The organism is Nocardia sp. NPDC004568, assembly GCF_040609955.1.
GTDB lineage: Bacteria > Actinomycetota > Actinomycetes > Mycobacteriales > Mycobacteriaceae > Nocardia.
Genome location: NZ_JBEXLL010000005.1, coordinates 112,101 through 169,771, shown reverse-complemented (window position 1 = coordinate 169,771; position 57,671 = coordinate 112,101). Strand labels below are relative to the sequence as shown.

The following is a 57,671-nucleotide window of genomic DNA, read 5'->3' as shown; positions in this document are numbered from 1 at the left end:
GAGCAGCAGGTACTCGACTATGTGAAGCAGTACGCGCCGACCGCTCGGATGGTGCCCCTGGCCGGTAATTCCATCGCCACCGATCGCGGTTTCATCGCCCGGGACATGCCGGAGCTGGACGCCCACCTGCACTACCGGATGATCGACGTCAGCTCGATCAAGGAGCTGTGCCGGCGCTGGTACCCGCGGATCTATTTCGGCCAGCCCGAGAAGGGGCTGGCCCATCGCGCGCTCGCCGATATCCAGGAATCCATCCGGGAACTCGAGTACTACCGGCGCACCGCCTTCGTCCCCGCGCCGGGGCCCTCGACAGCGGAGATCGCCGCGATAGCCGCCGAGGTCGGCGCCGGTCCCGTCGGTGGAACCGGCGGGGGCGCGCCCGGCCCCGCCTGAGGCCCGGCGACCGGCACACCGGTAACCGATTGGCTTGTGGAGGGGTAGACGCGCTACTATCTAGGCCGCCGGTGCAAAACCGGCGATGGTGAGTGTAGTTCAGTTGGTAGAGCACCAGGTTGTGATCCTGGCTGTCGCGGGTTCGAGTCCCGTCACTCACCCTGAAAAGCCCGAGGGCCTATCGGCCCTCGGGCTTTTTCGTTCGGTCGGTAGCGGTCTCAGACTTCGGGTTTGCTCGTATCGACCGCGGGCGGCGGCGCCGCCTCGTCGCGGGCGCCCTGATCCAGGCGGAAGGGCGGGTATTCGTCGCGGAGCAACGAGCCGTAGGCCTGCACCCGCAGGATCCACCGGTTGACCCCCATCACGAAATCGAACAGACCCGGCGAATAGCGTGCCCCGAACAGCAGCCCGACCAAGGCGACGAAGGTCAGCACACCGATCAGCGGGATACCCGCGGCGCTGGCCGTGGTGTCGGCGTCGTCGAAATCGACCAGCCAGGCGGCACCGGTCATACCGCCGATGATCAGGTAGTGCGGAATGGCCAGCAGCCACCATTTCACCAGCACCAGCCCACGATGCAGCGACGGCGGATAGTCGATGTCCAGATCCGCCGCGTAGTCGTCATCGCGGGCCAGGGAGAACGGCGGATATTTGTCGGTACCGGCCGGCGTCCAGGCGTAGAAGCCGACCCGCCACGACCACCGCATGACCCCGACGCTGTAGTCGAACAGGGCCCGCGGGTATCTGCCGGTGAACAGGATCGCGAAGAACGCGATCACCGTGACCACGGCATAACCGATATGCAGGAAGAACAGAACTATGTAGTGCGGAATGGCGAGAAGCCATTTCACGATCCACAACCAGCGCGACAGCGCGGGGTCCAGATCGCCGCGGACTCGGACCGGATAACCGGCGGGAGCAGGCATCGTGATCAACGCTCCTTCGAGAGTGCTGGTCGAGCCGTCTCAACCGGCTCGACCGTCCCTCAATTGTGAGCTATCACACACCAATTCGCCGTAGGTCCCGCCGTACCGACACGGCATCGAGATCTCCGGATGGCCCGGCCGCCCGGAGGGGCTACCTGACCGGGGTCTTGTCGAATCCGTCCAGCGCGGCCAGGCGCGGCAGCGCGCCCGGATGCTGAGTGTTCAGCCAGCTGATCAGTTCCTCGCGGACCGCACAGCGCAGCGACCACACGGCGTCCGAGTCACGGCCGGTCATCGACGCCCGGACCTCGATACCGGTGGGGGTGCTGTCGGTCACCAGAAGATTCCAGCTGCGGCCGTCCCAGTCGGGGTGCTCGCTGAGGTATTCGTAGAGATGCTCGCGGAGGTCGGCCACGGGGGCGCTGTGGTCCAGGTAGAGGAACACGGTGCCGGTCATCTGCGGGCCGCCGCGCGACCAGTTCTCGTACGGTTTGCTGTTGAAGTACGAGACCGGCATGGTGAGCCGGCGATCGTCCCAGATCCGGACGGTGAGGAAGGAGAGGGTGATCTCCTCGACGGTGCCCATCTCGCCCTCGACGACGACCGTGTCGCCGATCTTCACCGAATCACCGAAAGCGATCTGCAGGCCCGCCATGAGGTTGCTGAGCGTGGATTGTGCCGCGACACCGGCGATGATGCCGATGATGCCGGCCGAGGCCAGCAGGGAGGTGCCCAGCACGCGCAATCCGGGGAACATGACCAGCATGGCGATCGCCGCCGTCGCGACCGCGAGCAGCGCGGTCGTGATCCGGCGGATCAGCGTGAACTGGGTGTTCAGCTGGCGCACCCGGCGCGGATCGCGGGCGCGGCGGGAGTAGCTGTTCAGCAGCCCGTCGGCCACCGCATCGGCTATCCGGACCACCAGCCAGACCGCCGACATGGTGACCATGGAGGCGAGCACGCTGAGGATCACGGCGTCCTGGCGCAGTTTCAGGTCGGCCAGTGGGTAGGTGATCCGGAGCGCGGCGAAGCCGAGGAACAACTGCAGCGGCAGTTGGATACGTCGTAGCAGGCCCGGAATGGTGGTCTTCGGGTGTCGGGCCGACCAGTATCGGAGGCCGCGGTCTATCGCCCAGCCCAGGGCGATCGTCACGGCAAGCGTGCCCCCGAATACGATCAGCAGCCGTATCACGTTCTCCACTGCGCCCACTCCTTGTTACCCATCGCTCGTTCAGATCCCCCGAACAAGGCTACAGTTCGGTAACGGTGGATCACCACCAGTCACGGGGATCCTGCGGAGTGGCTCGGTCTATTGCGGCGTACTCCCCTGCGAATACAGCCGGACCTCGCCCGCGTCCCCGAGGAAGGCGTTGACCAGCATCACCTGGTCGGCCCGTAGTTCGGCCGGGTCGGGGGCGGTGGTGGTGATGGAGATCTGCGGGATGGCCGCCCAGTTGACCACATAGCGTTCCGGCGGCCCCGCGTCGTCGGACAGCCGGGCCAGCCGGAAAACCGAGACGGTTTTGCGCTCCATCAGGTCGCGCACCACCTCGGCGATCCGCTCGGGGTCCTCCAGAGAGAACAGGAAACCGAAGGTCAGCTCCGGCGAGGACACATAGGCGGGCACGAGCCGAGGTTAGCCCATGGGTAACCGCCCGGTGCGAGTTGTCCCACCGAGCGGTTTCCGGTCGGCATCAGTGATGGGTTCCGGAAGGGCCGGGCTCGGCGGTCTCGACATCGATGATGTCGGCGGCCGGCACGGCGCCGCTCTCCCGGACCGGCGGAGCGCCCGCCCCCTCCCGGTCGGCCGGACGGATATCGCCGTCGCGCGTGCCCGCCTCGGCCGTGGCGGCGTCACGTTCGGCGGCGGCGTCACGTTCGGCCGCGGCGGCCGCTTCGTTCATCTCGATGGCGTCGGTGATCCATTCCCCGATCTCCCGGGTCACCTCCGAGACAGTGCCGGTGATGATGCTCGCGATATTGCCGACCCGGCGCGCCCCCGACGTGGTGAGTTCCTGGATGAGATCCTTGTTGACCTCGAATTTGCCGATCATCGCACGCCCGCTTCGGTAGAACTCTGCTGACGCATCACGATAACACCGGGATCGGGCTGTTTCCGCAGTACAGCGGGCAGGAACCGGGCGATCCGGGACTCCGTCAGCCGCGGCGGCAGCGCCAGCTGGAAGATCTTCGCCCACACCGAACCGATCTGCTTGCTCAGCGGACCGGTGTTGTAGGGCAGCCCGAACTTCTCGCACAGCGCGCGCACGTCCGGGGCGATCTCCGGGTACCGGTTGGCCGGAAGATCCGGGAAGAGGTGGTGCTCGATCTGATGCGACAGATTGCCGGACATGATGTGGAACAGCCGGCTTCCGGAGATATTGGCCGAGCCGAGCATCTGCCGGACATACCATTCGCCGCGGGTCTCCTCGGCGGTCTCCTCCTCGGTGAACGTCTGCACGCCGGAGGGGAAGTGTCCGCAGAAGATGATCGAGTACGCCCACAGATTGCGCACCAGGTTCGCCGTCGCGTTCCCGGCGAGGGTGGACAGGAACAGCGGACCGGTCAGCAGCGGGAACGCCACGTAGTCCTTGAGGACCTGCCGGCCCGACTTACGGAGCTGCCCCTTGATCAAGGGTTTCAGGTCCGACCAGCTGCGCTTGCCCTTGACGATGTTGTCGGCTTCGAGGTCGTGCAGCATCACGCCCCACTCGAAGAAGACCATCAGCAGGAACGCGTAGAGCGGGTTGCCCAGGTAGTACGGGTGCCAGTCCTGTCCCTCGTCCATCCGCAGCACGCCGTAGCCGATATCGCGGTCACGGCCGTGGATATTGGTGTAGGTGTGGTGGATGTAGTTGTGCGAATGCTTCCACTGGTCCGCCGGGCAGACGGTATCCCATTCGAAGACCCGCGAATTCAGGCCCGGCTCCCGCATCCAGTCGTACTGGCCGTGCATGACATTGTGGCCGATCTCCATATTGTCGAGGATCTTCGACACGCTGAGTGCGGCCACGCCGGCCAGCCAGAACGGGGGCAGGAAGCCCAGGTACATCAGGCCGCGCCCGGCGATCTCGAATCCGCGTTGCGCCTTGATGATGTCGTAGATGTACTCGCGGTCGCGCTCGCCCAGATCGGCGACGATGCGGTCGCGCAGTTCGTCCAGAGTGCGACCGATCTCTTCGACCTGGTCGGGTGAGAGGACCAGCGGTCCGTCCTTGGTCTCGGTGAGGATGGTCATCTGTTTCTCCCCTTCTCGATGTCAGATTTCGATGTCCACGTCGCCGACGGCGGCCTGGACGCAGAGTTGGATCGGCTGGTCGGGGTCGGACTCCAGCTCCCCGGTGCGCAAGTTGCGGGTGCAGCCGCTGCGCCGGACCGAGGTGCAGGAGAAGCAGATCCCCATCCGGCAGCCGAACTCGGGACTGAGGCCGGCGGCCTCGGCCTGCTCCAGCAGGGACGAACCGGTATTCTCCGCGGTCACGCCGCTGGCCGAGAAGGTCGTGGCCCCTTCCACGTCCGCGTCGTCCACCGGCGCGGTGGTGACGACAAACTCTTCGGTGTGCAGACGTTCACTCAGGTTCGCGTCCGCGTAGACCGTCCGGACCGAGTCCATGAGCGGTGGCGGCCCGCACAGATAGGTCTGCGCGCCGGCGAACCACGGCGCCACTCGCGCGAGTTCGTCGTGATCGAAACCCCGGCCGTCCCGTTTCGGATACCGCAGCTCGACCGCGATATTCCGATGGGCGGCAGCGATTCCGGCGAGTTCCGCGCGGTGGGGCACCAGTTCCGGCGAGCGTGCGTAGTGTAGGAAAACCACCTCGCCGGAGTATTTCTCGTCGACGAGGGTGCGCAGCATGGACAGCACCGGCGTGATCCCGCTGCCGCCACTGATCAGCAGCACCCGCTCGGGCCGCCGGTCCGGCAGATGGAAGATTCCGGAGGCCGGCTCGAGGTCCACGACCATGCCGGGGCGCGCGTGTTCGTGCAGATACCGCGACACCAGGCCGTGCGGATGCACCCGGAGAGTGAGGTCGAGGCGGCGGCGGCGATCGTGCTGAGAGTTCACCGGCGAATAGCAGCGCAGGTGACGGACGCCGTCGATCACCACGCCCAGCTGCAGGAACTGTCCCGCGCGCAGCCCGTCCCACTGCCGAGTCGGGCGCAGGCCCAGCGAGATCGTGCCCGGAACCGAACGGTCCACGTCGACGATGCGGGCCCGCATATCGCGGACGGTCAGCATCGGGCGTACCAGTTCCAGATACCGGTCCACCGGATGCGGAGTGGTCAGGGTCTGCACCAGATCGAGCAGGGCCACCATGGGAGTTCTCCGTCCCTATCCGTCGGTCGTGTCACGAGGTCGAACTTATTTCGGTGTACGCCTGTACACTCAACTAGTGTGCCGGATACCCCGCAGTGACTGTCAACCAGTAATCGGTGTGACGCGGGCGACAAGAGGGAGATGAGGGAATGGTGAACGGCTGTATGCTCACTGAAATGACCGATCAGGGAGCGAGCCGCGGCGAGCGCAAAGAGCGCACCCGGCAGGCCCTGCTCGCCGGCACGCTGGCACTGGCCGCCGAACGCGGTTTCGGTGCGCTGAGCCTGCGCGAGATAGCCCGCTCGGCCGGTATCGTGCCCACCGCCTTCTACCGGCATTTCGATTCCCTGGACGACCTGGGCGCCACTCTGGTGGACGAGGGCGTCCAGGCGCTGCGACTGGCGCTGCGACAGCTCCGCCGCACCCCCGACGCCCGCCTCTCGGCAACGGTGCGATTCGTCTTCGCTGAAGTCGCCCGGAAGCGGGAGCTGTACGGATTCCTGATCCGGGAGCAGCGCGGCGGCAGCCCGGCGCTGCGTTCGGCCATCGCGCTCGAGCTCCAGCTGATCGTGCGCGAGCTGGTGGCGGACCTGTCCCGGGTCCCGGCTCTCGACGACTGGTCCCCCGGCGATCTGGAGGTCGCCGCCGACCTGCTGGTCTCCACCGTGATCGACGGGATCGCCGACTATGTGGGCGCCACACCGCGCGCGGAACAACCGGTGGTCGACCGCACCATCCAGCAGATCCGCCTCATCGCCCTCGGCATGGGCGCCTGGAAGCCCTGAGCTCGCCGGCCGGGATCGCGTCAGGCGACAGGCGTCTGCGCTGGATCCTTTCGGCCCGAAGCGTCCGGTGCCGGTACGAACAGCAGGGCGACGAGTCCCGCGCCCAGCACCACCAACAGGCCGCCGATACCGGCCCGGTCCGCGCCGAAGCCCCAGACGAACAAGCCGAACAGGGTGGGAGCCAGGAATGAGGCGGCCCGCCCGGTCGTGGTGTAGAGACCGAACAGCTGCCCTTCCCGCCCGGGTGGCGTCAGCCGGGTGAGGAAGGACCGCGCCGAGGCCTGCGCCGGACCGACGAACAGCGTCAGCGCCAAGCCGAAGATCCAGAACATCACGGCGCCCGAGACCACCAGCAGTACCGCACCGCACACCACCGCGGACAGCAGCGATACCGCGATCACGCGTTTCGGCCCGACCGTATCGTCGAACCGGCCGGCCACGACCGCCCCGAGCGCCGCGACCACGTTGGCCGCGATACCGAACAGCAGCACATCGGACTCGCTGATCCCGTACACCTGCACCGCCAGCACCGCGCCGAAGGCGAAAACGCCGGCCAGACCGTCCCGGAAGACCGCGCTGGCCAGCAGGAACCAGATAACGGTGCGATCGAGCGCCCACAGTTCCTTCAGATCACGCCACAGCACCCGGTAGGAGCCGAGAAATCCCGCGCTCGCCGCCCCCGGATCGACCCGGGTACGCGGCACCTCCGGCACCGCGAACAGCACCGGCAGCGCGAACACACCGAACCAGACCGCCGCCAGTAGGACGACCAACCGGATGTTCAGCCCACCCTCGGTGCTCACCCCGAGCAGCCCCCGCTGCGGGCCGTCGCCGGCGATGAATCCGAAATAGCAGATGAGCAGGAGGAAGATGCCGCCGAAGTAACCCATGGCCCAGCCGAATCCGGATACCCGGCCCACCGTCGCGGGGGTGGACACCTGGCGCAACATCGCGTTGTAGGGCACCGTCGCGAGTTCGAGGAACACCGACCCCAGGGCGAGCAACACCAGCCCGAGCCACAGATAGGAGTACTCGTCCTCGACGAAGAACATCGCCGCCGACAGCGCCACGACGACAGCGGTCATGATCCCGAGCGAACGTTTGCGGTTCGCGGTCGCGTCGAAACGCTGACCGGTGACCGGCGCGGTCAGCGCGACGACCAGTCCGGCGAACCCGAGCGCCCACCCCAGCCACGCGCTGGCGGAGACATCACCCGGCAGATCCTCGCCGACGCTGTCGGTGAGATACACCGCGAAGACGAAGGTGGTGATCACGGCATTGAACGCGGCCGACCCCCAGTCCCACAGCCCCCATGCGACCACCTGCCCGCGCCCCACCCGCGCGTTCGCCTCGCTCATACCGCGCACACTAATGGATCCACGGAGCTCCGGAGAGGCTACCGAGGCGGTCCGGTGACCGGGCTGGAGCCACGGTCGAAGTACGGCGAGATAGCGGGTTGATCACGTCTGGGTCCGTCGAATGTACGGGCACCCAGCGCAAACCCTATAGTCGGAGAATGTCTTTCGATTCGAAGTGCGCCATCAGGGACTCGAACCCCGAACCCGCTGATTAAGAGTCAGCTGCTCTGCCAATTGAGCTAATGGCGCGTGCTCCGCTGTGCGGTGCGGGACAGACATTAACAGGCTCGGGCCGCAGAAGTGAAATCGATATCCCGTCGGGCGGTGCGAGCCGGCCGGCACCGTAACGACCGGTGCCCGGAACCCTATGTGTATGTGGGCCGGGCACCGGAAGTGATCGTGGGTTGGGATCACCTCGGCGCGGCTGGCAGAATGGTGTACGTGGTCTCGACCGATCCCGCTGCCGTGGGTCGAGGTGAGCAGGTGATCGGTCGGATCCGAAGCCGTCGGCGCGTAGCGGGTGCGCCGAGACTTGAAACGGGGTTGATATGCATATTCGTGATCGGCGCAGGCCGGTCCGCTGGCTCTTCGGGCCGCTGGTCCTCGTCGCGATCGCCGCGCTGGCGCTGACCGCTTGTTCCTCGTCGGAGGCATCGGACGGCACCGTCGCCATCGACCGCAACCCCCTCACCGAGCTCATCAAGCCCAAGCTCGTGGCCCCGGTCAAGGACGGGGACATCGGGGTCTCGCCGGCCGCGGGCATGAAGTTCGAGATCACCGACGGCCTGTTCACCGAGGTCGCCCTGCTCAACCCCGACGACCAGCCGGTGGCCGGTCAGCTGGCGGCTGACGGACGCAGCTGGTCCACCACCGAACCGCTCGGGTACAGCAAGACCTACCGCCTGCAGGCGCGGGCCAACGGCCTGGGCGGCGCGTCGACCGCCGGTATGAGTTTCACCACAACCGCGCCCGGCAATGTCACCAAGCCGTACCTGGTGCCCGGCGAGGGTGAAGTGGTCGGCATCGGTCAGCCGGTGGCGGTCCAGTTCGACGAGAACATCCCCGACCGCAAGGCCGCGCAGGACGCCATCACCATCAAAACCGATCCGCCGGTAGAGGGTGCTTTCTACTGGGTGAACAACCGTGAGGTCCGGTGGCGGCCCGAGCATTTCTGGACGGCGGGCACCAAGGTGACGATCGATGTGAACGTCTACGGCAAGGATCTGGGCAACGGACTCTACGGCCAGGATGACATCCACTCGAACTTCGTCGTCGGCGATGCGGTGGTCTTCAAGGCCGACGACAATACGAAGATGGTGACCGTCGAGAAGAACGGCCAGGTCATCCGCACCATGCCGACCTCGATGGGTAAGGACGACACGCCCACGAACAACGGGATCTACATCCTGGCGGACCGGCACGAGCACATCGTCATGGACTCCTCCACCTACGGCGTCGCCGTGAACTCGCCCGCCGGGTACCGCACCGATGTCGACTGGGCCACCCGGATGTCCTACAGCGGGATCTTCTTCCACTCGGCGCCGTGGTCGCTGGGCGCGCAGGGCAATACCAACACCAGCCACGGGTGCCTCAATCTCAGCCCCGAGGACGCGCAGTGGGTCTACAACACCGCCAAACGTGGTGATATCGCCATCGTGACGAACACGGTCGGCCCGGTCCTGCCCGGGACGGACGGGCTGGGCGACTGGAACATTCCGTGGCCGGAATGGAAAGCGGGCAACGCCGAGATGTGACGCTCGCCCGTCCGGTGCCGGGTCCCCCTCGGGGCCCGGCACCTCGCTTTTCAGCGGGCGGTTTCGTAGAGCCGCCGCACGATGTCCTCGATATCGGGTTCCTCGATCGAGAGGTCACGGACCTCGGCCCGCGCCGACACCTCGGCCAGCAGCTGCGCGGCGGTGGTGGTCTCGGCGTCGAAGGCCAGCCGCTGCCGCATACCCTCCGCCTCCGCCGAGATCAGTTCCGCCCCGGCGAGACCGTCCAGGGCCGGTCCGGGTACGGCGAGGTCGACGACCAGCACGCGCTGCGCGCCCACCGTCGCGCCCAGGCCGGGCAACGATCCGTCGTAGGCCAAGCGCCCGTGATCGACCACCAGCACCCGGTCGCAGAGTCGCTCGATATCGCCCATATCGTGGGTGGTCAACACGAGGGTGGTGCCTCGCTCGGCGCGTTCGGTCCGCAGGAATTCGCGCAGGCGTTGCTTCGAGAGCACATCCAACCCGATGGTGGGCTCGTCCAGAATGATCAACTCCGGGCAGTGCAGCAGCGCCGCGGCCACCTCGGCGCGCATCCGCTGTCCCAGCGACAACTGCCGGACCGGCGTGTCGAGCGTATCGGCCATCTCCAGCTGTTCGACCAGTTCCGCGGTGCGCGCCCGCCCGGCCGCGGGTTCGAGCCGGTGGATGGCGGCCAGGATCGTGAACGATTCCCGCAGCGGCAGATCCCACCACAACTGGGAACGCTGCCCGAACACGACACCGATCCGGCTCGCCAGGTCCCGGCGTTGCCGGATGGGTTCCAGACCGCAGGTGCGCACCGAGCCCGAGGTCGGCACCAGGATGCCGGTGAGCATTTTGATCGTGGTCGACTTCCCGGCGCCGTTCGCGCCGATATAGCCGACCGCCGCGCCCCGCTCGACCCGGAAGGTCATGGCGTCGACCGCGGTGACCACCGCGCGCCGCGACCGCAGACCCTTGCCGGTCCGGCGGGTGAAACACCTGGTCAGCTCGTCGACCTCGATAATCGAATCGTCTGTTGTCCTGTCGTACCCCATCTCAGCCACCGCCGCTCTGATAGTGCCTCGTTCCGATCCGCCACATCACCCAAGCCAGCACCCACACCCATGCCGCCGCGAGCGGCGCGCACCAGGCGAGCCAGGCCGGCCGCCCGGCGGGGCCGGGTAGATCCAGTAGTGCCAGGGTCGGGAGATAAGCGGTGAACGCCACCGGTATCGCGACGCAGAACAGCAGCTTCAGCGGTGTGGGGAAAACCGACGCGGGTTGCGTCGCCGCGAAGGATCCGCCGTAGGTGAAGCTGTTGGTCATCTCCGCCCCGTCGATCAGGAAGAACTGGCAGCCCGCGGCCACCACGAACAGTCCACCGAAAAGGACGGTGCCGCACACCACCGTCAGCGCGATCAGCGCCACGGAGACGGCCGACCACTCGATCTCGTTGCGCACCAGCCCGACGGTCAGCACCACCAGCGCGACCGTGGCCCGGGCCAGGCGGCGCAAGGAGAAATCGCTGGTGATCAATTGCAGCAGCACCGGCTGCGGGCGCAGATGGTAGATGTCGAGCTGGCCGAGGCGGATGAGATTCGGCAGTTTGTCCAGGTGCCCGAACACCAACTGGGCCAGCGCGAAGGCCAGATTGCTCAGACCGAACAGCAGCAGCGCGGCGTCCAGGTCCAGGCCGCCCAGCACCTTCGCCTGGTGGAAGATCAGCCATACCTCGGCGAATTCGGCCAGTCCGACCACAGTCGCCCCCGCCATATCGCTGGCGAAGGACAGCCGATAGGTGCGCTGCGCCCGGATCCGGGACCGCAGCACCGCCGCATAGGGAGCGAATCGATTGCCGGCGGGAATCCGCCGGTTCCGCGGCGGGCGCACAGCGGTCTCAACCACCCTGCACCTCCAGCTTGCGCCGCCCCGCGGCCAGCAGGACGCGTCCCAGTACGAGCACGACCAGCAGCCAGCAGACCTGCGTACCCACCAGCTGCGCCGCGTCCCAGCCGGTGGCCCGGCCGGACAGCACATCCACCGGCACCTGCAGCATCGACGGGAAGGGCGTGCAGTGGGCGATACCGCGCAGCCAGTCCGGGAAGATGTGCACCGGGACGAACAGTCCGGCGAGGAACGGGCCGCCGACCTGATACAGCGTCCGCAGCCCGCGGGTCTCCACCACCCAGAATCCGGCGGTGGTGAGGACGAACAGGGACAGGAAGGAGATGGCCGTGGCGAGCACGACGCTGAGGAGACCGAGCACATAGGACTCGGGCGAGCCGGGAAACGCCAGCCCGAAGGTGAGCGCACCGACCAGCAGGCTCGGTATGCCCCGGGGGATCAGCGTGCACAGCGCCCGGCCGAGATCGGCGGCGAGATTCCCCAGCTGCACATCCACCGGCCGCAGGAAATCGATCGCGATATCACCGGTACGGATCCGTTCGGCCAGTTCCAGTTCCGCGCCCATGAACTGCAGCGCGCCGAGCAGTCCCTGGGAGATCCAGACATAGGCCCCGATACTGCCCGCGTCGTATCCGCCGAACCCACCGGTGGCGTCGATGGCGGCGATCATCACCGACGCACGGACGAAGCCGAACACACAGTTGGTGAACAACCCGGCGACCATGGCCAGCTTGTACCGCCATTGCCGGCGGAATCCGGCCACCACGAGCCGCCAGTAGACACCGGCAGTGCCCCGGAGATCGACCGCAGTGGCCGACACGGTCACCCCCCTGCTTTGCGCGGACACAAAGCGGCCAGCCTACCGCGCCACTCCCGGGCGGGAAAGCGATTATCGAGCGGCCCTCACAACCGCGCGGCCAGCCGGGTGCCCTGCTCGATGGCCCGCTTCGCGTCGAGTTCGGCGGCCAGTTCGGCGCCACCGATCAGATGCGTCGGCACCCCCGCGGCGGTGAGTTCCGATTCGAGGTCACGCACCGATTCCTGGCCGGCGCAGATGATCACATTGTCGACCGGGATCACCCGGGGCCGCGCACGCTTCGGGCCGAAGCTGATGTGCAGCCCCGCATCGTCGATCCGCTCGTAGTTCACCCCGCCGATCTGCTCGACCCCTCTGGCCTTCAACGCCGCCCGATGCACCCAACCGCTCGTCTTCCCGAGTCCTTTCCCGAAGGTGGTGTCTTTGCGCTGCAACAGAACGACCTCACGCGCCGCGGGGGCCGGGCGGGGTGCGCGCAACTGGCCGCGCGATTGTTCGTCGTCGGTATCGACACCCCACTCCTCGCGCCACTCGTCCGGTTTCAGCGTCGGATGCCCGTCCACGACCAGGTATTCGCTCACATCGAAGCCGATTCCGCCGGCACCGATCACCGCGACCCGCTCGCCCACCGGTTTGCCGTCACGCACGAGTTCGGCATACGAGAGCACCATCGGATGGTCGATACCCGGGATATCCGGGATACGCGGCCGGACCCCTGTCGCCAGCACGACCTCGTCGTAGCGCCGGTCGATCAGGTCGGCCGCGGTGACACGGGTGTTCAGATGCACCTGCACACCGGTGATTTCCAGTTTGCGGGTGAAATAGCGGATGGACTCGTCGAACTCCTCTTTGCCCGGAATCCGGCGCGCGATATCGAACTGGCCGCCGATTCGATCGAGAGCCTCGAACAGGTCCACCCGGTGGCCGCGCTCGGCCAGATTCACTGCCGCCGAGAGCCCGGCCGGCCCGGCCCCCACCACCGCGATGCTCTTCGCACGCCGGGCGGGCAGCAGGACGAGCTCGGTTTCCCGGCCGGCCCGCGGGTTCAGCAGGCACGACACCGTACGGTGCTGGAAGGCGTGGTCGAGGCAGGCCTGGTTGCAGGCGATACAGGTATTGATCTCGTCGGTCCGGCCGGTGGCGGCCTTGTCGGCCCATTCAGGGTCGGCCAGCAGCGGCCTGGCCATCGAGACGAGCTGCGCGTCGCCGCGGGTCAGGATCTCCTCGGCGACCTCGGGCATATTGATGCGGTTCGAGGCGCACACCGGGATCCCCACCGCCGCAGTGATCTTCGCGGTGAAATCCACGAAGGCCGCGCGCGGTACCGAGGTCACGATCGTGGGCACTCGCGCCTCGTGCCAGCCGATATCCGTATTGAGAATATCGACGCCGGCCGTCTCCAATTCCCGGGCGAGCGCGAGGATCTCATCGAGAGTCTGCCCGTTTTCCACCAGTTCCGCCATCGACAAACGGAATACGATCAGGAACTCGGACCCGACCGCCACTCGGGTGCGCCTGACGATCTCCACCGCGAGCCGCCGGCGATTTTCGGCAGAGCCGCCCCAACGATCGGTTCGTTTGTTCGTACGCGGCGCGAGGAATTGATTGATCAGGTATCCCTCCCCGCCCATTATTTCGACCCCGTCGTATCCCGCGAACCGGGCGAGTTCGGCGCATCGGACATAATCGTCGATGGTCCGCCGAATTCCCCGGTCCGAAAGGGCACGGGGACGGAACGGATTGATCGGCGCCTTGATCGAGGAGGCGGATACGCTGCCCGGGACGTAGGCGTATCGCCCCGCGTGCAGGATCTGCAGCGCGATCCTGCCGCCCGCCTGGTGCACCGCGCGCGTGATCGCGCGATGGCGGTAGGCCTCGGTCCGGTTGGTCAGTTTCGCGCCGAACGGCAGCAACCATCCGGTGCGATTGGGCGCGTAACCACCGGTGATGATCAGGCCGACCCCGCCGCGGGCGCGTTCGGCGAAGTAGGCGGCCAGCCGGTTCGTATCCCAGGCCCGGTCCTCCAGACCGGTGTGCATGGATCCCATGACCACCCTGTTGCGCAGTGTGGTGTGCCCGACCTCGAGCGGGGTGAACAGCTGCGGATAACTCGGCGTCGAGTACATCGCGGGCCCTCTTTCCGATATCGGTCCGGCCCGGTGGCGACCCGGCCGCCGGGCCTACAGGGCCTCATCACACCATTTCGCCACGGCGCCGTTCCACCCCCGGAGCACATCACCCTGGGAAAGCGGCCCCGACCGGAGTCACCGCACCCTCGTGGCAACCCCGCCGCCACCGCGTTTTCCCATCACGGAACCATCACGAGCACCTGAATCCACCGTTACCGATCAGAAATTTTATGTCCTGCACCACAAGATGTTTAGAACCATTTCCCCAGGTCGTCGCGGTGATGGAACGCATTCATTTCCCACTTCAAGATCGCACTTAAGATTTTCTCAGGCTCCGTTAACCTGCTGTTCACCTACTGTGACCATTCTGAGATCCGGTCGTCAAAGACCTGAAGTTCGGCTAGTCCGCGATGTTGTGGACCCAAGGTTGGAAACAACCGCGAAAACTCGCCGGCGCGACAACCACAAAGAGTATCGCGATAGTCGAACTCGAGTCCACTCGACTTCACCACAGTGTGGAGTTCCTGCGGGCGCGGCGGACCGGGAAGCCACCCGGTAACCGCGATATGCGCCATCCGGACCCGGACCAGCCTGCGTTCGGTGTCACACAAAAGAACCCGATAACAGCACAGTCATGTTTTCCGGTAGCGGGCCACCGGCCCGCACCGAAGATCCGTGCTGCCCGAACCGGGCCGGATCCCGAGACCGAACAAGGAACCGAATCCGATCATGCCTTCCCACAGTTTCACCAGCCTGCGCCGTCGTACCAAGCGTGAGGTCTTCGGCTTCGCCCTCGCCACGGCCGGTATCGTCGCCGTCACCGCCTCGTCCGCGGTCTCCATGGCCGATGACAGCTCCCCCAGCCGGGTTGCCATGGTCGCCGAGCAGGCGCCCGCACCCCGGACCGACGAGGCGGCCGCCATCGCCGCGCCCGCCGCCGAGGCCGAGATCATTCCGGCTCCGGCGCCCGCCCCCGAAGCGCTGGCCGCGCCGGCCCCGGCCCCCGCTCCCGAGGCGGCACCCGCGCCGGCGCCCGCCCCGGTCTACCCCAACAACCTGGACGGCTGGATCCAGGAAGCCCTGGACATCATGGCCGCGAACGGCATCCCCGGCAGCTTCGACGGCATCAAACGCAACATCCTGCGGGAATCCTCGGGCGACCCGGGGGCCATCAACCTGTGGGACTCCAACGCCATGATGGGCATCCCCTCCAAGGGCCTGCTCCAGGTGATCGACCCCACCTTCGCCGCGTACCACGTGCCCGGCACCCCGTTCGACGTGTGGAACCCGGTCTCCAACATCGCGGCGGCCTGCAACTACGCCGCCCACCGGTACGGCTCCATGGACAACGTCAACAGCGCGTACTGAGCAATCCGCTCCGCCTCCGGCGGGGCGGGGCCGGGCCCGCAAGGCCCCCTGTTGATCGAAGCGGTCAGCGGAGATGGTCCGATCCGTGGTCCCGAGAAAATTTCATGATCGGCGGGGTGGCGCAACGGCGCGCCGGCCGCGGCGAATCCCCGGATGACGGGACCACGGTGAGGGTCTCGGGCATCCCGGCCCGGGACACCGTCGTCCCGCACGATCCCGCCGCCCCCCGCGGATCGTCCGCGCCGCGCAACGACGCACGGTCGCGGCGGCCCGCCGAATCGGCGGGAAACCACAACGAAGTGGGTGCGCGATGCCGTCCGATACGGGCGGCATCGCGCATTTTCCGTCCCGGGCCCCCGATCGGGGCGACGGAGGCCGAGATCGCCGGCCCGATCCCGATTCCGGGGACCTTCTACACTTGCTCATGGCCGATTACGCGCATTCCCCGGCCGCGGAGGCCGGGCGGGCCGCCAAGGCGCGGCAGCTGGCCGGTTACCTGTGGGACCGGGACATCTCCGGCGCCGAACTGCTCGGCCTCTCTGCCGCGGTGCGGCGCAAGCTCGCCCGGGCCGCGGGCGCCAACCCACCCGGCACCGAGGAGACCTGGCGTTCGGTGGCGCGTCTGCTGGACGAGAAAGCCGCGTGGGCGGCGCGGCACCCCGGCCATCCGGCGGCCGCGCGAAACCATACCGACGAGAAACTGCTCTGGGTGAAGCCGCCGGTCACCCCCTGGTGACCACGTCCGCACTCCCCCACCGACGCCGCGGCCCACGTGACCGTGCGGGTCACGTGGGGTGCGTGCCGGGCGGGCCGGTGGGAGTAGTGCACCGGCCCGGGCTTCACCACCAGCCGGTGGCCATCCCGATCTGACGCTCCAGCTCGGGAGCCAGGGTCCGGGCATAACTCGCGCTGAGATGGTGCTCGTCGTGGTAGACGAGCACGTTCCCCTCGACCACCCGGCAGATCTCGGGTCCGCACACCGAGTCGGTGAGGTCCAGCAGCCGCATGTTCGGAAACGCCGCGGCATGCACCAGTGCCGGGTTCACCGGCGCCAGCGCCGTCGCACGCTGCATACCGCAGGTGGCGCTGTCACCGCCGGCCGCCAGGCAGTCCACGGCGCTGTAGCGGACGCCGGTCGGGCTGCGCAACCACGGGGTATCGCGAATGGCGAGCACATTCAGGTTGCGTTCGGCCAGCGCCGCCCACACATCCAGATACTCGGCCGGGACCACGTCGCCGCCGCTGGGCCAGATGGGCGCGGTGGCAGTGGTGAACACCCAGTCCGGCGGATCGGACGCGAGCAGATCGATCACCTGCCGGGACCAGTCGCGGCAATCGGAGATGTCCAGGCCACGGTATTGGGCGTCGTCGCGGATGTTCAGCGAACAGCCCATCTTCAAGTAGACGACGACCTTGATGTCGTGCACCTGGGCCAGCGCGTCCATGGCGGGCATCCAGTGCTCGGCATGGGAGTTACCGACCATGGCAATGGTGCGCGACCCGTTGGGGTCACCATAGGTGCAGGTCACGACCTCTTTGTTGAACCAGTCGGAGATACAGCCGTCGCGGGTGGGGGCCGGCAGATCGTTGGACGCCTCCAGAATGGACGGACGCAGTTTCGCCACCGGGACCGCCGCCCCGGCGAACAGGGCCTCCGCACCCGGGTACTCGTTCACCGGTAGCGCTTCCACCGGTTCGGAGGGCGTGCGGGCCATCACCACCTGCCACGAGATACAGGAGCCGAGAACGAGCGCGCCCACCAGGCTCACCGCCACGGCGGGGATACGGCGCTGCCAGACCGGGGTCACCGTGGTCCGCCCGGACCGCAGCCGCAGCGGCTCCTCGACGAACTTGTTGGTCAGCACCGCCAGCACCAGCGACGCCGAGATGACGAGCAGGCCACCGCCGAGACCGGCATGCGGCTTCCCGGTCTGCACCAGGTAGTAGATGAGCAGCGGCCAGTGCCACAGGTACAGCGAATAGGCGATGGAACCCAGTTCGACCATCGGGCGGGAGGCCAGCAGCCGCGAGACGACCGACCGCCAGCCGCTCTCGGTGCGGATCCCGGCGACGATCAGCGCCACCGCCGCGCCCACCGGGAACAATGCGGCCGGCCCCGGGAACTGGCGGGCTCCGTCGAAGAGCACCCCGCAGACGAGGACCGCCGTGAGTCCCGCGGCGGCCACGAGCGTCAGCAGGACGCGCGCGACCCGTTCCCCGACGATCCGCACCCAGGGCAGCACGGCGGCCAGCAGCGCACCGGTCAGCAGCTCCCAGGCGCGGGCGGCGCTGTCGTAATAGGTCCATTCCTGGGAGACGGTCATCCATACGGCGGCATAGACGAAAGAGCCGGTGCCCAGGACCAGCGCGAGCACCGCGATCGTCGGGCGCACCGCCGAGGCGCGGCCCAGGCGTACGCACGCCCGACCGATCACCGCCAGGAGTACCGCGATGGCGAGATAGAACTGGCCCTGTACCGCCATCGACCACATGTGTTGCAGCGGGCTCACCGAGGGGTCCGCGGCCAGATAGCTCTCGGAGGCCTGCGCCAGATACCAGTTCTGGTAATAGAAGGCGGTGGCGATGGTCTGACCGGACATATTGCCCCAGGTCGAGTACGGCCGGTACAGCACGGTGACGATCGCCACCACGGCCAGCACCACCATCAGGGCGGGCAGCAGCCGGCGCGCGGTCCGCACGGCCGTCTGCCGCAGTCCCACGGCTCCGGTCCGTTCCACCTGGCGCAGCAGCATGCCGGTGTAGAAGAAGCCCGAGAGGACCAGGAAGATATCGACTCCGCCGGAAACCTTGCCATACCACACATGGAATGCGACGACCAGGGCGATCGCTATCCCGCGCAGGCCGTCCAGATCCAGCCGGTAATCGCCCGGGCGGGCCGCGGCAGGTGGCGCGGCGGGGCCACCCGTGACGTCACTGTCCTTGATTCGCAACAACTGCGTTCCCCGACCTATCGCTTTCTCCGGCCGACCCGGGACGAGTCGAGTAACAGCAGCGGAGTACGAGCCTCGGACATAGCAGCATCCCTATCACAATGTGTCGTCCACGGCGAAACCTCCGTGTACGTGCGGAGAACTTCGCCACTGTGGCGCGGTACGCCACGGCATCCGGGGAGTACCCAGCCCGGTGGCCGTTCTCTCCTGTCTTATCCAGGCCATACGAGTTGACAATCGACCCGCCCCTCACAACAGTGGAAGCCGCGCGTTCTCGTCGAACGCAGATCCACACTCCCCAGCAGACATAGAGGAATTCATGAACGTACGCCAGCTCTATGTCAGCGCCGCCGCCGCGGGGCTGACTCTTCTGGCCGCTCCCGCCGCGAGCGCCGCCGGCCCGATCGGACTCCCGCTGCCCTCCCTGGCGGGCACCGGTTCCTCCGCGGCCGACGCCGTGCTGGGCGCGACCGGTTCGGCCCAGCTGACGCAGACCGGTTCGGCCGGCGGTGCCTTCAAGAACTGTGACGAAGCGCGCGCCGCGGGCCGGGCGCCGATCTTCCGCGGCGAGCCCGGTTTCGGTCCGCACCTGGATCCCGACGGCGACGGGTTCGCTTGCCCCACCGTCTGATCCACGGTTACTGCGCACGAACACCCGGTGACAGCGCCGCTGTCACCGGGTGTTCTGCATTCGCGGCCGGTACCCGGGTCAGCGCAGGATCTTGAACAGCAGCGCACCCGCCACCAGCGCACCGATACCGATCAGGGTGTACTTCACCTTCGGCTCGTTCACCTTCGCCAGCGCCAACTGCTTGGTCCCCTCCGCGATCCGCTGCGGATCGGCCCGCACGGCGATCTCGTCGAGAGTGCTGGCCAACCGCTCCCGCGCGGCCTCGATCTCCTGCTCGATCCGCTCGGTATCCTTTGCCACCTTCACGCCTCCTGTAACTGGTCTGCCGCGCTCGTAGGCGGCCGATGTTCCACCCCTGGGCCGGCTTGTCGTCCACGGATCGGCCGGGGCCCGCTCGAGTGTATCCGCGCGCACCACACTCGCCGGTTGTTCATCCCCGCCCGCGATCCGCCCGGGGGCACGGCGTGCGGGTACGCGGTACGGTCCCCCCGGGACGGCCGATACCCACCGGATCGCCGCGACGCGTACGCGGCCGGGAATCCGGCGGGTCGATTACGGTAGCGAGGGTGACCGACAACCAGCGACTCTCCCCCGGCGACCCGGCACCCGATTTCACCCTTCCCGATGCCGACGGCAACGAGGTATCGCTCGCCGACTACCGCGGCCGCAAGGTCGTGGTGTACTTCTACCCCGCCGCGAGCACCCCCGGCTGCACAAAACAGGCCTGCGACTTCCGGGACAGCCTCGGCGAACTGCACTCCGCCGGCCTCGACGTGATCGGTATCTCCCCCGACAAACCGGCCAAGCTCGCCAAGTTCCGCGACGCCGAGCGACTGAACTTCCCGCTGCTGTCCGACCCCGGCCGCACGGTGCTCACCGCTTGGGGCGCCTTCGGCGAGAAGACCATGTACGGCAAGACGGTGACCGGCGTCATCCGGTCGACCTTCCTCGTCGATGCCGAGGGCAAGATCGAGGTCGCGCAGTACAACGTGCGCGCCACCGGACACGTCGCCAAACTCCGTCGCGACCTCTCGGTCTGATCCGCGGACAGTGCAGCGCCGTCCCGGCGTCGCGGCGTGATCGTCCCGACCACCCGGGTACGGTGGCGCGGCCCGGGTGGTCATTCGTAGGAGGCGATCAACCGCTCGTAACCGTCGAGGAGTAGTCCCAGCCCGGTATCGAAGAACAGTGTCGCCCACTGCTGATCGTCCTGTTCGAAGGCCTGGGCGCGTACGGCCGCGGTGAGAGCGGGGAACCGGGCGGGGTCCAGCCGGTCGATGATCCCCCAATCACCTCCGGACCCTTCTTCTTCCGCTTTGATCTCCTCGGCCAGCCGGGCCCGGCCGATTATGTAGAGCGACAGGTTCATCACCAGCTGCAGTTTCAGCGCCTCGGGTATCCGGGTCTGCCCCAGCGCGGCCAGACCGGTCTCCAGCCAGGCCATATTGTTGGGCCCCAGCGGTGGCGCACTCATCCGCACGTGCAGCCAGCCGGTGTGCCGGCTGATGACCCGGTATTCCGCCCGTGCCCACAGCTCCAGCGCCTCGCGCCACGGCGTACCCGGCGGAATCTCCGGCGGCATGCCGACCACCCGGTCCAGAGCGATCTCCAGCAGGGTCGCCTTGCTGTCCACGTAGCGGTACAGCGACATCGCCGTGAAGCCCAGCCGCTCGGCGACCTTGTTCATCGACAGGGCTTCGAATCCTTCTTCGTCGGCGAGTTCGATCGCGGTGTCGACGATCTGTTCCAGGCTCAGCCCCCGCCGGGGCCCGCGGGTACCGGCCGGTTCCAGCCCCCACATCAGCGCGACGGCCTTGGACAGCGGCGGACTGTCCGGGCCCGCGGCCCACGGCCCGGTGTCTTTCTCGTGTGATGTGCCCGATTCCGAGTGTGGCCCGTTCTGACCTGCGCCGACTCTCGCCATCGACTTCCTTTCGCTGCGGTCCGCGGCAGCGGGCGCCGTCACCCGCGTGCCGCCGCCGACCGGCCCGACCGGTGGCTCTGCCTACTACATCACCCGGAGCTCACCTCTTGCGCCCCACCCCGAACTGTGTACTGTTTAAACTAAATTTATGCCATATACAGTTTACTCGGCATACAGTTTTCGAACGGAGTCCGCCATGACCGCCCCACCCGCCATCTCCCTCGCCGGCCTCACCAAAACCTTCGGCGACCGTCACGTCCTCGCCGGTATCGACCTCGATATCGCCCCGGGGTCGGTGTTCTCGCTGCTCGGCCCCAACGGCGCCGGGAAAACCACGATGGTCCGCATCCTCGCCACGCTGACCAGGCCGGACGCCGGAACGGTCCGGGTGGCCGGTCACGATGCGGTCCGGGAACCCGACCGCGTCCGCGCGGCCATCGGAGTCACCGGCCAGTACGCGGCCCTCGACAAAGTGCTCACCGGCGCCGAGAACCTGCACATGGTCGGACACCTGCTGCACCTGGGCCGGTCCGGCACCCGGTTGCGCGCCGTGGAACTACTCGAGCGCTTCGACCTCACCGATGCCGCGAACCGTCCCGTGAACACCTACTCCGGCGGTATGGGCCGGCGCCTCGACCTGGCCATGAGCCTGATGGGACGCCCGGAAGTGGTCTTCCTGGACGAGCCCACCACCGGTCTCGACCCGCGCAGCCGCCGCGAACTGTGGACGGTGATCCGGGAACTGGTGGACGACGGCGTCACCGTTTTCCTCACCACCCAGTACCTCGAGGAGGCCGACCAGCTCGCCGACCGGATCGCGGTCCTGCACGACGGACGCATCGTCGCCGACGGCACCCCGGCCGAACTCAAACGGCTCACCCCCGGCGGCCATATCCGCTTCCGCTTCGCCGACCTCACGGATCTGACAGCGGCCGCCCGGGTCACCGGCCATCCCGACATCGATCCCGCCGAGCTGACCCTGCAGATCCCCTCGGACGGCTCGGTGGCCCATCTCAAACACCTGCTCGACCGATTCACCGAACTCGACCTCACCGTAGAGGAACTCGGCGTGCACACGCCCGACCTCGACGATGTGTTCTTCGCGCTCACCAGCCGGCCGGCCGCCCCGCTGCCGGCCGCCTCCTGACCTTCCCGTACCGCACAGAAAACCGCACTGATGACCACGCTCGCCCGCTCCGCGCAGGACGCCGCCACCATGACCGCGCGCAATATGCGCCATACGCTGCGCAGTCCCGACTCGCTGATCAGCACACTCGCGCTGCCGATCATGATCCTGCTGATGTTCGTCTACGTCTTCGGCGGCGCCATGAACGTCGGCGACAGCACCTTCGTCGACTACGTGGTGCCCGGGATCATCCTGCTGTGCGCCAGTTTCGGCGCGTCCACCACCGCGGTCGGCGTCTCGGTCGATATCACCGAGGGCATCGTGGACCGGTTCTCCACCATGGCCATCAGTCGCTCGGCATTCCTCACCGGGCGCATCACCGAGAGCCTGCTGCGCAATATGGCCGCCACCACCGTCGTGATCGGCGTCGCCGTGGCCATCGGGTTCCGCCCCACCACCGACCCGCTGCGCTGGCTCGCCGCGGCCGGGGTGCTCGCGCTGGTGGTCCTGGCACTGTCCTGGATGTCGGCCTGCTTCGGCTTGCTCGCCGGCAGCCCGGAGGCCGCCAACGGATTCACCATCTTCGCGATGTTCATCCCCTATATCAGCAGTGCGTTCGTCCCACCGGAGACCATGCCGGGCTGGCTGCGGGGGTTCGCCGAACACCAGCCCGTGACACCGGTCATCGAAACCCTGCGCGGGCTCCTGGTCGGCACCCCCATCGGTCACAGCGCGGTCCTCGCACTCGCCTGGTGGGGCGCGATCGCGGCGGTGTCCTATCTCGCGGCCCTGGTCCTGTACCGCAGGCGCACCCGGAACTGATCGATTCCGGCCGATCCGGGCGGCCCGACCGAGTGTTGCGCGGCCCGGATCGCCGGTGTCGCGGTGGTGAGACATGACAGACTCGCCGTCACAGTTCCATACTCTGCACCATGGTGTTCCCGCTACCGCTAGCCTGGGACAGGTGAACGTACGGACGGAGGCCAGGGCCAAACGGCGTCCGGACCCTGCGCTGGAGCTCCAGGACGACCCGCAAGAGCTGATGCCACGCCGGCGTCCGACCCAGGAACGCAGCAAGCGCAAATTCGACGCCCTGCTCCAGGCCTCGCGCGAATTGCTGGTGGAAGTCGGTTTCGAATCGTTCACCTGCGAAGAGGTCGCGGCCCGCGCCGAAGTCCCGATCGGCACTCTCTACCAGTTCTTCGCCAACAAATATGTGATCGTCTGCGAACTGAACCGGCAGGATCTGGTGGCGGTATCGCAGGAGCTGGCCGATTTCCACGGCGAGATCCCGTCGCTGGACTGGCTGCGGCATATGAACCAGTTCGTCGACCATCTGGCCAACCTGTGGATGACCGACCCGTCCCGGCGCGAGGTGTGGCTGGCCATGCAGTCCACGCCCTCCACCCGGGCCACCGGCGCCATCCACGAGAAGGAATTCGCCGAGGTCGTTTCGCAGATGCTGCGACCGCTCACCCCGCGCACCCCGCGGGCTCGGCGCACCATGATGGCCGAGGTGCTGGTGCATGTGGTCTATTCGATGATGAACTTCTCGGTACAGGACGAGCAGAGCCACGCCGACGCGGTCGCCGAGCTCAAACGGCTCATGGTCGCCTATCTCCTGGTAGCGGAGAAGGAATCCCGCACCGCCAGCCAGCGCTGAGCTCCGTCCCCGGCCCGTAGCCTCCGCACACCGGGCCCACCTTGTCGCGATACCGGCCGACTCCGGTTCGGCACAGCGCCACGGCATACCCGCCCGGAGCGCAAAGTCCGCACGGTCCGGTCACCAATGGCAACACGTGCGCAGCGGAAGCGACCAACAAGGATGTGGCTGCGGCGTCGGGGACGCGAGAGCAGACCGCGGCCCGCTGGCGGGGCCGGTTCGTCCGCGCCGAGCTGGCGTGCCTGGTGGACGAGCCGCGGCCGGGTGCCCCGCGCACGATCACCGACGGCGAAGTCGATAGAAGTCATCGTGAAGACTCTCGAACATGCCCTAACGGGCGGGAACACGCACTAGTCGACACGAGGCATGGCGAAAACGACCGGCGTGTCGTACTCGGTGATCTGGCAGATCTGGCACGCGTTCGGGTAGGGCTGCATGGCAAACATAGGGCACTATAATTTCAATTCGACAAACCGGCTACATTTCGATCTGTCACACCGCTCATCTCAGCTGAACTGCCACTGCCCTGCAGCGGCACCCGCTGATACTTCGCGCTTATACTACACCACAGCACAATCCGACCGAAACGACTCGATGGGTGCCGGAGAATCCCAGGAATCCGAAGCCACTCGAACTCGAATCAGTACGACCAGGCCGAGGGACATCGTGACAGTTTCCGGGCAGTTCCGCTCACTTGCCGAACGCTTGGCCGTCGATCTTCGAACGTTGGGCCGGTCTCGGACGGAGACGGTCCAGCACATCATCCATACACTACGCCGCGTATCGCATGAAGTACCCGACCGAGATCACTACAGCCCGACATTGATGGCGATCGAAGGAGGACTACCCCTCCGAACGGCTATCGGCAGCGACCATGTGCCGGACTGGACTCAATTCCGTGTCCGCAACGGCTACCTACACTTCACATCCGACCGGTCCGGCGCATGGTACGGCGAACGCATCCTCGGACCCATACGCGACCGACTACACCCCGAACAGATCGAGGCCGTCCGCAATTTTACCAAATGGTCAAGGCCTTTTAACAACATTCGGGACGGAGATCCCAATTCATTTTTTCAGGAGCTGGCCGCAGCGAAATCAGCATTCGACGATCTCGCGCCATTGACTGGCCTAAATCCGGTACCAACACTGAGGCAGCTGATCTCGATCAGCACACGACCCGACGTGACCGAGAGGCAGCGACACCTGATAGCGAAGTTGGCTGCCAACCCCGACTCGAACGGCGGATTGGACAAGATCTGGATGTACGAATTTCTAAGCCGACGCATGCAGATCCACTTCGAGGGTCCGGCCAATTTCAGTACCGCTGGGCGGTGGATTGCAACGATGGACAGTGCCGTAGAACGCGCCATTCCCGGTTCGATTCATGCGTCACGAACATTGCGCTCAATTGATCACTTGATCGACATCGACGGCATGGCTTTGGGTTCGGAGATCACAACAGAAAGATTACAATCTCTTATAGGAAGTGTGCAGACCGATAGGGGCTATATGTCATGCAGTCTCGGCAAGCACGTGACGCCCGATGGGCCGGGGAAATACTGGCTTGAACTCGACATTCCCGAGAACTCGTTAGGTTTGTATGTGGGCGAGAGGAGTGCATTTCCGAATCAAAACGAACTAATCCTCGCTCGACACACTTCATACTCTATATCCGACGTTCAAGGAACGCTCGACTCCGGAATCGCCATCCATGGAGAAGTAATCTCGCGCAGCGGAAGGTAGAAGAATATGGGACTGTGGATTCAAGGGCTCATCTGCTGGCCGGGGCTTGACCAGAGTGGCGCCGTTACCGAGATAGTGCCCATCTCGACACTTGGGGGTTCGGGTTGGCGTGTGCCGGGCGGAACTGGGCGATAAGTTCACGGGCTCGCTGCGGCGGTTTGAACAGTAGGAGAAACCTTTTCATGCCTTAGAAAGTGTTGGGGAACCTGGTCGGTTAGTTGGTGAGGTCGTCTGCTGGCCGGCGGGCGGCCTCGGTTTCGATCGGACCGGAGGGCTCCACGGTTTCACCGGCGAGGCGCGCGGCCATGAGCCGGATAATCGCGATCTGGATCATCGCTTCGGCGTGGGCGGTTCTACGTTCGTAGTCGCGTGCCAATCGTCTACACTTTGTCAGCCAGGAGAACGTGCGTTCGACCACCCACCTGCGGGGCAGCACCTGAAAGCCTTTCACATCGGCGTTCCGGGGCACCGCCACGATCTCGATACTTTCTCAGGGGCATCTGCTCGTGCACCAGCTCGCCGAGTTCGCGTTCACCCCCTATCGGGATTACGTTGAGGAGTGGGTTTCTGGTGGCAGGTTCACTACCTACGCCGTCGCGGCCTGAGTCACCAGTCCACGTCGACGCCGACCTCTCGGGTCAGGCTTCCCCGCCAGCCCGAGTAAGTGTTACCGCGTACCTGAGCACCTTTCAGTCCGCGCACCCCACGCATGTCAATCAGTCGGCAGTCCACGAATGTGGTGTTGTGCTCGATATTCGCCTGCGAGAACTGCGCGCCAGTGAGGTTGACCTGACCCCGCTGGTTCGGTCCGGAGTTTGTGAGAGTCTGAATGCCCAGGTTTTGGGCGGGAGGGCTCGACAACGATCATGGCGGTGCGTAAACGACACACCCCTGAGCAGGTGGTCCGGAAACTGACCGAGGCCGGTCGGCTGCCGGCCGAGGGCAAGAACTGAAACCCATCCACAACAGGGGATTCCACCGCGCTTATCACGATGCCCGCGCCGAGAGCTGGGCGGTGAACCACAAAAGATTCAGGCGCCTGTGGCGGGCCGAAGGCCTGCGGGTGCCGGTGCGGCGGCGCCGTAAAAGCCTCGGCGCCTCCACTGTTACCGAGGTGACCGCGGACGCGCCGAATCGGATGTGGGCGATCGATTTCCAGTTCGACGCCACCACCGACAGGCGGCCGGTGAAGATCGTGTCGATCGTCGACGAGCACACCCGTGAATGCCTGGGCGGGCTGGTGGAGCGTTCGATCACGCCGACAGGTTGATCGACGAACTCGACCGCATCGCGGCCGAACGAGGCTATCCGACGGTGCTGCGCTGTGACAACGGCCCGGAGCTGGCGTGCTCGGTGATGGCCGACTGGGCCGGTGAACGGGTCGGGCCAGCGTTCATCCCGCCTGGCCAGCCCTGGCGCAACGGCTACATCGAGTCGTTCAACGAGCGGTTGCGCGACGAATGCCTCGAGATCAACAGTTTCTGGTCGCTGACCCCAGGCCCGGGTCGTGATCACCGATTGGAAACCGACTACCACCAGCGGCGACGGCATTCGGCCCTAAGCTATCGCACCCCGGCCGGATACGCTGTCATCTGCACACATCAATGACCGGCTCTCACAGCCCGTGGACCGATCACCGGGAACCCGTCAAGGTCGCATTCCCTCGAACCGGACGCTGCGGAACCAGACCCTCTGGAAGTCCGCACCTGCCAGGTTGCAGCCGGTGCACACCGATTACTCCCCTGTCCGACGCGGAATCCGCACCGAACGTAGCATGCCGCTGCTGTTCTGCTGCAGAGGGTGGGGAGCAGCCTCCGGAAACGACACGATCGCCGCAACCCCTCATCAAGAGTGTTGCGACGATCGCGTGACGCCAGGCCCCGGCTGTTCGTCGTTCGCTCAGTTCTCCGGTGGCCGACCCTCGATCAGGTCGGCCAGTTCGCCCGGGTCCTCCAGCACCACCATCGCGGCCGCCGTGTCACCGTCGTGGGTGAGCGACAGGTGCACTCGCACCCGCGGCAGGAACTCCGCGGCCAGGCCGTGCAGTTTGATGCTCGGCCGGCCCCAGGCGTCATTGACGACCTCGATCAACGGGTACGGGTTGTCCCCGATCTGCGGACGGCGGGCGAAGCGCGACGAGGCCCAGGCCTTGAGCACTGCCTCCTTCGCCGCCCACCGCGCCGCGTAACTACGGGCCGGATCGGTGGCCTTGCTCTGGCAGTAGCGCCGCTCACCGGCGGTGAAACTCTCCCTGAGCATGGTCGTTCCGGCACGGTCCAGCTGTTCGGCGAACTCGGAGATGGTCACCAGGTCCAAGCCGATTCCGAGGATTGTCACAGTGGCGCAGCCTACGCAGTACCGGCGACGCCGGCACCGGAAGTGCCACCGACGAACCGCCCGGTCTCGCAACCGGCTCCATCGACCTGGTAGACCCCGCCGGTGCCGAGCCGCGCGTCCTCGGACAGCAGCACCTCGGCCTCGAGACCGCGGATCTTCGCCGCCGGGGTGCCGTCGCCGCCGAGGCGCCGATCGGCCGGACGCTCGTAGAGCGCCGCGCCACCGCACATCGCCTCGACGATCCGCTGCCGACCCGCCAGCAGGCGTTCCTGCGCCCGCCGCTGGTACTCCGCCCGCCGGGCCGGTTCGATCGCCTGGACGAACGCCTCCGGATGGACGACCGCCAGCAGACCGGACACATGCCCGAAGCCGAGCGAGGTCACCAGGCCCGCCTTGAGCGGGAACCGGTCACCGAAGCGCAGCGCCTCGCGCACCCAGACCAGATGCGGGTATTCCGACATCTTGTCGTCCACGCAATCCAGGCTCCGGTTCGGCGGCACCACACCGTTTTCCAGCACCTGGCACAGGCCGATCAGCTGGAACGCGGCCGCGCCACCCTTGGCGTGTCCGGTGAGGCTCTTCTGCGAGACCACGAACAACGGTGCCCCGTCGGACCGGCCGATGGCCGCCGCCAGCCGCTCGTGCAGTTCGGACTCGTTCGGATCGTTGGCCGCGGTGGAGGTGTCGTGTTTGGACACCACCGCGATATCGTCCGGGCCCACACCGAGTTTGCGCAGTTCGGCGGCGAACCGGGATTCCCGGCCACCCCGGCCCGCACCCAGCGCGCCGAGGCCGGGCGCCGGGATCGAGGTGTGCACGCCGTCGGCGTAGGACTGGGCGTAGGCGACCACACCGAGGACCGGCAGGCCCAGCTCCAGCGCCACATCACCGCGGGCCAGCAGCACGGTGCCGCCGCCCTGCGATTCCACGAATCCGCCGCGACGCCGGTCGTTGGCCCGGGAGAAGTAGCGGTCGCTGATGCCCTTGGCGCTCATGGCCGCCGAATCCGCGGTGGCCGACATATCACCGAAGCCGACGATGCCCTCGATACCCAGATCGTCGAAGCCACCGGCCACGACCACCTCGGCCTTACCGAGCTTGATCTTGTCGACACCTTCCTCCACCGACACCGCGGCGGTGGCGCAGGCCGCCACCGGATGCACCATGGCGCCGTAGCTGCCGACATAGGACTGCACGACATGCGCCAGGGCCACGTTGGGCAGCGCCTCCTGCAGGATGTCGTTGGGCCGCGGTTCGCCGAGCAGGTTGTCGACGTAGAGCGAGCGCATCGACGACATACCGCCCATACCGGTGCCCTGGGTGTTGGCCACCAGGCTCGGGTGCACCCAGCTCATCAGCTCCGACGGGCTGAACCCGGAACCGACGAACGCGTCGACGGTGCAGGCGATGTTCCACAGCGCCACCCGGTCGATCGAGGACGCCATATCCGGGGAGATACCCCAGACGGTGGGATCCCAGCCGGTCGGGATCTGGCCGCCCACGGTCCGCGACAGGTTCGCCCGGCGCGGCACCCGGATCTCGGTGCCGGCCTTGCGGGTCACGGTCCAGTCGCCGGAATCGGCGACCGGGGTGATGACCGTGTGCTCGGGGTCGGCCGCGTGGAAGGCGCGCGCCTCGGCTTCGCCGCCGACCGTGAACGAGAGATCCTGGTCCAGGAAGACCGAGGTCATCAGCGGGCTGCTGTTGTCCACCATGGCACCGTCGTCGGCGTAGCGGCGGATACCGCACCGCTGCACCACGGCGTCGTGATACCGCTCGGCCAGTTCGTGTTCCGGCACGTAGTCACCGGATTCGGTGTCGTACCAGCCCGGCTTGGGATCGTTCTCCCAGGCCACCATGCCGGTGGTCCAGGCCAGCTCCAGCACACCGCCGGCCGACAGCTCGTCGGAGACCTCCATCTCGAACCGGGTCCGCGCCGAACCGTACGGTCCGAGCTCACCGGCACCGACGATGACGACCATATCGGCGAGATCGGCGGTCACCGCACCCCATTCGGGGACGGGCAGCGCGGAGGTGAGCGCCGGCGGCGCGGGCAGCGCGGAGATCCGCGGCCCGTCCGAGGTCGGCGCCTCGTCGGCTTCCTCGGCGTCCGCGGCTTCCTGCGCCTGCTTGGCCAGCGCCGCCAGATCCAGCTCGGCACCGGCCAGCCCGCCGGTGAGATCGACCTGCTGCGGGTCGGCCGCGGCGGCCGCGCGGGCCTGCTCGGTCGCCCACTTCAGCAGTTCGTCGGCGATCTCGTCGGTCGACCAGGTCTGCACTCCGGCCTGTTCGACGGCGTCCACCATCGGATCGTTGTGGCCCATGAGCCCGGTGCCCCGGACCCAGCCGATCAGCGCGTGTACCAGGGTGACCCGGGTCGCCCACGTCTTCTCGGCCCGCCACCGGGCGACCACGGCGTCGAGCGCGGCCTTGGCCTCGCCGTAGGCGCCGTCACCGCCGAAGAGACCGCGGTTGGGCGAACCCGGCAGCACCACATGGAGTTTCGCGTCGACATCGTGATCGGCGCCCAGCGTGGACAGACCACCGATGAGCCGCTCGACCGACCACAGCAGCACCCGCATCTCCATTTCGGCGCGGGCACCCGCGTCGGAGAGGTAGCCGGAGACCCGCGGCGCCGCGAACGGCAGCAGCAGGGTGGGGGTCAGCGCGTCCTTGGTCTTGATCTTGGCGCCACCGGCATTGTCGACCTGCTCGGTACCGACCCACTCGATGAGGGCGTCGATATCGGTGTAGGAGACCATATTCGCCGGGACCACCCACAGCGCCGCACCGTGGCGGGCGTTGGCGCGGTAGAGGTCACGGTAGAAGCCGAGCCGGGTGTCGTCGAGCCGTGAGGTGGTGACCACCACGGTCGCCCCGCCTCCGAGCAGTCGCCCGGCGAGCGCGGCGGCGATGGAGCCCTTGCTCGCGCCGGTGACCACCGCGACCTCGTCGGACCACACACCGGTCTCGGTGGTGTCGCGCGCCGCCTCGGCGATCCGCTCGTAGTGACCGGCCAGCACCGAACGCGCCTCGCCCACGGCCCGCTGCCGCCACCAGTCGGCCTGCGCGGCAACCGCTTCGCCGGCACCGGTGAACCCGGCGACCGGCAGCTGCGCGGTCACGGAATCCTCGCCCAGCCACAGCCGGGCCAGATCCTCACGCGCGCTGGCCCACCGGTCGTCGATGAGCACCGCCTTGCGGGCGTCGAACGCCGGGGCGACCAGCCGCGGCCAGTCCGATCCCAGTTCCGCCGACACCAGGTCGACGAGGCCGTCATCGGTGGCCTCGGCCGCGGAGGTCCGCTCGCTCAGGCCGAGCTGCTCGAGCACCAGACGGGCCGCCGAAGCCAGCACACCGTCCTTGCCGGTGATCTGCTCGGTGAACTCGCCCAGGGCCGCCGCGTCCACGGTGCCGCCGCCGGAGCCGCCGGCCGCGGGCAGCGAGACCGCCACCCCGCGCCGTGCCGCCACCGCCTGGACGGCGGCATCGATCGCGGCGTCCACGGACGCGCTGTCGGACAGCGCCCCGGAGACCAGACCGCCCAGGTCGCCACCGCGCACGCTGGTGCCCTCGCGGGTCCCGAGCGAGACCTCGGCGGTGATGTGGCTGGCCCAGCCCTCACCCAGTTCCCAGACCTTCTTCACGCGTTCGGCGATCGCGGCCGGCCGCTTACCGGACGGCCCGAACACCTTGCGCAGATGATCGTTGATCGCATCGCTGAGCACCGAGCCGAACGGCTTGTAGGTGCGGGCGAGGCGTTCCACGGTCGCGGACAGCGCGCCCATATCGGCATCGGCGGCACCGTCGATCGCGCCCAGCGACAGTTCCGACCCGAGGTCGACCAGCAGCTGGTTGCGGCGCGAGGACACCCCGTCGCAGAGGCCCTCGATGGTGTCGACCGGGCCGATCTGGTCGATGCGGAGTTTGGTCCACAGCGCGATCAGCACGCGGGTGGCGTCGGCGGCGGTGAAGGCGATGTCGTCGGGCCGCGGACCACCGGTCGCGGCCGCAGGCGTGGGCGCGGCGGCGGCGGCCGGAGCGGCCGCGGTGGCGGGGGCCTCGGCGGCCTCCTCCGCGGGCTCGTCCACCGGAGCCGGGTCGGTATCGGTGGAGTACACCACCGCCGCCTCGCGCTCGATATTGAGCACCTCCACCGTGGTGGTGGCGAAATCGGGCAGCTTCAGGGTCTGGCTCGCCAGGTTCGCCACGGTCGGGGTGGCACCCAGGCCGACCTCCACGAAACGTTCCACGCCCAGCTCACCGAACAGCAGGTCCTGGGTCTCGATCCAGCGCACCGGGCTGGCGAACTGCCAGGCCAGTAGTTCGATGAGGACCACGCGGCACAGTTCGCTCGGACGCTGTGCCCACGAGTCGAAATCGGCGAGGACGGCGGCGAGCGGCTCCGAGGGCACCAGGTCGGCGATCTCGGCGACGAACTCCCGCTCCAGCGAGAACGGCTTGGGCACGAGGTTCGGGATGTAGCGCCCGACCAGCACCTCCGGCTGCAGTTCCTCGGGCAGCAGCTGCTCGAGCTTGCCCCGGAACTCCGGCACACCCTTGCGCAGCACCGTGGAATGGAACGGCACATCGATACCGGGCACCAGGATGAAGGCGCGCTTCCCGCCGAATTCCGCCCGGCGCCGCTCGATCTCGGCCTCCAGGGCGTCGAGACCGGCGACGGTCCCCGCGATGGCGTACTGCGAACCCCGCAGGTTCAGGTTCACCACCTCGAGGAATTCCCCGACCTGCTCGCCGACACCGGAGACGAAGCCGATGACCTCGTCGTCGGGCAGTCCGATCTGCGAGGGCCGGATGGCGGCCATCCGGTAGTCGCTGCGGCCCTGCGCATCCCGCGGCACCAGCTCGTGCATGGCCGAACCACGCTGGAACACCACCTCGAGGACCGCTTCGAGCGGCAGCACACCGGCCACGGCGGCCAGCGCGTTGTACTCACCGACCGAATGCCCGGCCAGCAGCGCACCCTCCACGAACGCACCGGCCTCCCGGAGCTCCGCGACCTGCGCGACGCCGAGGGTGGCCATGGCGACCTGGGTGAACTGGGTCAGGTGCAGGACGCCGTCCGGGTGCCGGTGCTCGACCCCGCGGGCCTTCAGGTAGGTCGGGTTGTCCCGCACCACGGCCAGGATCGAGAAGCCCAGCGCCTCCCGGGTGTGCTTATCGGCCCGATCCCAGATGGCCTTGGCGGCCTTGGAGCGCGACCGCGCGTCCAGGCCCATCCCCTTGCGCTGGATACCCTGGCCCGGGAACGCGTAGACAGTCTTCGGCGCGGCGGTACGACCGGTCGCGGTCATCACCAGATCGCCGTCGGCACGGCAGGAGACCTCGACGATCTCGTCGCCGCCGTCGACCGCGACCCGTTCCACCCGCACATCGATATCGGCGCCCGGCCGGACCATGCCCAGGAACCGGGTGGTCCACGCGGTCAGTGTGCGCGCCGGCACCGACGCCTGCGGGTCCACGGCAGACACCGCGTGCTGGGCGGCGGCGGACAGCCACATGCCGTGCACGATCGGGCTACCCAGGCCGGCGAGCTTCGCGGCGGCATCGCTGGTGTGGATGGGGTTGTGGTCACCGGAGACCGCGGCGAACGCGGCCATGCTCCGGGGCGCCACCATGGTGACGTCGCGGCGCCGGCGGCGCGGGGTCTCGGTGGCATCGGCGCTCACGGTGCCCGCGGCCCGCGGCGGATCGGTCAGTTCGCCCGCGCCGGTGCGGCCGCGGATGGCGAACCGCTCGGTCAGCCGGGCCAGCGGTACCACATCGAGGCCCTGATCCCGCATCTCACCGACGGTGACGTCCACCTCGACCACCCGGCCGAGGTCGGTGTCGACAACCGTCCCGGATTCGGCCCGCACCACGAGAATGCTGGTCTCGCCGGGCAGTTCGCGCAGCAGCTCGATCCGGTGGTCCAGATGCACCAGATCCAGCATGCCCTCGATGACGCTGGTATCGGCCGCGGTCCGCGCCGCGCCCAGCACCCCGAACACCGCCGGCCAGCAGGCACCCACCAGCACGTCGGGCACCGTACGGCCCAGCGTGCTCAGTTCCGCCGGCAGGCCGGCGCCGGTGACGCCGGCGTGATCGGCGACCAGATCCGGCGACCAGGCCACGTTCAGGTGCGCGACGCTGCTCTTCACCTCCGGCAGCGCCTGTCCGGCGGCCACCCCGAGCAGCGCGGACATCGCCGCGTCCGCATCGGCTTCGGTCACCACCGGCGCGCCGCCGTTGTAGACGGTCACCGGCACCGTGATGCGGATGCGCACCACATGTCCGGCGTACAGCGGGACGGTCAACTCCACGTAGTTGTGCTCGGCCTCGGGGCCCTCGGTCTCGACCAGGGTGGCTCCGGTCGGCGGGTGCACCGCACCCTTCTCGTCCACAGTCCACTCGTGCAGGTCACCGAGCCGGTGCACCGGGTTCACGGTGGCCCGGCCCGACCAGTTCACGTCCGGCGCGGCCAGCACCACATCGATCGGCCCGCTGGTCACGGCGGCGACCCGGCGGGCGTCGACCGCGGTCGGCGCCAAGCCGTCGCGGACCAGCTTGTAGGCGGTGTCCTGCTCGAAGCGGTCCAGCAGTTCGCCGACGGGCTCGTCCACCCGGGTGATGCCGGCGACGGCGACGGTGCCCGGGATGACGCAGACCTGATCGGCGGAGTAGCGCGGATCGTGGGCCTGCCACAGCGAATCCGAACGCCACCAGCGGCGCACGTCCTGATCGACCACCGGGACGAAGTTGACCGGCTTACCCGGGGTCTTGCACAGGGTGATGAAGAACGGCACATCCGCCGGATGGAGCAGCGTCTGCTCCGCCGCCGGGTAGCGCTCGCGCAGCGCGGCGAGCGCGGCGGCGGGATCTTCCAGATCCTCGTCGCGGAACAGCGAGTCGATCTCACCGCGGTCGGCCGGGGCGAGCCGGGCCTCGGCGCGGCGCAGCATCTCGGCGAACCGGTCGCGCCAGCTGATGTCCAGCCACACCGACCGGGTCGCCGCGGTGATCGCGTCACCGAGGTCGGTGCCGCAGTCGAAGTCCTGGCGGCGCTCCTGCCCGATCGCCAGGTCCACATAGCGTTCGAGCCAGGCCAGATAGGTCATGGTCGCGACATCGCCGAAGTAGGGCTTGGCGGTGGCGTCGAGCGCGGCGATGATCTCGGCGCGGCGTGCGGCCACCGCCTCGGCGTCCCCGGCCACCTCGTCGAGCAGGCGACCGGTGCGCGAGGCGGCATTGTCGATCTCGTGGATATCGGCGCCCAGCTGGCTGCGGCCCGAGGCCATCCCGCCGCTCGCGGTGCCCGCACCGACCCAGTCCGGGGTGCCGGGGGTGTCGACCAGGAGCTGCTTCACCTCGGGCGCGGTGGTGGCCTCCAGCGTCGCCATCGCCGCGGTACCCACCAACACGCCGTCCAGCGGCATGGCCGGGTAGCCGTACGGCGCCGACCAGGCGCCGGTCAGGTATTCGGTGGCGCGCTCCGGGGTGCCGATCCCGCCGCCGACGCAGACCACGACATTCCCGTGGGTGCGCAGTTCGGCATAGGTTTCCAGGAGGAGATCGTCCAGATCCTCCCAAGAGTGGTGCCCACCGGCCTTACCGCCCTCGATGTGCATGATCACCGGGTATTCCGGCACCGCGTCGGCGATCCGGAGTACCGCGCGGATCTGCGCGACCGTGCCCGGTTTGAAGGCGACGTGGCTGATCCCCACCTCGGTCAGTTCCTCGATCAGCGCGACGGCTTCCTCGAGCTCCGGGATCCCGGCAGTCACGATCACACCGTCGAACGGAGCGCCCGCCGCGCGGGACCGCTGAACCAGCCGCTTACCGCCCAGCTGCAGTTTCCACAGGTACGGATCCAGGAACAGCGAGTTGAACTGCACCTGCCGGCCCGGGTGCAGCAGTTCCTGCAGGTCCGCGACTCGGTCGGCGAAGATCTGCTCGGTCACCTGGCCACCGCCGGCCAGTTCGGCCCAGTGCCCGGCGTTGGCCGCGGCCGCGACGATCTTCGCGTCCACCGTGGTCGGGGTCATCCCCGCCAGCAGGATGGGCGAGCGTCCGGTGAGCCTGGTGAACGCGGTCTCCACCACGATGCGCCCGTTCGGCAGGCGTACCGGGCGCGGCGCGAACGCGGTCCACGGCTGCGCGACCTCCGGCGTGGCGCCCGGGGTCAGCAGATTGCGCTGGCCGGCGCGGGTGGCGGCGGCGATCATGCCGACGCCGCTGCCCTTGAGCGAACCACCGCTGACCCGGGAGAGCAGGTCGCCGGGGCCGAGGTCCAGAATCCATTCGGCGCCGGTGCCGACCACTTCGTCCACGGTAGCTACCCAGTCGACCGGCTCGACCAGGATGTCGCGGGCCAGCTCGCCGGCGAGTTCGGTATCGAGCCCGCACTGCCCGGCCCATCCGGCGACCAGTTCGACGGTGTCGGCCAGGGCCGGATGGTGGAACGCGACCTCCACATCGAGATCTTCGAAGACCGGCGCGAAGACCGCACCGCCGCGCTGCTTGGCCGACCGCTCACGATCCTGTTCGGTGTGTAACTGCTCACAGCGCTGCTGCACCCGGCGCAGCTGCTCAGGGCTGCCGGACAGCACCACCCGGCGCCGGCCGTTGCGGATCGACAGGACCGCGGCCGCCATGGAGTCCACACCCGCCGAAACCTCGGCGAGCACCGCCCGCAGTTCATCGGGGTCGACGTGGGAGACCGCGACCATGGAGGACCGCTCGCCCACCGGCATCAGGCCGCGCCGCCGCGCCACCAGTCCGGCGGCCGCGCCGAGCAGCTGAGCGATGGCGAGAATCTCCGCGTCCCGCTCCCCAGCGGCCCGGACCGCGGCGGCCGCCAGCAGCCCCTGCGAATGCCCGATCACCGCGACCGGCGCGAATTCGGCCGGGTCCAGCCCCTGCAACCGCAGCGCCCGCAAGGCGGCGAGCTGGGTCAGTAGGACGCCCGGCAGTGAGACCGCCGCCGAACGCAGAACCCGCTCGGGCGGCGCGTCCGAGGTGTCGGTGTCGTCGTCGGCGAGCTCGTCCTCCAGCATCCAGGCGACGGGGTCGAATCCCACCGGGCGCACCACCAGCAGCTGGTCCGCGACCGGGCCCAGCAGGGTGGACGCCTCGTTGACCAGCGCGGTGAGTTCGGGTTCGAGGGCGGCGTCGCGGCCGATCTCGGCCAGTTCGCCCAGCCAGCTGGCGCCCTGCCCGCCGAAGGCGAGCGCGTACGGCGTTCCTTCCCGCAACCGGTCCAGCAACGGCGTGCGATTCGTCTCGGTCACGGTCCTGCCTGCGGCCGCGTCCACCCGGTGTCCGGCCCCGGACGCAGTGCTCTCGTTGATCGTCAAGACGCTTCGACTTTCTCTCGTGGCGACATGTCTTCGGAGACTTCCCCGGCTCCCAGTCCACGCACGGGCGGTCCACACCCGTCGGCCTGCTCTCAGCGAGAATGGCACAAAATCATGAGGGAATCCTCACGTTTGCCTGCCCGTGCGTCGGCTACCGATGAGTATTGGTGCACCCATGTACCAGAATTGGCGGAAACATGAACCTCCCCCATGTTTGAACCTGCTGGTGAGGGCCGGTCCTTACCCCCGCGAAACGTGAGCACTCCTCATATTGCCCGTAATCGAATCGTTATAATCGCAGGTGGGGTTACCGGCGGGTACAAAACGCCACCCCGCGTCTTCGCGATCCGCCGACGGACCGGTAGAGTTTGGACGGTCGTACCACCAAGCGCGAGTGGCGAAATTGGCAGACGCGCCAGATTTAGGTTCTGGTGTCCACGGACGTGGGGGTTCAAGTCCCCCCTCGCGCACCGCTCGAACACGCAAACCAGGCAAATTTGCCGGGAACGCGTGCTTCGAACACCACTCGCACACAGATCTCCGGCAAATTTGCCCGATGTGCGTGCCTCGGTGCTCGAGCCCCACTCGAACACCGGGGGCGGTCTCGAGCACAGCTTCCGAACCGCTCGGATTTCGAGCGTTGGCCGGAGCCGACTTCCGGTTACCACCGCCCTCGAATGCCCTGGTACATAGACCATCCCGTCTCCGTGATCGCCTGCACGGGCGGCCCGAGCAGCTGAACGCGCACGCCGGGATCTCGACGACCGGCGCCTGCTCGAAGCGCGACGCCTACTGGGAGGCGCACGACGCTGTCGCCGCCCACCCCGGCTTCACCGATCCCGCCGACTTCGGCCGCTTCTTCCGTAGGTGCAGCGGCCTCACGCCGTCCACCTTCGCGGCCAGCACAGCAACGGCCGATTCGTCACCACATGTCACATCCGATTCGGAGCAGCCCGCCCGATTCGGGAATACACACCGCCAAGCCGAGCAGATCGACCGGCAGCGGTTTCTGCCTAAGTGGTCTTGCCCGTCAGGCCGGGGCCTCGTCCACGAAGTCGGCTCCGGCACCGGTGGCAAGGTCCGGGCCGAGGGCGGCGGCCGGGGTGTGAGCACCGGGCCGTCCCTTACCCGCGGCGAGCCGGAGCGCGGTCTGAGCGGCGACGGCAGAGGTGAACTCCATTGCGTCGCCGGCCCGCAGCCAGCCTTCGCGGGCGGTGCCGTCGGGCCAGGTGATGACGGCGTGACCCCAGGTGTGGGGGCGGGGGCGTGGGGCGGCCCTGGTCTTGATTCCGGCCATCCGGCCGATCGCGAAGATCCGCACCGTCGGGATCCGCAGGATCGCCGAGAGCAGCGGTAGGGCCGCCCGAACGGCGAGCGAGGCGGGAATGAGGCCGGAGGTCGCCGACACCGAGGGAGCTCCACTGATCCGGTGCGCGGCGATGAGTTCACCGGAGGGCACACCGACCGAGGGCATGCGCTCCCCGTCGGGCAGGGTCAGGTGATGGACTTCCGCCCCGAGGCGGGTCTTGACCAAGCGGCCACCGTCGTAGCGGCGGCCGCCCATCGCGAAGCTGTCCACGATGCCGGTGGCAAGGGCGGTGCCCAGCACTCCTTGCTCGACGGCGGCCGAGGCGAAGGTGTCCACCCGGACCCGGCTCGGCACAGGGCGGTTCTCACACAGGCGTGCGACGATCGCCTCGGTTCCGACGACGCCGAATCCCGCACCGACCACCAGGGTGCTTCCCACGGCGGCGGCCTCGTCGTGCAGGGCGAACAGTCGATGGAAGGCGGCTGGGTCGTTGGCCTGGTCGAGGTAGTGGCCGCCCGGCATGCAGGCGCGGGCGAGCAGGACGGCGGTCTCGGCGTAGTCGCCGATGGTGTTGGCGACCACGGCGGGCCGCTGCCGGGTGATCTCAGCCGCCATGGCCTCCGCCCCCGACGCGACGACGATCTTCGAGTCGGCGTCGAGCCCGAGGTCGGCGGCCGTGGTGCGCAGCCGACCGGCATCGCGCCCGACCAGCACGGGGACGGCCCCGGCCGCCATGATCTGCGCCGCGACGGCCCGCCCGACCCTTCCGGTGGCTCCGAGAATCCAGATCTCACCCTGCGCCATGTCTCCTCCATCCTGCGATGTCTCATTGTGTCATCGCCACGCTAGCATCGATGTCGCAGTGAGTCATCGCGATGGGTAGGATGCGGGCATGGCACGGTGGGACCCCGGAGCGCCGGAACGCCTGCGACATGCGGCGTTGGACCTGTTCGGCGAGCACGGCTACGACGCCGTGACAGTGACGCACATCGCGGAGCGGGCAGGACTGACCCGGCGGACCTTCCACCGGTACTTCCCGGACAAGCGGGAGATTCTTTTCGCCGGCTCCGAGCGGCTTCCGGCCGCCGTGTCCGAGGCGGTTCTCGCTGCGGATCCCGGGCTTGCGCCACTGCCGGCGGCGCTGTCGGCCCTTCGCGAGGTCGGTGTGGCGGTCAGCGGAATGGTCGCCGATTCCGGGCGACGCAGAGCGATCATCGAGTCCAGTCCGGAGCTGCTGGAACGCGAGCGCAGCAAGTCGGCAGCGATCACCGCCGCGCTCCGGGACGCCCTGCAACAGCGCGGGGCCGGGCCCACCGAGGCACACCTCACCGCGCGGGTGGCCTCGATCATTTTCGAGGAGGCGTTCGGTCGCTGGGCCAACGGCGAGGGCGCCTTCCCCGACTGCTTCGACGCCGCCGAGGCCGCGCTCCATGCGGTACTGGCCGGGGACACCTGAGCCGACGCCGTACAGCTCGCGGCTGCCCGCATGGCGGTCTGCCGACTTTCACGAACTCGAGCGGGCGCTCATAGCCGTATATCGGCGGCTCGGGAAGACGTCTGCGATCCAGGATCGAATGAGGACACCAAGCTCTACGCGCAGGTGGCACCCTCCGCCGGGTAGATCCCCGACCACCGCGGCCGAAACCGCAGGCATCCGAACCGTGGAGGTGGGATATGCAACGGTCCCACCCATGTCGCGATATGTCGCGGCACGCCTTCTCCGGGCCACACGGCACGTATTCAGCGCTCGGGCGCAACACCACAAAGCGTATGTCCCGAGACGGGCGGCGCCTCGCGCAGGATGCCAGGGGTTGCCGAGTCGGTCGACGGCGACAGCCACCGGAATGAGCCGCGGGACGATCGTCGACGCCGAGTCCGCGTGCACGCGCGATTACGCGTGACCCGGAATACCCGCATCACGAATACGACAGATCCCACGCACGTGAGAGCGCGTAGAGGAGGCTGCCGCCGTCACCCGCACCGAGTCCGGCGAACCGGGCCGGAGACATCGTCAGATCCTCCATCCCACTCCCGGGCGGGCGGCCTCAACCTGCCACCGCCCACCACGCCTTTCTGGGACGTGAGCGGGCTCGCGGAGCGGCGTAATCGATTCGCCGGCGCGCCTCGGAGGCACTGATCCGCAGCAGATCACTCAATAGCTCCACGGTGTCCCGGTAGCCGGTGTCGGTGGCGAGACCACGGCGGTCGGCCTCGGCAACAGCCGCGACCATGGCCGCCCTCAACCGACGTTGGCGGCGTTCGGTTTCGACGAGGGTGCGCAGCAAGTCGACATCGGCCAATTCCGACCATCTTTGCGCCGGCGCATCCGGTGCCAGTGTCGTCGAATGTGTGTTCACCCGAACCACCCTACCCGACTATCGAACATTTGTTCGATAGTCGGGTAGGCCGAGCCTGTCACGTTCGGGCAGAACCGGCACGGCGTTCGCCGACTCGGGAGCGCACCCAGTCCAGATATCGACCCAGCCACGAATCGCACGGCAATCCCTGCGGGCCTTCGGCGAAGCCATGACCGCCGCGGTCGTAGACGTGCATCTCTACCGACCGGCGGTCCCAGGTCGGCCCCGTCGTGGCGGGCGCCGACTCGGGCAGGGCCGTGATCGGGCGGGCCTGGACGATGAACAAGTGCTGGTCGCGCAGCGCCCACTCGATGTCCATCGGCCGACCGTAGAGCTTCTCGATGCGGACGGCGATCCGGGCCAGATCGGCCGCGGCTCCGGGACGCAGCGCCGGCTCCCGGCGCCGCACCGCGACCGCCACCCCACCCAAGTGCGCGTAGGACCGCTGGATCTCCCCCGCGACGGCCTCCGGAATCGCCTGATCGGCGATGAGGCCGGCGATCTCGAGAGCCGCGACGGTCCAGGTTTCGGGCCGGTCCGCCACAGCCCGGGCGGCGGCGGCCAGGATCCGATCGTGCAGGCCGCCGTCGGCCGGTGGCCCGCGGCCCGGCCCCGCACTCTCGCGCAACTCCCGAATTCACACCACCCGCGGCGCCCCGTTCTCGGAAGTACTGTCACAGAACCCTTCCGGTCACCGACCCGTCACCGAGCCCACCCGAAGAACCGGATACCCAACGGGGGTACAGTAGACCCCACGGCACGAGCCGATCGGGGATGCGACGCTACGGGAACGGAGGTGGCCGGTGACGATCACGACGCGGACCGCGACCGCGGCGTCCCGGCGCGACCGACGGACCCGCGGCGCGACGATCATGGTCGTCCTGGCCGCGCTGGCGTTGCTGTCGCCCCTGCTCCACTGCGATCCGCTCGCCGCGCCGGCTTCGCACTCCCGGCTGCACGAGGCCGTGACAACGGCCGGTCACCACGACCGCACCGGCGATCCGGCCCGTAGCCACTGCGCGGCCGCCCACCCGGTGCACTGCGCATCCCAGGCGGTGCTGCCCGCGCGGATCCCCGACCCGTTCGCCCTCGTTCTCCTGGTAACCCTGGCACTCGCCACGGCGGTCGCCCTCGCGTTCGCGCCCACCGCCGGCCGCTGCATCCGGGGACCGCCGGTCGGCACGCTCGCCACCGGGGGCCGCGAGATCCTCACCCGCTTCTGTATCGCCCGGCGCTGATCGACGGCGCGCGGCCGGCCCGATGGGCCCGGCCGGCATCCGCTGCCGACCATCCACCGCCGGATCCGGGTGGATCCGATACAGAAAGCGACAGTCATGAACAACGTGATCCTGCCCGAGCGGGCGGAGCCGACCGCCGCGGGAAACGTTTCGATCCCCGGCACCGCCCTGACGCCTCCGGCCCTGGTGGGCAACACGCCGGTGCTGTGGGTGGGTGCCCCACTCGCTCCCGCCGGGCGCGGATTCTGGGCCAAACTCGAGGGCAGTAATCCCGGCGGGATGAAGGACCGTCCCGCCCTGCATATGGTGCGGCGCGCGCGGGCGCGCGGCGATCTCGCACCGGGCGCGCGGATCGTGGAATCCACCAGTGGCACTCTGGGACTGGGTCTGGCACTGGCCGGAGTGGCCTACCACCACCCGGTCACCCTGGTCACCGATCCGGGTATGGAACCGATCGTCGAACAGTTGCTGACGGCGTACGGCGCCACTGTGGACGTGGTGCCCGCACCGCATCCGGTGGGTGGCTGGCAGCAGGCCCGCCGCGACCGGGTGGCGCGCATACTGGCGGCGGAGCCGTCGGCATGGTGCCCGGACCAGTACAACAATCCCGACAATGTGGCCGGGTACGAGTCGCTGGGTGTGGAACTGATCGAACAGCTGGGCGGCGTGGACGTGCTGGTCTGCGCGGTGGGCACCGGCGGTCATTCGGCGGGCGTCGCGCGCGTCCTGCGCCGGTTCGACCCGAACCTGAAACTCATCGGCGTGGACACCGTGTCCTCCACCATCTTCGGGCAACCGCCGGGACCGCGACTCATGCGCGGGCTCGGCTCCAGTATCTACCCCGCCAATGTCGACTACGCCGCGTTCGACGAAGTCCACTGGGTCGCCCCGGCCGAAGCGGTGTGGGCCTGCCGGACCCTGGCCACCACCCATCACGCCACCGGCGGCTGGAGCGTCGGCGCGGTGGCTCTGGTCGCGGGCTGGGCGGCCGGGCAGTTCGATGCCGATGTCCAGGTCGCCGCGATCTTCCCCGACGGCCCGCAACGGTATTTCGACACTGTGTTCAGCGACGCGTACTGCCGCGCGCACGATCTGCTCGGCGGGGCGCCACCGGTGGAGCCGACCACGGTCTCCTCCCCGTTCGAGGGGGAATTCCGCGCGTGGACCCGCTGCGCGACAGTGGTGGATCCGCGCGGGCGCACGGCGTTCGAGGGAGCCGGCCGATGAGAACCCTCGCCGCCTTCCGTGGCTTCGACACTCCGGTACGGCTGCTGATGATCAACCAGTTCGGTATCAATCTCGGCTTCTACATGCTGATGCCGTTCCTGGCCGGATATCTGGCCGGTCCGCTCGGGCTCGCCGCGTGGGCCGTGGGACTCGTGCTGGGGGTGCGCAATTTCTCCCAGCAGGGCATGTTCCTGATCGGCGGGACCCTGGCCGACCGGCTGGGTTACAAACCCCTGATCGTGGCCGGATGTCTCTTGCGCACAGGCGGTTTCGCGCTGCTGGTGTTCGCCACCGGCCTGCCCGCACTGCTGATCGCGTCGGCCGCCACGGGATTCGCCGGGGCGTTGTTCAATCCGGCGGTCCGCGCCTACCTCGCCGCCGGATCCGGGTCGCGCCGGGTGGAGGCCTTCGCGCTGTTCAACATCTTCTATCAGGCCGGAATCCTGGCGGGTCCGCTGGTGGGAGTCGCGCTGCTGACAATCGATTTCCGGGTGGTGGCCGGCGCGGCCGCCCTCGTGTTCGCCGTGCTGACCGTGGCTCAGCTGCTGGCGCTGCCCGCGGGACCCGCGCTGCCCGACGACGCTCGGGTGCCGGTACGGACGGCGTGGTCGGGTGTGCTGCGCAACCGGCAGTTCGTGGCGTTCTCGCTGGCGATGATCGGGTCCTACATTCTGTCCTTCCAGATGTATCTCGCGCTTCCGTTGCAGGCGGAGGTGATCGCCGGAGACCGCGCCCAATGGCTGGTCTCCGCGTTGTTCGTGATCTCCGGAGTGATCGCGGTGGCCGGCCAGTTGCGCATCACGGCGTGGTTCCGGGCGCGCTGGGGCACCGGGCGCGCGCTGGTCGCGGGGATGGCGATCCTGGCCGGCGCCTTCGTGCCGCTCGCTCTGATCCCGGTCCCGGGGCGATTCGGAGCCTGGGCCGCGGTGGCCGCCCTGCTGGTCTCGGCGGCGGTGCTGGCCGTCGGCACCGCCGCGGTGTTCCCGTTCGAGATGGACACGGTCGTCACGCTGGCCGGAGACCGTCTGGTGGCCACCTACTACGGCTTCTACAACAGCGTCGTCGGTATCGGCATCCTGATCGGCAATCTCGCGACGGGTGCCGTATTCGGAGCCGCTCGAGCAGCCCATGCCGAGGTGCTGGTCTGGGTCGGGCTGTCCTTGATCGGAGCACTCTCCGCCGTGGCCCTCGCTCGCCTCCGCCGGACCGGGACCGATGATCCCGATGTGGTGGCCGGGCCCGGCGGTGCGATGGCGGCCCCGGCGGAGCCCGGTTCCCGGCCCGCGGGATCGGTCGGCCGCCGCGACTGAGCGCCCGGCCGGACCCGGCGGGTCGGCGTTCGTCTGCGGGCCGGTCGGGCGGGGCCGGGACGAACGGGGTCGGCGCTCGGCAGAGTACGAACAGCTCAGCGCTCGGCCGGGCACGGCCACGTACGCCTCCGCGCCGCGGCGGCGCGGGCCGTGTGCCCGAATCGAGATCTAGGCTCGGTGGCGATCGCGAAGGCGGCCTTCCTCGGCGGTGATCGTGACCGGACCGGCTCGCACCAGCCGGGACAGGACGGCTCACCGGGGCGTACGGCGGTCTGTGGGGTACTGCCCCGGTCACGGTTCCGGCACGATCCCGGTGTCCCCACTTACCCGCGACCCCGCGCGGCCATCCGCGACCATTGCCGCTCACCTGGGATGATAGCTACGATCAATCAGCTCGAACGGGTGGGGGGACTCGACCGAACGGAAGGGAACCATGAGGCCACAAGCGCGCAGCCGGGGCCCCCGGCTTCTCGGTGCCATCGTCGGGGCCGTCGCCCTCTTCTTCGCAGTCGCCGCGCCGGCGGCCGCGCTCCCGTGGACCCCGGCGACACCGGTCGCCGACGGCCCGAATCCTCAGGTGGAACTGCACAGCTACTGCGAAGAACCCGGTGAGGTCGGGCATCTCGCCGACGGCACCACGGTCTACTGTTCCGCCATCTCGGATTCCGATGCCTTCGCATGGTCGTACTACTCCGAACCCCTGCCGATGGATCCGAACAACCGCCCCTACACCTGCGACACCGCGAGTTGCGAATACGAGGACGGATCCACCGTGCCGGACGAGCAGCGGTGCGGAATACAGTGCGCCGAACCGCCCACCACCGGTGATCTGCAGCCCCACCTCGCGTCGCGTCCCTGAACCGACTCCCTCCCGTCCGCTCGCCGGCCGGCCGGGCGCGGCGCCGGCCTGCCGCCCCAACCCGGCCGCCGGTGCGCGGACTGCTATCGTGAACAGGGAATCCTCGACCACAGAGAGATCGATCATGGTTGGTGAACTCGACATCTCCGGAGCCACCCGGCTCTGACGGCCACCAGTAGGGCGCATCGGGCGCCGCTGTAGTGGCCGATCCGTCGTTCACTTTTCCTTCTTCGGAGCTGCGTGACGCATCCGAACGACAACCGAGGTCTCTCCTACATGTCCGAATCCTTCATCGTCTGTTCGAACCTGTCGTTCTCCTGGCCGGACGACACCCCGGTGTTCGCCGATCTGTCCTTCAGCGTGCCCGGCGGCCGCACCGGTCTGGTCGCACCCAACGGCGCGGGTAAGAGCACGCTGCTCCGATTGATCGCGGGTGAGCTGGAGCCCGGCGCCGGCAGTGTGTCCGTGGACGGCGTACTCGGCTACCTCCCGCAGACCCTGCCGCTCACCGGCGCGATGACAGTCGCCGAAATCCTCGGTATCGCACCGATCCTGGCCGCGCTGAACGCCGTGGAGTCCGGTGACACCGCCGAAGAGCATTTCACCACCATCGGCGCGGACTGGGATATCGAGGAACGCACCCGTGCCCAGCTGGAACGCCTGGGGCTCGGCGACCTGACGCTGTCCCGGCGGTTGCGCACGCTCAGCGGCGGTCAGGTGGTGTCGCTGGGTCTGGCGGCCCAGTTGCTGCGCCGACCCGATGTGCTGTTGCTCGACGAGCCGACGAACAACCTCGATCTCGCGGCCCGGCACCGGCTCTACGATCTGCTGGCGGAGTGGAAGGGCTGCCTGCTCCTCGTGAGTCACGACCGGGCGCTGCTCGACCGGATGGACCGGATCGCCGAACTGCACGCCGGTGAGATCCGCTTCTACGGCGGTGATTTCACCGAGTACGAGGAGTCGGTGCGCGCCGAACGCGAGGTGGCGGAGAAGAACATCCGCAATGCCGAACAGGAGGTCAAGCGCGAGAAACGGGAACTCCAGCAGGCCCGGGAGCGCGCCGCGCGGCGGGCGAGCAACGCGGCCCGGAATCTGGGCAACGCGGGGCTGCCGAAGATCTTCGCCGGCACCATGAAACGCAATGCCCAGGAGTCGGCCGGGCGGGCGCACGAAACCCACACCACCCGGGTCGATGCCGCGAAGAGCCGGCTGGACCTGGCCGAGCGTGCCCTGCGCCCGGAGCAGCGGATCGCCCTGCAGTTACCGGACACCGATGTCCCGGCCGGGCGTACGGTTTTCGCCGGCGAGGGGATCCGGTACCGCTTCGGCGAACAGGAGGTCTTCGCCGGTGACGGTGTGGAGCTGACCATCCGCGGACCCGAGCGGATCGCGCTGACCGGACCCAACGGGGCGGGTAAATCCACCCTGCTGCGGATCGTGCACGGCGATCTGGCGCCGGACAGCGGCTCGGTCACCCGGGCCGAGGGCCGGGTGGCCTATCTGTCGCAGCGGCTGGATCTGCTCGACCTCGACCGGACCGTCGCCGAGAACCTGGCCGCCTTCGCACCGAACCTGCCCACGCCGCAGCGGTTGAATCTGCTGGCGCGGTTTCTTTTCCGTGGTTCCCGGGTCGATCTTCCGGTGGGCGCGCTGTCCGGTGGTGAACGGCTGCGCGCCACACTGGCCTGTGTGCTGTTCGCGGAGCCGGCACCGCAGTTGCTGCTCCTGGACGAACCGACCAACAACCTCGACCTGGTCAGCGTCGGACAGCTCGAAAGCGCGCTGGACGCCTACCGGGGCGCGTTCGTGGTCGTGAGCCACGACGAGCGGTTCCTCGCCGAGATCGGGGTGCGGCGCCGGCTACGGCTGGCCGACGGCCTGCTCCGCGAAGTCGCCGGCGAGTGAGCCCCGAACCGTCCGCTCGGCGTGCTGATTCCCGCGCCGAGTGGGCGGTTTCCCCCGCCGTCACACGGCGATGCGCTCGAGACTGCCGGATTCCATGGCCACCCACAGCGCGCCGTCCGGCCCGACCGTCACCCCGTGCGGTTCGGCGCCGGGCAATTCGGTTTCGGTGATCGCGCCGTCGGTGGTGATACGGCCGAGTCTGGTCGCCGCCCATTCGGTGAACCACAGCGCTCCGTCGGGACCGGTGACGATGGCGTGCGGCCGGCTGCCGCGGTCCGGGAGCGGGAACTCGGTGATCGTGCCGTCGGTGCCGATCCGGCCGACCTGCCCGCCCCCGATCTCGACGAACCACAGCGCGTCGTCGGGGCCCGCGGTGATACCGACCGGCATGGCGCCCGCGGTCGGTAGCGGATACACGGCCGTGGCTCCGCTACCGGGGTCGATGCGGCCGATGGCATTGCCCTGATTGAGGGTGTACCACAGCGCCCCGTCCGGGCCGGGGGTGATCATGGAGGGCATCCCCGACACGGCGAACCGGGTCAGCTCACCGTCGCCGGTCAGCCGCCCGATGGTGTCGGTCTGCAATTCGGTGAACCACACGGCGCCGTCGGGGCCCGCGGTGATGCCGTACGGAGATCGCGCCGGGAACCAGGTCGCATCACCTTCCCCAGCGATGCGACCGATGCGGTCACCACGGAATTCGGTGAACCACATGGCTTCGCCGGGCCCCGGCACGATCACCGTCGGCTGTCCGTCGGAGGGGTCGAGTGGGAAGGTTTCCACCTCACCGTCGGAATACCGGCCCAAGGCCCCCTCGGCCGCCATGGTGAACCACAGGGCGCCGTCCGGACCGGTACTCAGTCCGTACGGCGATCCGGAAACTCGAACCACTCGCACTCCTCCTCGTACTCCCGCCCGATCGCGGCGCGATCGACCGGTGCTCCCCGCCCGACTCGGCAGTGTGCCCGCCGGGCCGCGCGAGGGCGGTACGACGTATCAGGCGGAGGAGAGCTGAGCCTGCCACATCCAGTGCAGCTGTTCGAGTCGGGCCGCGATCGCAATGAAGAGGTCCTGGGTCACCGGGTCCGCCTTTTCGGTTAGGTCGATGCGCTCACGCAGCCGGCCGATGACCTTGCTGAGATTCTTGACGATGGCATCGATGACATCGGTGTCCTGCTGCCAGCCGTCGGGGAACTCGAGTCCACTGGCTTCCTTGGCGACGGTGGCGGCACGGCCGTCCGGGCTGACTCCGATGGAGGTCGCGCGTTCGGCGGCGTCGTCGGTGAACTCCCGGGCCGCGGTCACCAGCTCGTCCAGTGCGAGGTGAACGGAGCGGAAGTTGGGCCCGAGGACGTTCCAGTGGGCCTGTTTGGCGATCAGTGACAGATCGATGAGGTCGACCACAGTGGCGCGCAGGGCCTCACCGGTGACGTGCTGCTGTTCCGGGTCGAGGGTGCTCTTGATGGGGACGTTCATCGTCGAATGCCTTTCTTCTCGGTCGCCGGACACGGGCCGACTACCCCCTCGTCGGCGGTCGAATCAGCGACGGGTCCGGATGTGCGCGACCCCACCCGGCCGGGCGGGCGCCATGTTTCACCTCGGTGGACCCGGGTAGGCCGCGGGGCAGACCGCAATCCGCGTACACGGAAGGAGCAGGCATGGGCCAGCACAATCTGACAGGGCGACGAGTCGCTGTTCTCGCCGCCGACGGGGTGGAGCAGGTAGAGCTCGTGCAGCCCCGATCCGCGGTCGAGGACGCCGGCGCGAGCACCGCGTTGCTGTCGCTGAAACCCGGGCAGATCCAGGCCATGAACCATGACGTGGAGAAGGGCGACACGTTCGACGTGGACCGGGTCGTCGGCGAATGCAGCCCCGATGAATTCGACGCCCTCATCCTCCCGGGCGGTACCACCAACCCCGACAGACTCCGGCAGGACGAGTCGGCGGTGGCCTTCGTCCGCAATTTCTTCGCCACCGGTAAACCGGTCGGCGTCATCTGCCACGGTCCGTGGACGATGGTGGAGGCGGATGTGGTGCGGGGCCGCACGCTCACGTCCTATCCGAGCGTCCGGACCGATATCCGCAATGCCGGCGGCACCGTCGTCGACGAGGAAGTGGTGACCGACCACGGCCTGGTGTCCAGCCGCAACCCCGACGACCTGCCCGCGTTCTGCGCGAAGATCGTGGAGGAGTTCGCCGAAGGGAAGCATCCGGTGCATCCGGAGGGCGCGACGGCGTCCCGCTGACCGCCCGGCACCGCCGGACCGTCGCGGTAGCACCGCCGCCGCTCCCTTCCCGACCGGACGACGACGGTGGCCGGCCCACATCCGGCCACCGTCGGCCGGCCCGGCGAGGGAGCACTTCCCGCCGGGCCGTCGTCCGGCTAGATCACACCGTGCAGCGGCGGCGGACTGCCGTGCAGCAGGGCTCGGCCGAGGTGCTGGTATTTCCAGCGGACGGGGTCGTGCAGGGTATGCGTCCGGGCATTGCGCCAGAAATGGTGCAGGTTGAGATCATCGGCCGCGCTGCGGGTACCACTCACCTCGAACAGGGCGCTGGACACCTCGGTGGCCGCGCGGTCGGCCAGGATCTTGGCCGTGGCGACGGCGAGCGAGGCCTCGGCGACCCGTTCCGGCGCAGCCACCGCGGCGTCCACCGCCGCACCGGCGGCCGCCAGCCCGGCCTCGGCGGCGGCGACCGCGACCGCCAATTCCCCGAACCGCTGGATGAGCAGCGGATCGTCGACGGCCCGGCTCACCCCCGCCTCGAACCAGGGCCGGCTCTTCTCCCGGGCGAAGCCGGCGGCGGCGACGAGCGCCCCGCGGGCGATACCCGCATCGATGGCCGCGTGCAGCAGCTGCGCGGAGGCGCCGTAGGCGGTGGGCCGGTCCACGGCGGCGGTCCGGGCCACCAGCTGATCGCGCTCGACCACCACGTTCTCGAACGACACCGTGCCGCTGCCGGTGGTGCGCTGACCGAATCCGTTCCAGTCGTCGACGATCCGCACGCCCGGGGTGTCGGCGGGCAGAAACGCGACGTACTGGCCGCCGGGCAGCCCGGTAGCACCCTCGGGATCGTCCAGCCTGGTCAGAACAGCCAGGAAGTCGGCGAACAGGGAACCGGTGCAGTAGTACTTGACCCCGTCGATCCGGAACTGCTGCCCGCCCGCGAGGGGGCGCACGGTGGTGGCGATATCGGCGACGGTCGCGCCGCCGCGTTCGGACTGGGCGTTCGCGATCTGAGCGCCGTCCAGGACACCACCCAGATAGCGCCGCCGCTGGTCGGCGGATCCCGCGATCTTCAGCAGATTGACGTAGACGAAGTGGCTGTGCGGGATCTGCGCGATATTCGGATCGGCGACCGCGAGCAGCCGCACCACCTCCGCGATCTCGCTCGGCGGCAGGTCCGCGCCGCCCAGGTCCGCGGGCACGGTCACCGCCAGCAGCCCGGCGGCCGCGAGTTCGCGCACCTCGGCGAAGGGCAGGGCCCGTTCCCGGTCGCGGTCGGTGGCGCCCACCGCGAATTCGGCCGCCAGGCCCGCGGCGACGGCGCGCGCCTGCTCGGCCGAGGCGATCCGGGCGGCCCCGACGGCGGTCATCGCCCCGCCACCGCTGCGGGGCGTCGCGCGGCCTCCAGCTCGCGGACCAGCGGCAGCACCTTGGCCCCGAAGTACTCGATCTCCTCCTGGAAGTGCAGGAATCCGCCCAGGATCAGGTCCACACCCAGTTCCCGGTAGGCGACGATCCGCTCGGCGACCTGTTCGGGCGTCCCGATGAGCTTGGTGCGGAACCCGTCGTTGTACTGGACCAGATCCTCGAAACTCGAATCCGCCCACATCCCCTTACCGTCCCGGGTGGAGGCGCCGGCCTGCTGCACGGCGTCCCGGAAACCCTCGACCGCGGGCTTGTTCGCCTTGTCGATGATCTCGCGGAGGGTGTCGTGGGCTTCGCGCTCGGTATCGCGGGCGATGATGAACCCGTTCAGCCCGAACTTCACTTCCCGGTCGTGGGCCCGGGCGACCGACCGCAGATCGTCGAGCTGTTCGGTGACGCCGTCGAAATCCTTGCCGTTGGAGAAGTACCAGTCCGCGTGGCGGCCGCCGTTGCGGCGGGCCGCGCTGGAGTTACCGCCCTGGAACAGTTCGGGGTTCGGGCGTTCGGGGGTGTTGAGCGGTTTGGGCTTGAGCGTGAAATCGCGGATGCGGTAGAAATCGCCGCCGTAGTTCACGTCGTCCTCGGTCCAGACCTTGCGGATCACTTCCAGGAACTCCGCGCTGCGCCGGTAGCGCTCGTCGTGTTCGAGCCACGGCTCACCGAGTGCGGTGAACTCCCCCGCGAACCAGCCCGAGACCACATTGATGGCGAACCGTCCGCCCGACAGATGATCGGCGGTGGCACCGAATTTGGCTAGTACAGCGGGGTGCCACAGACCGGGATGGACCGCGGCGATCACCTTCAGCCGCTCGGTGGCGCCGAGCAGCGCCAGACTGAACGCAGTGGATTCGTGCTGGTACTCGGCGCCGTAGGAGGCGGTGTAGCGGACCTGGGAGAGCGCGTAGTCGAAACCGTTGCGTTCGGCGGTCTGGGCGAGTTTCTTGTTGTACTCGAAATCCCAGCCGGTGCGCTGTTCGATCTCACTGGTCACCAGACCGCCGCTGACATTGGGGACCCAGTAGGCGAACCGAACCTGGTCGGTGATCTTCTCAGTGGTCATAATGCCTCCTCAGGCTTGTTTCATGCGGACGCGGAGGCCACGGCGAAGGCCGGGGTATCGCCTCATGCCTCCTCGGGCTTGTTTCATGCGGTCCGCGGAGGCCACGGCGAAGGCCGGGGTATCGCCTCATCGAGCCTCCTGGAGCCGGTACACGCGGTCCGCGAAAGCCGCAGCGACAGCGGAGGTATCGCCTCGTCGCTGCTCGCCGTCGGCATCTGTGGTCCGGACGCCGGGCACGGCGACCCCGCACCGGCGCGAGTCCAGTTCACCAGCGCGGTTGTGGGCGGACGAGGTTTTGAATCGGCGGGAACCTATTCCATTGGTGTGCCCGGGCGCGGTGGCCGGGACAGCCCGTCGACCCGCACCCGAGTACCGGCGACCCGTGTCCGGTACTCGGGCTCGCGGCCGGCGGCCCGGCGACCGGGCGGCCGCCGAGTCGCCGGGGTCGGTGGCGCGGGTCAGGCGGTGGCCGCGGCTCCGTTGTAGTCCGACCTGCTGAACCGGCCGGCGGGCCGGAACCGGCCCAGCACCTCGGCCGCGTCCTCGCCGGTGACCTGGGCGATGAGCTGGTGCGCGTCCGCCACCGAGTTCACCGGGCGCGCCGCCTGCGGGCGGTGCAGTGTGCCCACGAGCGCCGACGCGAAGCGGGGGTCGGCCGCGGCCGCGCTGAAGAACTGGCCGCCGATCTCGGCGAACTCCGGGTCACTGAGGAACAACCGGGTGACCTTGGCGGCGTCCTCGGCGCGGGCATCGAGGAACGCCTCGTACTGCGCGGTGATCCAGGCCTCGTCGAAGGCGCCGTCGTGCGTGGCCGCCGCGGCGACCAGGCGTTGTGCCTGGATGAGCCCGCTCTGCGCCCCCTGCCCGGCGATCGGGTCGTAGGCCACCGCGGTATCCCCCAGCGCCGCCACCGGATGCCCGCCCGCGGTGTGCCCGACCCCGCGCCGGAACAGCGGCCGCACCGCCCCCTTGAGCCAGGAGTGCGGATCCTCGGAAAGTACCTTCGTGGCGAGTACCTCCGGCAGGTCCCAGTCGAGGTAGTCGCGGTAGAGGTCGGTGACGATCCGGTGCGCCGATTCCGCCGAATCGGCGGCGGCGAACCGCTTCTCCCAGTCGCCGCCCGGCCGGGCCCAACCCAGGAACGCCCAGGTCGGCCCGGCGTCCTTGTGCAGGTACGGCCCCCACCAGGCCTCCCCTTCCTCGGCGACGATGGAGAACCCGCTGCGGCCACCGCCGGCCGGGCTGCGGTGGGCGAAGACAGATTCGTCGTGCGGGAGACCGGTCACCGTGACGGTCAGCAGGCTGCGCTGGGGCGCGTCGTACACCGTGCGGGTCTCGTCCACCGCGAACAACTGGGACAACCCGCCCCGGCCGGTCGCCACCAGGGTGAGATCGTTGTCGGCGGCGATCGGGTCGAGCCGTTCGGGGGTCACCGGGTCGACGACGAACCGGCCGCCGCGTTCCAGGAAGGTGGTGAGCCGTTCGTCGGCCTTGAGGCGGGTGTCGACCGCGAGGCCGTGGAACCCGTCGAACGCGCCGTCGAAGGCGATCAGTTCTTCGCCGCCGCCGGCGACACGGACCGTGAGGCCGCTGTGCAGCGGTGCGCGGTCGAGGTAGGTGGGCAGCCCGAGCGCCGCTTCGGCGGCCTGGGCCTCGCCGAAGATCAGCGCGGTACCGGTGGCCGGCACCTTGTCGCGCAGGTCGCGCTGGTCCTTGTCGCTGTAGACGGTGACCGTGAAGCCGGCGTCGAGCAGGCCGAGCGCCGCGGTCACGCCGGTCTGCCCGGCCCCGATCACGACGGCCTTACGGTGGGAAGTGTGCTGTGTTGTCATAGCGCCATGGTCACGATCACGGCGGCCGAGCTGCACTATTACACTCACCGCGAGTTGATGCCGAACCGCACCGCACGGCAGCGCTTTTCATGACACGATCAACGGTTTCGGCGAAACCGGGGCGGCCGTTGCCGCTCTAGCATGCGGTGCATGACCTTCGATCTCGTCCCGCTGACCGGCGACCGCGCCGAGGGATACCGGAAGCTCACCGCGCAGGCCGCCGCCATGCTGTCCGGTGAAACCGACCGGATCGCCAACGCCGCCAATCTGAGTGCGCTGATCTACCACAGTCTGCCCGAGGTGAACTGGGCCGGTTTCTACTTCTACGACGGCCGCGAGCTGGTCGTCGGCCCCTTCCAGGGCAAACCGGCCTGTGTCCGGATCGCGCCGGGCGCGGGGGTGTGCGGTACCGCCGCACACACCCGTCGCACCCAACTGGTCCCCGACGTCCACGCCTATCCCGGCCATATCGCCTGCGACGCCGACAGCCGGTCGGAGATCGTGGTACCGCTGATCGGCGACGGTGAGCTGATCGGCGTACTCGATCTGGACAGTCCACGCGTCGCGCGCTTCGACGAGACCGACCGGCGCGGACTCGAAGAGATCGCCGAAGTTTTCGTGCGGTCGCTGTCCGGGCTCTGATCGACGCGGGAAAGGGGCCTACTGCCGGACCCGCGCCTGCGCCCGGCGGTGCAGACGCCGTCGGCGTGGTGTTCTGCCCGCTGATTCCTGCCGGACCTGCGCGACGAGGTGATCGGGGACGAACGAGGCGATGTCGTACCGCGAACCGATCACCAGTTTACGTAGGACGGAGGCCAATTGCGCCTCGGTGGTGCGCACCGAGGTGCCCCGGCGGGCCGCGATGGCCCGGTCGGTCCAGCCCGCGGCGGCCAGTAGGGCGACCGTTCGCTCGGCCCCGGACAGCTCGCTCCACGGCTCCCGGTCGGCGGCACGATCGAGTGCGGGTCCGGCGCCCACGTGACAATCGCAAGTGCCGAGTGCTGTCGGGCGGCCGCGGGGGTCGTACAACGCCGGGATCACAGCGGAGCCGTGAGCTCGAGATGGATCCCGTCGGGGTCGTCGAACGACAGGATCGCGATGCCGAACTGGTCCATCTCGACGACCTCGCCGTGCTCGATACCCGCGGCCGCCAGCCGTTCGGCCGCAGTGACGAGGTCCTGCCGGGAGTCCACTCCGAAGCTCAGATGGTCCAGACCTACCCGCTCGGAGTCGAACATCTCCCCGGCGGGCGCGACCGGGCGCAGCCCCAGCAGCAGGGCGCCGGCCTGGAAGACGCAGCCCCCGTACAGCCGGTGCGGATCGTTGCGCACCTCTGGATCGCCCGGGCGTCCAGGAGATTCGGCGACGATGTCGAACCCGAGCACATCACGGTAGAAGTCGCGGGACCGATCGATATCGGTGACTGTGAGGCGAATGTGATGGGGGCCACGGGTGGTGAGGGTGGGCATGTGCACTCCGGGATGGGTGTCGCGCTGGACGTCGAGGTGGTGAGTGGATCGACCGGCCGGACCCGGGTGCGTTCTCTTCATCGCGAAAGCGTAGAACCGATTCCACCCGAACAGGAGTGTCGGAAACGACATTTTTCGTACTATTCACGACATGGACGTCACCGTATTCGTCGTGGACGGTATAGCCGACTTCGGGTTCACCGCCCTCCTCGAAACCTTCGCCACGGCGAACGCGACGCGCACGGCCCTCGACTCGCCGCCGGAACCGTGGCGGGTACGGATCGCGTCGCTGGGTACCGAGATCCGCTCGGGCCACGGCCACACCGTGCCCACCGTCCCGCTCGGCGAACTCGCCGACGATCCCGATCTACTCCTGATACCCGCGGTCAGCACGCTCGAGGCCGAGGCCCTGATCCACCTGGTCTCCGCACCCGAGAACGCCGCCGTGCTGGATCGGATCCGAGGTATACACGCCGGCGGCGCCCGGCTCGGCGCCGCGTGTACGGGGACCTTCCTGCTGGCCGAGGCCGGAGTGCTGAACGGATGCCGCGCCACCACCAGCTGGTGGCTGGGCCCGAGCTTCCGGCGGCGCTACCCCGAAGTCGACCTGGATGAGAACGCCACACTGTGCCGCGGCGAAAGGGTCACCACGGCAGGCGCGTCGCTGTCACATCTGGACCTGGCGCTGTCCTTCGTGCACGCACGCAGTCCCGCGCTCGCCGACCTCACCGGCCGGTACCTGGCCGACGGAAACCGCCGGACCCAGGCGAACTTCGCCGTTCCCGAGGTGGTTGCCGCAGGCCATTCGCTCACCTCCGGTTTCGAGCGGTGGGTCCGCGAACACATCGGTGAAGGATTTCGGATTTCCCGGGCCGCCACGGAACTCGGTGTTACCGAACGCAGTCTGCAACGCGCCATCCAGGCCGAACTCGGCAGGTCCCCCCGTGAGTTCGTGGACGATATCCGCCTCGAGCGTGCCGCGCGCCTGTTGCGGACGACGCCGCTGACGGTGGACACCGTGGCCGCGAGAGTCGGCTATCTGAACGGCGGAACGCTGCGCAACCTCGTCCGGCGCCGCCGTGGTATGTCCATGGCGGAATTCCGGTCGGCGGGCCCGGTGTGGTGAGCCCACTCGAGCCACGACGTCTTCCGGTGATCCGAAGACCACTGCCGACGTCGATGAGGCCGCACCGGGCATCGAGTCGTTCGGTGACAACGACGCGCCACTCGTTCTTCTCGTCCTCGAGGAGGCCGCCACCGCGAGAGCCCCGATGCGGCGGTCGGCGAGATCGTCGAGGCGACGATCACGCTCGGACAGACCGGGGCGGGCGGCACGCGGGTCCGGCCCCCACGTACTAGGTGATCAATTCGCCGGCGACATTGCGCGACACCTCGTCCGGCAGCACGGTGGAGCCGGGACCACCCAGCCGATAGCGGGCGCCCCGATGCTCGGGCGGCAGCCGGTCCCCGCGTTCGAACAACGCGTTACGCAGCGTTCCCGGCACGTACTCGGTGGGGTAGACACCGCGTTCGGTCAATACCGGGATCACATACCGGACGATGTCCTCGAAAGTCCCGGGCGTGACGGCGTAGGCGAGATTGAACCCGTCCACATCGGTGTCGGCGACCCATTCCTGCAAGCGGTCGGCCACCGTCGCACCGGAGCCGACGAACACCGGCCCGATCCCGCCGATCCCGGCCCAGCGCCCGATATCGCGGACCGTCCACTCGCGGCCGTCGTCGTCGAACTCCTGGAACGCCGCCACGGCCGAACGGATCGCGTTGCTCTCCACCTCGCCGATGGGATCGTCGAGGTCGTAGCGGGACAGGTCGATTCCCATCCAGCCCGACATGAACACCAGTCCGCCCTCCACGCCGGCGTAGGACAGGTATTCCTCGTGTTTGCGGTGCGCGGCCTCGTCGGTGGCATCGGTGACGATGGTGGCCAGCGCGTAGATCCGGGCGGCGTAGCGGTCGCGGCCC

General features: G+C 68.5%; 49 protein-coding genes, 3 tRNA genes and 2 pseudogenes (2 of these 54 cut by a window edge). 24 read left to right on the top strand and 30 right to left on the bottom strand.

Annotated elements, in window-relative coordinates:
• Positions 1-393: the 3' portion of an oligoribonuclease gene (gene orn, locus ABZV91_RS04670; protein ID WP_355235375.1), read on the top strand. Its footprint begins 249 nt before the window's first position; only the last 393 of its 642 coding nucleotides appear in the window; its start codon lies off the left edge, out of view; it ends in the stop codon at positions 391-393.
• Between the two features lie 88 nt (positions 394-481).
• Positions 482-554, top strand: a tRNA-His gene (locus ABZV91_RS04665).
• Between the two features lie 57 nt (positions 555-611).
• Here ABZV91_RS04665 and ABZV91_RS04660 read toward each other — a convergent pair.
• The 6 genes from ABZV91_RS04660 to ABZV91_RS04635 form a co-directional block, all read right to left on the bottom strand.
• On the bottom strand, positions 612-1,319 hold the full coding sequence (locus ABZV91_RS04660; RefSeq protein ID WP_355235372.1) for a DUF4389 domain-containing protein: 708 nt from the start codon (positions 1,317-1,319) through the stop codon (positions 612-614).
• Between the two features lie 151 nt (positions 1,320-1,470).
• Entirely contained in the window at positions 1,471-2,520 is a 1,050-nt protein-coding gene (locus ABZV91_RS04655) for a mechanosensitive ion channel domain-containing protein (RefSeq protein ID WP_355235369.1), read from the bottom strand.
• A gap of 108 nt (positions 2,521-2,628) precedes the next feature.
• On the bottom strand, positions 2,629-2,946 hold the full coding sequence (locus ABZV91_RS04650) for a hypothetical protein (RefSeq protein WP_355235366.1): 318 nt from the start codon (positions 2,944-2,946) through the stop codon (positions 2,629-2,631).
• Positions 2,947-3,013: 67 nt separating this feature from the next.
• Positions 3,014-3,373, bottom strand: coding sequence for a hypothetical protein (locus tag ABZV91_RS04645; RefSeq protein ID WP_355235363.1), 360 nt, complete (start codon positions 3,371-3,373; stop codon positions 3,014-3,016).
• Entirely contained in the window at positions 3,370-4,557 is a 1,188-nt protein-coding gene (locus tag ABZV91_RS04640; protein ID WP_355235360.1) for an acyl-CoA desaturase, read from the bottom strand. The genes ABZV91_RS04645 and ABZV91_RS04640 overlap by 4 nt, the downstream gene beginning before the upstream one ends.
• Before the next feature lie 21 nt (positions 4,558-4,578).
• Positions 4,579-5,637 (bottom strand): FAD-binding oxidoreductase, encoded by a 1,059-nt coding sequence (locus ABZV91_RS04635; RefSeq protein ID WP_355235357.1) that lies wholly within the window; start codon positions 5,635-5,637, stop codon positions 4,579-4,581.
• Between the two features lie 176 nt (positions 5,638-5,813).
• Between ABZV91_RS04635 and ABZV91_RS04630 the strand changes: the two genes are divergently transcribed.
• Positions 5,814-6,422 carry a TetR family transcriptional regulator gene (locus ABZV91_RS04630; RefSeq protein ID WP_355235355.1) on the top strand — a complete coding sequence of 203 codons (609 nt, stop codon included), beginning with the start codon at positions 5,814-5,816 and terminating at the stop codon, positions 6,420-6,422.
• A 20-nt stretch (positions 6,423-6,442) separates the two neighbouring features.
• Here ABZV91_RS04630 and ABZV91_RS04625 read toward each other — a convergent pair whose 3' ends face one another.
• Together ABZV91_RS04625 and ABZV91_RS04620 are read right to left on the bottom strand one after the other, a co-directional pair.
• The gene (locus tag ABZV91_RS04625; RefSeq protein ID WP_355235352.1) at positions 6,443-7,780 is read right to left on the bottom strand and encodes an MFS transporter; all 1,338 of its coding nucleotides are present in this window, start codon (positions 7,778-7,780) and stop codon (positions 6,443-6,445) included.
• A 176-nt stretch (positions 7,781-7,956) separates the two neighbouring features.
• A tRNA-Lys gene (locus ABZV91_RS04620) sits at positions 7,957-8,029 on the bottom strand.
• A 299-nt stretch (positions 8,030-8,328) separates the two neighbouring features.
• On the opposite strand from ABZV91_RS04620, the gene ABZV91_RS04615 reads away from it, so the two are divergent.
• Complete coding sequence (locus ABZV91_RS04615) at positions 8,329-9,534, top strand: Ig-like domain-containing protein (protein ID WP_355235349.1); 1,206 nt, start codon at positions 8,329-8,331, stop codon at positions 9,532-9,534.
• Between the two features lie 50 nt (positions 9,535-9,584).
• Here ABZV91_RS04615 and ABZV91_RS04610 read toward each other — a convergent pair whose 3' ends face one another.
• The 4 genes from ABZV91_RS04610 to ABZV91_RS04595 all read right to left on the bottom strand — a co-directional run bounded on the left by ABZV91_RS04610 (position 9,585) and on the right by ABZV91_RS04595 (position 14,364).
• A complete protein-coding gene (locus ABZV91_RS04610) occupies positions 9,585-10,571 on the bottom strand; it encodes an ATP-binding cassette domain-containing protein (protein ID WP_355235422.1) in 987 nt (328 codons plus the stop codon).
• Position 10,572: 1 nt separating this feature from the next.
• Positions 10,573-11,421 carry an ABC-2 family transporter protein gene (locus ABZV91_RS04605; protein ID WP_355235347.1) on the bottom strand — a complete coding sequence of 283 codons (849 nt, stop codon included), beginning with the start codon at positions 11,419-11,421 and terminating at the stop codon, positions 10,573-10,575.
• Positions 11,414-12,241: an ABC-2 family transporter protein gene (locus ABZV91_RS04600; protein ID WP_355235345.1), complete on the bottom strand. Its 828-nt coding sequence runs from the start codon at positions 12,239-12,241 to the stop codon at positions 11,414-11,416. The genes ABZV91_RS04605 and ABZV91_RS04600 overlap by 8 nt, the downstream gene beginning before the upstream one ends.
• An 83-nt stretch (positions 12,242-12,324) precedes the next feature.
• A complete protein-coding gene (locus tag ABZV91_RS04595) occupies positions 12,325-14,364 on the bottom strand; it encodes an NADPH-dependent 2,4-dienoyl-CoA reductase (protein WP_355235342.1) in 2,040 nt (679 codons plus the stop codon).
• Between the two features lie 732 nt (positions 14,365-15,096).
• Here ABZV91_RS04595 and ABZV91_RS04590 point away from each other — a divergent pair.
• Entirely contained in the window at positions 15,097-15,735 is a 639-nt protein-coding gene (locus tag ABZV91_RS04590) for a transglycosylase SLT domain-containing protein (protein WP_355235336.1), read from the top strand.
• A 424-nt stretch (positions 15,736-16,159) separates the two neighbouring features.
• Complete coding sequence (locus tag ABZV91_RS04585) at positions 16,160-16,471, top strand: hypothetical protein (protein ID WP_355235334.1); 312 nt, start codon at positions 16,160-16,162, stop codon at positions 16,469-16,471.
• Between the two features lie 103 nt (positions 16,472-16,574).
• Here ABZV91_RS04585 and ABZV91_RS04580 read toward each other — a convergent pair whose 3' ends face one another.
• Positions 16,575-18,689, bottom strand: a complete 2,115-nt coding sequence (locus ABZV91_RS04580; RefSeq protein ID WP_355235331.1) for an acyltransferase family protein — start codon at positions 18,687-18,689, stop codon at positions 16,575-16,577.
• A 316-nt stretch (positions 18,690-19,005) separates the two neighbouring features.
• On the opposite strand from ABZV91_RS04580, the gene ABZV91_RS04575 reads away from it, so the two are divergent.
• Positions 19,006-19,317: an excalibur calcium-binding domain-containing protein gene (locus tag ABZV91_RS04575; RefSeq protein WP_030525532.1), complete on the top strand. Its 312-nt coding sequence runs from the start codon at positions 19,006-19,008 to the stop codon at positions 19,315-19,317.
• 78 nt (positions 19,318-19,395) lie between these two features.
• Here the strand turns inward: ABZV91_RS04575 and ABZV91_RS04570 are convergent, their stop codons facing one another.
• Positions 19,396-19,617 carry a DUF3618 domain-containing protein gene (locus tag ABZV91_RS04570; protein WP_039823189.1) on the bottom strand — a complete coding sequence of 74 codons (222 nt, stop codon included), beginning with the start codon at positions 19,615-19,617 and terminating at the stop codon, positions 19,396-19,398.
• A gap of 266 nt (positions 19,618-19,883) precedes the next feature.
• Here ABZV91_RS04570 and bcp point away from each other — a divergent pair, with 266 nt between their 5' ends.
• On the top strand, positions 19,884-20,357 hold the full coding sequence (gene bcp / locus ABZV91_RS04565) for a thioredoxin-dependent thiol peroxidase (RefSeq protein ID WP_355235327.1): 474 nt from the start codon (positions 19,884-19,886) through the stop codon (positions 20,355-20,357).
• A gap of 80 nt (positions 20,358-20,437) precedes the next feature.
• Here bcp and ABZV91_RS04560 read toward each other — a convergent pair whose 3' ends face one another.
• On the bottom strand, positions 20,438-21,241 hold the full coding sequence (locus ABZV91_RS04560) for a TetR/AcrR family transcriptional regulator (protein WP_355235324.1): 804 nt from the start codon (positions 21,239-21,241) through the stop codon (positions 20,438-20,440).
• A gap of 196 nt (positions 21,242-21,437) precedes the next feature.
• Here ABZV91_RS04560 and ABZV91_RS04555 point away from each other — a divergent pair, with 196 nt between their 5' ends.
• The 5 genes from ABZV91_RS04555 to ABZV91_RS04535 all read left to right on the top strand — a co-directional run bounded on the left by ABZV91_RS04555 (position 21,438) and on the right by ABZV91_RS04535 (position 25,776).
• A complete protein-coding gene (locus tag ABZV91_RS04555) occupies positions 21,438-22,388 on the top strand; it encodes an ATP-binding cassette domain-containing protein (RefSeq protein WP_355235321.1) in 951 nt (316 codons plus the stop codon).
• A gap of 30 nt (positions 22,389-22,418) precedes the next feature.
• A complete protein-coding gene (locus ABZV91_RS04550) occupies positions 22,419-23,189 on the top strand; it encodes an ABC transporter permease (RefSeq protein WP_355235319.1) in 771 nt (256 codons plus the stop codon).
• Positions 23,190-23,409: 220 nt separating this feature from the next.
• Positions 23,410-24,030: a TetR/AcrR family transcriptional regulator gene (locus tag ABZV91_RS04545; RefSeq protein WP_051715520.1), complete on the top strand. Its 621-nt coding sequence runs from the start codon at positions 23,410-23,412 to the stop codon at positions 24,028-24,030.
• Between the two features lie 41 nt (positions 24,031-24,071).
• Positions 24,072-24,488, top strand: coding sequence for a helix-turn-helix domain-containing protein (locus ABZV91_RS04540; protein WP_355235316.1), 417 nt, complete (start codon positions 24,072-24,074; stop codon positions 24,486-24,488).
• 208 nt (positions 24,489-24,696) lie between these two features.
• Complete coding sequence (locus tag ABZV91_RS04535; protein ID WP_355235313.1) at positions 24,697-25,776, top strand: ADP-ribosyltransferase; 1,080 nt, start codon at positions 24,697-24,699, stop codon at positions 25,774-25,776.
• A gap of 214 nt (positions 25,777-25,990) precedes the next feature.
• Here the strand turns inward: ABZV91_RS04535 and ABZV91_RS04530 are convergent.
• Positions 25,991-26,260 (bottom strand): annotated as a pseudogene (locus ABZV91_RS04530) (transposase); the annotation flags it as partial.
• Between the two features lie 477 nt (positions 26,261-26,737).
• Between ABZV91_RS04530 and ABZV91_RS04525 the strand changes: the two are divergent.
• A pseudogene (locus tag ABZV91_RS04525) lies at positions 26,738-27,384 on the top strand (integrase core domain-containing protein); the annotation flags it as partial.
• Positions 27,385-27,423: 39 nt separating this feature from the next.
• Here ABZV91_RS04525 and ABZV91_RS04520 read toward each other — a convergent pair.
• From ABZV91_RS04520 to ABZV91_RS04510, 3 genes are all read right to left on the bottom strand, one after another.
• Positions 27,424-27,507 (bottom strand): pentapeptide repeat-containing protein, encoded by an 84-nt coding sequence (locus ABZV91_RS04520; RefSeq protein ID WP_355235419.1) that lies wholly within the window; start codon positions 27,505-27,507, stop codon positions 27,424-27,426.
• A 168-nt stretch (positions 27,508-27,675) separates the two neighbouring features.
• Positions 27,676-28,113 carry a holo-ACP synthase gene (locus ABZV91_RS04515; protein WP_355235311.1) on the bottom strand — a complete coding sequence of 146 codons (438 nt, stop codon included), beginning with the start codon at positions 28,111-28,113 and terminating at the stop codon, positions 27,676-27,678.
• An 11-nt stretch (positions 28,114-28,124) separates the two neighbouring features.
• Positions 28,125-37,427, bottom strand: coding sequence for a fatty acid synthase subunit beta domain-containing protein (locus ABZV91_RS04510; RefSeq protein ID WP_355235416.1), 9,303 nt, complete (start codon positions 37,425-37,427; stop codon positions 28,125-28,127).
• Between the two features lie 430 nt (positions 37,428-37,857).
• Between ABZV91_RS04510 and ABZV91_RS04505 the strand changes: the two genes are divergently transcribed.
• Positions 37,858-37,939, top strand: a tRNA-Leu gene (locus tag ABZV91_RS04505).
• Positions 37,940-38,499: 560 nt separating this feature from the next.
• Here the strand turns inward: ABZV91_RS04505 and ABZV91_RS04500 are convergent.
• On the bottom strand, positions 38,500-39,582 hold the full coding sequence (locus ABZV91_RS04500; RefSeq protein ID WP_355235308.1) for a hypothetical protein: 1,083 nt from the start codon (positions 39,580-39,582) through the stop codon (positions 38,500-38,502).
• A gap of 88 nt (positions 39,583-39,670) precedes the next feature.
• Here ABZV91_RS04500 and ABZV91_RS04495 point away from each other — a divergent pair, with 88 nt between their 5' ends.
• Complete coding sequence (locus ABZV91_RS04495; RefSeq protein ID WP_355235305.1) at positions 39,671-40,234, top strand: helix-turn-helix domain-containing protein; 564 nt, start codon at positions 39,671-39,673, stop codon at positions 40,232-40,234.
• A gap of 589 nt (positions 40,235-40,823) precedes the next feature.
• On the opposite strand, the gene ABZV91_RS04490 is transcribed toward ABZV91_RS04495, so the two are convergent.
• Positions 40,824-41,135, bottom strand: a complete 312-nt coding sequence (locus tag ABZV91_RS04490) for a DUF222 domain-containing protein (RefSeq protein WP_355235302.1) — start codon at positions 41,133-41,135, stop codon at positions 40,824-40,826.
• Between the two features lie 58 nt (positions 41,136-41,193).
• Positions 41,194-41,763, bottom strand: coding sequence for a PEP/pyruvate-binding domain-containing protein (locus ABZV91_RS04485; protein ID WP_355235300.1), 570 nt, complete (start codon positions 41,761-41,763; stop codon positions 41,194-41,196).
• A 175-nt stretch (positions 41,764-41,938) separates the two neighbouring features.
• Between ABZV91_RS04485 and ABZV91_RS04480 the strand changes: the two genes are divergently transcribed.
• The 5 genes from ABZV91_RS04480 (at position 41,939) to abc-f (ending at position 47,674) form a co-directional block, all read left to right on the top strand.
• A complete protein-coding gene (locus ABZV91_RS04480) occupies positions 41,939-42,373 on the top strand; it encodes a hypothetical protein (RefSeq protein WP_355235297.1) in 435 nt (144 codons plus the stop codon).
• Positions 42,374-42,469: 96 nt separating this feature from the next.
• Positions 42,470-43,600 (top strand): PLP-dependent cysteine synthase family protein, encoded by a 1,131-nt coding sequence (locus ABZV91_RS04475; RefSeq protein WP_355235295.1) that lies wholly within the window; start codon positions 42,470-42,472, stop codon positions 43,598-43,600.
• Positions 43,597-44,910 (top strand): MFS transporter, encoded by a 1,314-nt coding sequence (locus tag ABZV91_RS04470; RefSeq protein ID WP_355235292.1) that lies wholly within the window; start codon positions 43,597-43,599, stop codon positions 44,908-44,910. The genes ABZV91_RS04475 and ABZV91_RS04470 overlap by 4 nt, the downstream gene beginning before the upstream one ends.
• A 433-nt stretch (positions 44,911-45,343) precedes the next feature.
• Complete coding sequence (locus tag ABZV91_RS04465) at positions 45,344-45,769, top strand: hypothetical protein (protein WP_355235289.1); 426 nt, start codon at positions 45,344-45,346, stop codon at positions 45,767-45,769.
• Between the two features lie 276 nt (positions 45,770-46,045).
• Entirely contained in the window at positions 46,046-47,674 is a 1,629-nt protein-coding gene (abc-f, locus tag ABZV91_RS04460; protein ID WP_355235286.1) for a ribosomal protection-like ABC-F family protein, read from the top strand.
• 60 nt (positions 47,675-47,734) lie between these two features.
• Here the strand turns inward: abc-f and ABZV91_RS04455 are convergent, their stop codons facing one another.
• Positions 47,735-48,571: a virginiamycin B lyase gene (locus ABZV91_RS04455; RefSeq protein ID WP_355235283.1), complete on the bottom strand. Its 837-nt coding sequence runs from the start codon at positions 48,569-48,571 to the stop codon at positions 47,735-47,737.
• Between the two features lie 99 nt (positions 48,572-48,670).
• Positions 48,671-49,150: a DNA starvation/stationary phase protection protein gene (locus ABZV91_RS04450; RefSeq protein ID WP_355235280.1), complete on the bottom strand. Its 480-nt coding sequence runs from the start codon at positions 49,148-49,150 to the stop codon at positions 48,671-48,673.
• A 182-nt stretch (positions 49,151-49,332) separates the two neighbouring features.
• On the opposite strand from ABZV91_RS04450, the gene ABZV91_RS04445 reads away from it, so the two are divergent.
• Positions 49,333-49,920, top strand: coding sequence for a type 1 glutamine amidotransferase domain-containing protein (locus ABZV91_RS04445; protein WP_355235278.1), 588 nt, complete (start codon positions 49,333-49,335; stop codon positions 49,918-49,920).
• Positions 49,921-50,057: 137 nt separating this feature from the next.
• Here ABZV91_RS04445 and ABZV91_RS04440 read toward each other — a convergent pair whose 3' ends face one another.
• From ABZV91_RS04440 to ABZV91_RS04430, 3 genes are all read right to left on the bottom strand, one after another.
• Positions 50,058-51,272, bottom strand: a complete 1,215-nt coding sequence (locus ABZV91_RS04440) for an SfnB family sulfur acquisition oxidoreductase (protein ID WP_355235275.1) — start codon at positions 51,270-51,272, stop codon at positions 50,058-50,060.
• Positions 51,269-52,387, bottom strand: coding sequence for a dimethylsulfone monooxygenase SfnG (gene sfnG / locus ABZV91_RS04435; protein ID WP_355235272.1), 1,119 nt, complete (start codon positions 52,385-52,387; stop codon positions 51,269-51,271). Before sfnG ends, ABZV91_RS04440 begins: the two co-directional genes overlap by 4 nt.
• A gap of 458 nt (positions 52,388-52,845) precedes the next feature.
• On the bottom strand, positions 52,846-54,219 hold the full coding sequence (locus ABZV91_RS04430; protein WP_355235269.1) for a styrene monooxygenase/indole monooxygenase family protein: 1,374 nt from the start codon (positions 54,217-54,219) through the stop codon (positions 52,846-52,848).
• Between the two features lie 150 nt (positions 54,220-54,369).
• On the opposite strand from ABZV91_RS04430, the gene ABZV91_RS04425 reads away from it, so the two are divergent.
• Positions 54,370-54,861, top strand: a complete 492-nt coding sequence (locus ABZV91_RS04425; protein ID WP_355235267.1) for a GAF domain-containing protein — start codon at positions 54,370-54,372, stop codon at positions 54,859-54,861.
• An 18-nt stretch (positions 54,862-54,879) separates the two neighbouring features.
• On the opposite strand, the gene ABZV91_RS04420 is transcribed toward ABZV91_RS04425, so the two are convergent.
• On the bottom strand, positions 54,880-55,197 hold the full coding sequence (locus ABZV91_RS04420) for a helix-turn-helix transcriptional regulator (protein WP_355235264.1): 318 nt from the start codon (positions 55,195-55,197) through the stop codon (positions 54,880-54,882).
• 59 nt (positions 55,198-55,256) lie between these two features.
• A complete protein-coding gene (locus ABZV91_RS04415) occupies positions 55,257-55,769 on the bottom strand; it encodes a VOC family protein (protein WP_355235262.1) in 513 nt (170 codons plus the stop codon).
• 70 nt (positions 55,770-55,839) lie between these two features.
• Here ABZV91_RS04415 and ABZV91_RS04410 point away from each other — a divergent pair, with 70 nt between their 5' ends.
• Positions 55,840-56,814, top strand: a complete 975-nt coding sequence (locus ABZV91_RS04410; RefSeq protein ID WP_355235260.1) for a helix-turn-helix domain-containing protein — start codon at positions 55,840-55,842, stop codon at positions 56,812-56,814.
• A 229-nt stretch (positions 56,815-57,043) separates the two neighbouring features.
• On the opposite strand, the gene ABZV91_RS04405 is transcribed toward ABZV91_RS04410, so the two are convergent.
• A protein-coding gene (locus ABZV91_RS04405) for an LLM class flavin-dependent oxidoreductase (RefSeq protein ID WP_355235257.1) crosses the window boundary here: on the bottom strand, positions 57,044-57,671 show its 3' portion. Its footprint extends 803 nt past the window's final position; the window shows 628 of its 1,431 coding nt (coding positions 804-1,431); its start codon lies beyond the right edge, outside the window — the gene reads right to left on this strand; its stop codon occupies positions 57,044-57,046.

What these genes read in the sequence shown, in the direction of transcription:
- ABZV91_RS04660 (WP_355235372.1), bottom strand. Translation starts at nt 1,319, where the DNA reads ATGCCTGCTCCCGCCGGTTATCCGGTCCGAGTCCGCGGCGATCTGGAC.
- ABZV91_RS04645 (WP_355235363.1), bottom strand. Translation starts at nt 3,373, where the DNA reads ATGATCGGCAAATTCGAGGTCAACAAGGATCTCATCCAGGAACTCACC.
- ABZV91_RS04640 (WP_355235360.1), bottom strand. Translation starts at nt 4,557, where the DNA reads ATGACCATCCTCACCGAGACCAAGGACGGACCGCTGGTCCTCTCACCC.
- ABZV91_RS04635 (WP_355235357.1), bottom strand. Translation starts at nt 5,637, where the DNA reads ATGGTGGCCCTGCTCGATCTGGTGCAGACCCTGACCACTCCGCATCCG.
- ABZV91_RS04630 (WP_355235355.1), top strand. Translation starts at nt 5,814, where the DNA reads ATGACCGATCAGGGAGCGAGCCGCGGCGAGCGCAAAGAGCGCACCCGG.
- ABZV91_RS04625 (WP_355235352.1), bottom strand. Translation starts at nt 7,780, where the DNA reads ATGAGCGAGGCGAACGCGCGGGTGGGGCGCGGGCAGGTGGTCGCATGG.
- ABZV91_RS04615 (WP_355235349.1), top strand. Translation starts at nt 8,329, where the DNA reads ATGCATATTCGTGATCGGCGCAGGCCGGTCCGCTGGCTCTTCGGGCCG.
- ABZV91_RS04610 (WP_355235422.1), bottom strand. Translation starts at nt 10,571, where the DNA reads ATGGGGTACGACAGGACAACAGACGATTCGATTATCGAGGTCGACGAG.
- ABZV91_RS04595 (WP_355235342.1), bottom strand. Translation starts at nt 14,364, where the DNA reads ATGTACTCGACGCCGAGTTATCCGCAGCTGTTCACCCCGCTCGAGGTC.
- ABZV91_RS04590 (WP_355235336.1), top strand. Translation starts at nt 15,097, where the DNA reads ATGCCTTCCCACAGTTTCACCAGCCTGCGCCGTCGTACCAAGCGTGAG.
- ABZV91_RS04585 (WP_355235334.1), top strand. Translation starts at nt 16,160, where the DNA reads ATGGCCGATTACGCGCATTCCCCGGCCGCGGAGGCCGGGCGGGCCGCC.
- ABZV91_RS04575 (WP_030525532.1), top strand. Translation starts at nt 19,006, where the DNA reads ATGAACGTACGCCAGCTCTATGTCAGCGCCGCCGCCGCGGGGCTGACT.
- ABZV91_RS04560 (WP_355235324.1), bottom strand. Translation starts at nt 21,241, where the DNA reads ATGGCGAGAGTCGGCGCAGGTCAGAACGGGCCACACTCGGAATCGGGC.
- ABZV91_RS04555 (WP_355235321.1), top strand. Translation starts at nt 21,438, where the DNA reads ATGACCGCCCCACCCGCCATCTCCCTCGCCGGCCTCACCAAAACCTTC.
- ABZV91_RS04550 (WP_355235319.1), top strand. Translation starts at nt 22,419, where the DNA reads ATGACCACGCTCGCCCGCTCCGCGCAGGACGCCGCCACCATGACCGCG.
- ABZV91_RS04545 (WP_051715520.1), top strand. Translation starts at nt 23,410, where the DNA reads ATGCCACGCCGGCGTCCGACCCAGGAACGCAGCAAGCGCAAATTCGAC.
- ABZV91_RS04500 (WP_355235308.1), bottom strand. Translation starts at nt 39,582, where the DNA reads ATGGCGCAGGGTGAGATCTGGATTCTCGGAGCCACCGGAAGGGTCGGG.
- ABZV91_RS04495 (WP_355235305.1), top strand. Translation starts at nt 39,671, where the DNA reads ATGGCACGGTGGGACCCCGGAGCGCCGGAACGCCTGCGACATGCGGCG.
- ABZV91_RS04475 (WP_355235295.1), top strand. Translation starts at nt 42,470, where the DNA reads ATGAACAACGTGATCCTGCCCGAGCGGGCGGAGCCGACCGCCGCGGGA.
- ABZV91_RS04470 (WP_355235292.1), top strand. Translation starts at nt 43,597, where the DNA reads ATGAGAACCCTCGCCGCCTTCCGTGGCTTCGACACTCCGGTACGGCTG.
- ABZV91_RS04465 (WP_355235289.1), top strand. Translation starts at nt 45,344, where the DNA reads ATGAGGCCACAAGCGCGCAGCCGGGGCCCCCGGCTTCTCGGTGCCATC.
- abc-f (WP_355235286.1), top strand. Translation starts at nt 46,046, where the DNA reads ATGTCCGAATCCTTCATCGTCTGTTCGAACCTGTCGTTCTCCTGGCCG.
- ABZV91_RS04450 (WP_355235280.1), bottom strand. Translation starts at nt 49,150, where the DNA reads ATGAACGTCCCCATCAAGAGCACCCTCGACCCGGAACAGCAGCACGTC.
- ABZV91_RS04445 (WP_355235278.1), top strand. Translation starts at nt 49,333, where the DNA reads ATGGGCCAGCACAATCTGACAGGGCGACGAGTCGCTGTTCTCGCCGCC.
- ABZV91_RS04440 (WP_355235275.1), bottom strand. Translation starts at nt 51,272, where the DNA reads ATGACCGCCGTCGGGGCCGCCCGGATCGCCTCGGCCGAGCAGGCGCGC.
- sfnG (WP_355235272.1), bottom strand. Translation starts at nt 52,387, where the DNA reads ATGACCACTGAGAAGATCACCGACCAGGTTCGGTTCGCCTACTGGGTC.
- ABZV91_RS04430 (WP_355235269.1), bottom strand. Translation starts at nt 54,219, where the DNA reads ATGACAACACAGCACACTTCCCACCGTAAGGCCGTCGTGATCGGGGCC.
- ABZV91_RS04425 (WP_355235267.1), top strand. Translation starts at nt 54,370, where the DNA reads ATGACCTTCGATCTCGTCCCGCTGACCGGCGACCGCGCCGAGGGATAC.
- ABZV91_RS04415 (WP_355235262.1), bottom strand. Translation starts at nt 55,769, where the DNA reads ATGAAGAGAACGCACCCGGGTCCGGCCGGTCGATCCACTCACCACCTC.
- ABZV91_RS04410 (WP_355235260.1), top strand. Translation starts at nt 55,840, where the DNA reads ATGGACGTCACCGTATTCGTCGTGGACGGTATAGCCGACTTCGGGTTC.